This window comes from Sphingomonas sp. CD22 (assembly GCF_034556155.1).
Classification (GTDB): domain Bacteria; phylum Pseudomonadota; class Alphaproteobacteria; order Sphingomonadales; family Sphingomonadaceae; genus Sphingomonas.
Genome location: NZ_JAYDYX010000004.1, coordinates 285,126 through 341,418 on the forward strand (window position 1 = coordinate 285,126; position 56,293 = coordinate 341,418).

A 56,293-nucleotide genomic window follows, 5' to 3' on the forward strand; every position below is an offset into this window, starting at 1 on the left:
GCCCAGGTCCAACAAGCCAACGCGCAACGCGAGGCCAGCCGGGCGCAGCTCGCCGCGGCCAAGGTCAACGTCGGCGCGACGATCCTGCGCGCCAGCATCGATGGCCGGGTCGGCGACAAGACAGTGCGCATCGGCCAGTTCGCGCAGGCCGGCACCCGGCTGATGTCGATCGTTCCGGTGCAGCAGATCTACGTCGAGGCGAACTTCAAGGAAACGCAGCTCGGCCTGATGCGGGTCGGCCAGCCGGTCACGCTGGATGTCGACGCACTCCCCGGCGTGGAGATCCACGGCCGCGTCGAGAGCGTCTCGCCGGGCACCGGCGCACAATTCTCGCTGCTGCCGCCCCAGAATGCCACCGGCAACTTCACCAAGATCGTCCAGCGCGTGCCGGTCCGCATCGCGCTCGACGCCGGACCGGAGACGCGCAAGCTGCTCGTTCCCGGCATGTCGGTGGACGTGACGGTCGACACCCGCTCGGCGAAGGGCAGCGTGCAGCGCATCCGCGACGAGCAGGACCAGCATAACGAGCGGCAGGGGCGATGAGCGCGGCTGCCGCCCGCACGGCCCCGGCCGGTCAGGCGCGGACCGGCACGCCCGAGCGCGCCGATCTCGCCGCCTGGCTGGCGGTGGCGGCGGGCAGCCTCGGCGCGCTGATGGCGACGCTCGACATCTCGATCGTCAATTCGGCGCTGCCGGTGATTCAGGGCGAGATCGGTGCGAGCGGCACCGAAGGCACGTGGATCGCCACCTCCTATCTCGTCGCCGAGATCATCATCATTCCGCTGTCCGCCTGGCTGGAGCGCGTGCTCGGCCTGCGCACCTTCCTGCTGATCGCCTCGATGCTGTTCACCGCCTTTTCGGTGGTCTGCGGCCTGTCGACGACGCTGACGATGATGATCATCGGTCGCGCCGGCCAGGGCATCACCGGCGGCGCGCTGATCCCGACCGCGATGACGATCATCGCGACACGGCTCCCGCGCTCGCAACAGCCGATCGGCACCGCCTTGTTCGGCGTCACTGCGATCCTCGGGCCGGTGCTGGGACCGCTGATCGGCGGCTATCTAACCGAGAATGTGAGCTGGCATTACGCCTTCTTCCTCAACGTGCCCGTCGGCGCGGTCCTTCTGGTGCTGCTGCTCGTCGGCTTGCCCCACCAGAAGCCGCATCTTCGCGAATTGCTGAAGGCCGACTGGCTCGGCATCGCCGGGCTGGCGCTCGGCCTCGGCGGGCTGACCGTCGTGCTCGAGGAAGGGCAGCGCGAGCAATGGTTCCAGTCCGCGCTCATCATCAAGTTGACCGCGCTGACCGTCTTCGGATTGGTGATGCTGTTCGCGGGTCAGTTCATCGCCGAAAAGCCGGTGGTCAAACTGCGCCTGCTGATCGACCGCCAATTCGGCAGCGTCGCGATCATGGGTCTGGTGCTCGGCATGGTGCTGTACGGCAGCAGCTATGTGATCCCGCAGTTCCTCGCGGCGATCGCCGACTATAACGCGCTGCAATCGGGCAAGGTGGTGCTGCTCAGCGGTATCCCCAGCCTGTTGATGATGCCGCTGGTGCCGTTGATGATCCGCCGTCTCGATATCCGTATCGCGGTCGCCTCCGGCCTGCTGCTGATGGCGCTGAGCTGCCATCTCGACACGACGCTGACCGCCGAATCGGTCGGCAGCGCCTTCACCGATTCGCAGTTGCTGCGCGGCGTCGGCACGATCCTCGGCTTCGTCTTCCTCAACCAGGCGGCGATCGCCTCGGTGCGGCCGGAGGAAGCCGGCGATGCGGCCGGCCTGTTCAGCGCGGCGCGCAACATCGGGGGCTCGTTCGCGCTCGCCGGCATCGCCACGCTGCAGGACCAGCGCAGCTATCTGCACAGCCGGCGGATCGACGAGGTGCTCAACGCCAATTCGGTCGCGTTGCAGGATTATCTCGCCGCCACCGGCCGGTCGCTCGGCGGTGCCGCCACCGCGATCCAGTCGCTCGGCGGCACCATCCAGCGCGAGGCGCTCGTGATGACCTATAACGACCTGTTCTGGCTCCTGTCGGTCGGCATCTGCTGCGTCGTGCCGCTCGTCCTGTTCCTCCGTCCGCTGCCGCAGGGCGGCCCCGTGGCGATGCATTGAGGCGATGATGCAAATTCTCCGTTCCCCTTTCCTGCTGCTGCTCCCGGCCCTGGCGCTCGGCGCGTGTACGGTCGGCCCGAACTATGCCGGCCCGCCCAGGACGCTCGCCGACACCGCGGCACCGGCGGGTTTCAAACGCGGCGGTCCCCTCGCCTCGCCGGCCGCGCCGGGTGTCGCGGCGTGGTGGACGCAGTTGAACGATCCGCTGCTTACGCAGCTCGAAACGCAGGCGCTCGCCGCCAATCCCAATATCGCGGTGGCGACGGCGCGCCTGCGGCAGGCACGTGCCTCGCTCCGGCTGGAGCGCGCCAATCAGGCGCCGAGCGCGAATGCCTCGGCGGCGTATCTGCATGCGCGCATACCCGGCTTCGACTTCGGTAGCGCGTCCAGCAACAGCGACAATGGCGCCAGCGCGGTCGACGTCTATAACGTCGGGTTCGACGCGAGTTGGGAGGTCGATCTGTTCGGCGGCCGCCGCCGCTCGGTCGAGGCCGCCCGCGCGCAGGCCGAGGCGGCGGAGGCGAACGTCGCCGATGCACAGGTCAGCCTCACCGCCGACGTCGCCCAGGCCTATGTCAATCTGCGCGACGTCCAGCGCCGCATCGCTTTGTCGCGCGAGGCGGCGCGCATGCAGCAGCAGATGCTCACGCTCACCCAGCAGCGTTTCGGTCAGGGTGCGGCCTCCGATCTCGACGTCGAGCGGCTGCGCGGTCAGGTCGAGGCGACCAACGGCCAGATCGTGCCGCTTCAGGCCGATCTCGAAAGCTATCTCAATGCGCTGGCGGTGCTGACCGGACAGGAGCCCGGGGCGCTCGATGCGCGACTGACCCCCGTCTCAGCAGTGCCCTTGCCGCCCGCCGCCGTCGCGGTCGGCGATCCCGCCGCCTTGCTCCAGCGCCGCCCCGACATCCGCGCCGCCGAGCGCCAATTGGCGCAGCGTACCGCCCAGATCGGCGTCGCCGATGCCGCGCGTTTCCCGCGGCTCAACATCCTCGGGCTGATCGGCCTCGGCGGGACCAGGCTCTCCGACATCAGCCCCGACAAGCTGGTCGGCCTCGCCGCGCCGATGCTGCAATGGAATTTCCTCGACTTCGGTCGCAACCGTGCGCGGATCAATCAGGCCGAGGGGCAGCGCGACGAGGCCGCGGCACAATATCGCGGCACCGTGCTCGGCGCGCTGAAGGATGCGGAGGATGCCCTCTCCCGCTTCGGCCATCGCCGCGAGACGGTCGCCAGCCTGTTGCGCAGCAAGGCGAGCGCCGATCGTGCCGCCGATCTGATGCAGCAACGCTTCCGCGCCGGCACCGCGACGTTGATCGACACGCTCGATGCCGAGCGGCAGCGGGTGGCCGCCGAACAGAATCTGTCGGCGGGCACCGCAGGCCTGACCGGCGACTTCATCGCCTTGCAGAAAGCACTGGGGCTGGGCTGGGGCGCGGCGTCGCCGGAGGCTTGATCCGCTTTGCAATATGTTGATCTTACGGCCGGATTCTGAAAGAGCACCGTATACGCGCCGGGATCGTCGCGCTGGGAAACAAGCCGATGAGCATCGTCGTACGGACCCTGTCCGATCAGGTTTTCGAAATCGTCCGCGAACGGATCGTCGATGGATCGATCCGCGCCGAAGCGCCGATCCGGCAGGATGCGCTCGCCGCGGAACTCGGGGTCAGCAAGATCCCGCTGCGCGAGGCACTCGTCCGGCTAGAGCATGAAGGGCTGATCCACAGCCAGGCGAACCGCGGCTATTCGGTGCGCGCACTCTCCGCCGAGCAGGCCGACGAGATCTACGCGCTGCGCCTAGCGATTGAACCGCGCGCCGCGGCGATCGGCGCGGCCGAAGCCGACGGCGACGATCGCAGCCACGCGGCGACCTCGCTGGCGGCGCTCGAAGAGGCGCGCGGCGCCGCGCCGACCGAGATCGCGGTGCGCCATCGCCGCTTCCACGTCGCGCTCGTCCGGCCGGGCGACCGGATGCTGACGACGCAATTGATCGAGCGGCTGGCGATGCTCGCCGAACGCTATGTCATCGCGCATCTCGAGCCTGCCGGCCGGTTCGCGCGCGCGGATCGCGAGCATCGCGACCTGCTCGCCGCCTGGCTCGACGGCGACGGCGATGCCGTCGAGCAGCTCATGATCCAGCATCTCGAGCTGACCCGCGCCGATCTGCAGGCAGAGCTGGACCATCTGCGTAAAAGATAGACGCGTGCCGAGACGGCACGCGCACCTTCCACAATCGACGATGTCTTTGGCTGGAGATCCCGGCGGGATCGATCCGGCTCGCTCGTCTCGAGCGAATGAAATGGTCGGGGCGACAGGATTCGAACCTGCGACCCCCACACCCCCAGTGTGATGCGCTACCAGGCTGCGCTACGCCCCGACCGAGGGACCGTCGGCACATGGCCATCGATCCCGGAGCGGGGCCTGTAGGCGGGTCCGCGGGGGGATGCAAGCGGCCTTTATCGATGCTGCGCCGGGAAGAGCCGTTGCAGCGTCGCAACATTGCGCGCTGCCCTAACCGATGCTAGCGCGCGGATTATCTTGTGCGGAGGATTTCCCCCGCCGATCAGCCATGCACGGATACGATGTTGATCTCTCCAGCTTATGCCCAGACCGCCGGCAGCGCCGCTGAATCCGGCGGGTACGCCTCGCTCATCAGCTTCGCGCCGCTGCTCCTCATCTTCATCGTCTTTTACTTCCTGATGATCCGCCCGCAGCAGACGCGCATGAAGGCGTTGCAGCAGGCGGTCGCCGCGGTGAAGAAGGGCGACAGCGTCGTCACCGCCGGCGGCGTGATGGGCAAGGTGATCAAGGTCGAGGATGCGTTCGTCGAGGTCGAGATCGCGCCCAACACCCGTATTCGCGTGGTCAAGGCGACGCTCGCCGAGGTGACCGGCCTCAACACGAAGCCGGCGAACGACTGATGCTCGACTTTCCGCGCTGGAAAATAGTGTCGATCTGGGCAGTCCTCGCACTGCTCTGCGCGCTGTCGATTCCGACGTTCCTGCCCGAATCCGTCACCAAGGATTGGCCGTTCCAGTCCCGTATCAACAAGGGGCTCGATCTCGCCGGCGGCAGCTATCTGATGCTCGAGGCGGATACGCAGGATCTCGCGAACACGCGGATCGAGGCGATGCGCGAGCAGATCCAGGGCACGATGCGCAACGGCACGCCGCGGATCGACATCGGCGACGTCTCGACCCGCAACAACCAGATCAGCTTCATGCTGCGCGACCCCAGCCAGGTCGATGCCGCGCGCGAACGGCTGCTCGGCATCACCGGCGGCGGCGCCGGCATGACCGGCCAGCGCGAATGGGACATCCAGGTCGTCGATTCGAGCCGGTTCGTGCTGTCGCCGACGCAGGCCGGCCTGCAGCAGGCGATCAAGACGGCGATGGAGGACGCCACCGACGTCGTCCGCAAGCGCATCGACGCATTGGGCACGCGCGAACCGACCATCGTCCGCCAGGGCGACAATCGCATCCTCGTTCAGGTTCCGGGTCTGCAAAATCCGCAGGCGCTCAAGGACCTGCTCGGCAAGACTGCCAAGCTCGAATTCAAGCTGGTCGACCAGACGGTCACCAACCCCGCGGATCTCGTCAAGGGCATCGCCCCGATCGGCAGCCAGATCCTGCCCTATCCGAAGAACCCGTCGGGGGTGCCTTTCATTGCCGTCAAACGTTCGGTGATGATCTCGGGCGATCAGCTCGCCGACGCACGCCAAGCGTTCGACCAACAGACCAATCAGCCCAACGTCCAGATCACGTTCAACGCGGCGGGCGGCAACCGGTTCGCACGCGTGACGCAGGCGAACGTCGGCAAGCCGTTCGCCATCATCGTCGACAATCAGGTCATCACCGCGCCGAATATCGAAACCGCGATCCTCGGCGGCTCCGCGGTCATCAACGGCGGGTTCACGGTCGACAGCGCCAACCAGCTCGCGATCGCGCTGCGCTCGGGCAAGCTGGCGATCAATCTCAAGGTCATCGAGGAATCGACCGTCGGTCCCGATCTTGGCGCGGACTCGGTGCGTGCCGGCATCCTCGCCTGCTCGGTCGCCGTGGCGCTCGTCGTCGCCTTCATGTTCCTGACCTATGGGCGGTTCGGCCTCTATGCGAACATCGCCGTCGTCATCAACGTGTTCGTCATCCTCGGCGTGCTCGCGCTGCTCAAGGGCACGTTGACGCTGCCCGGCATCGCCGGGTTCGTGCTGACGATCGGTACCGCGGTCGACGCCAACGTGCTGATCAACGAGCGCATCCGCGAAGAGCGGCGGCGTGGTCGCTCGGTCGTCCAGGCGGTTGAGCTCGGCTACAAGGAAGCCAGCCGGACGATCTTCGAGGCCAATATGACGCATGCCATCTCGGGCATCATCATGTTCGTGCTGGGCTCCGGCCCGGTCAAGGGCTTCGCGGTCGTGCTGCTGATCGGCATCTGCACCTCGGTCTTCACCGCCGTCACCTTCACGCGCATGCTCGTCGCGCAGTGGATCCGGCGCGAGAAGCCCAAGACGATCAACATCTGAGGCGAAAGGCCAAGACATGCGCCTCCTGAAAATCGTACCCGACAACACCAACATCGACTTCGTCCGCCTTCGCGGCCTGGCCTTTGGGCTGACGCTGTTGCTGAGCGTGATCGCGGTCGGGCTGACCGTCTACAAGGGCCTCAACTTCGGCGTCGACTTCGTCGGCGGTCTGATGATCGAGGAAAAGTTCGCCACCCCGCCCGATCAGAACAAGGTGCGCTCGGTGATCGACGGCCTGGGCGTCGGTGAAGCCGCATTGCAGCAGCAGGGCGGTCCGCAGACGCTGGTGATCCGCCTCCCCGTGCAGAATGGCGCGGACGAAGGCGCGACCAACGCCGTCGTGAAGAAGGTGGAAGGCGCGCTGGCACGCGCCTTCCCCGGGGCGACGTTCAGCCGCTATTCGACCGTGTCCGGCAAGGTGTCGGGCGAGTTGATCCGCAACGGCGTGCTCGCCGTCGTGCTCGCGGTGCTCGGTATCGGCCTGTTCGCGATCCTCCGCTTCGAATGGCAGTTCGGCGTCTCGACCATCGTCGCGATCGTCCACGATCTGCTGATGACGGTCGGCTTCTTCGCCTTGTCGCGGTTCGAGTTCGACCTCAACATCATCGCCGCGGTGCTGACCATCATCGGCTATTCGATCAACGACAAGATCGTCATCGACGATCGCATCCGCGAGAACATGCGCCGCTATCGCAAGATGGACATGCGCGAGATCATCAACCTGTCGGTCAACGAAACGCTACCGCGGACGGTGATGACCTCGGTGACGATCCTGCTCGCGCTCATCGCGATGCTGCTGCTCGGCGGCCACGTGCTGCGCGGCTTCACCGCCGCGATGATCCTCGGCATCGTCGTCGGTACCTATTCGTCGATCTACGTGTCGTCGTCGCTGCTCATCACGCTCGGCCTGCGCGCCGAACCGACCCCCAGCGACAAGCCGACCCGCGGCGTCGCCGACAATGCGGAGCGCGTCGCCCCGCGCGAGCGCTGAGGCGATGCGGATGCAGGCAGACGCCCAGACCGGCGGCCCGATCGTCCGCGGCTTCGTGGGTAGTGGGTTTCGGGTTGACGATGAGCATGTGATACGTGCTCTGCTGATGACGCATGAGACGGCGGTGGAGTGGACGCCGCCGGCGCTTGCGGACCTCGGCGAGGATGTTTTGCAGCTGCTGATCGATGCCGAGCCGGAGTTCATCCTGATCGGCACCGGCGCGACCTTGGTCCGGCCGCCCGTCGCGCTGGTCAGGGCGCTGGAGGATCGCGGGATCGGCGTCGAGGCGATGGACAGCCGGGCCGCCGCGCGCGCCTGGGGCGTGCTGCGCGGCGAGGGTCGCGTGATCGGGGCGGCGCTCTACCCCCTCGACGCCTGACGCGTCCGGATCGTCCGGCGCCGGCCGTGGCGAACCAGCCCGCGGAGATGATCGACCAATGCGGCGGTATTCGCCTCCCAGGTGAAGGCCAGGGCGGTGGTGCGCACCGCCTCGGGGTCCGGCGGGGCCGCGAGCAGATCGGCGATCGCCGCCGCGAAAGAAGCCGGATCGCGGTTCACGATGCGCCCGGCGGTGCGTGAGGCGACGACCTCGCGCGCACCACCGGCATCGGAAATGACGATCGGCGTCCCGCAGGCGAGCGCCTCCAGCCAAGCATTGGCCAGCCCCTCCGACGCCGACGCGAGCGCCATCACGTCCGCCGCGGCGCAGATCGCCGGCAGATCGCCGTGCGGCACGTTGCCGAGCATGTGCAGACGATCCGCGAAACCCAGTTCGTCGGCCAGTGCGACCAGCCGCGCGCGCTCCGGCCCCTCGCCCGCGATTGCCAACGCGACGCCTGGCAATGCCGCTACCGCGCGGAGCACCAGATCATGCCCCTTACGCGGGATCAGCGCGCCGAGCGACAGCACGAGCGGCCCCGCCAGCCCCAATGCCGCCCGCGCCGCCGGGCGGTCCGCGACCGGCCGGAAGCGCGCCAGATCGACCCCGGTGTGATGCACGCGGATACGCTCCGCGGGCATGCCGAGCGTCGCCATGTCGGTCCGCATCGCGGCGCTGACCGCGAGCAGGCCGTCGGCGCCGTGCGAGGCGGCGATGACCTGCGCGGCGGTCGGGCCGCTGGTGCCCCAATAGTGGATATCGGCACCGCGTGCCTTGATCGAGACGGGCACGCCGTAGCGCTCGCCCAGCGCCACCGCGGCGGGGCCATCCGGGAAGAAGAACGAGGCGTCGATCACATCGAAGGCGAAATCGCTGCGGATGTCGTCCAGCAAGGGGATCAGTGCCCTCACCAGATGGTGCGCGTGCCAGCGCCCGCCGACGCCGGGGATCGAGCTGAACCGCGGTCGATGGACGTGCAGCCCGTGCCATATCTCGTGCAACGGCAGCGTCAGCTTGTCGGCGTGCTGGATCAGCGCCAGCGGTCCGGGCGGCAACCCGATCGGCGCGACGACGCGAACCTCGACATCCTCCGCGGTCGCAAGGCCACGCGTCTGCCGTTCGACGAATATCCCGAAGTTCGGCCGGGTGGCGTCCGGGAACAGGGTCGAGAGCGTCAGTACGCGGAGCATGATCCGCGTACTAACCACTCGAAGTTAAAGCTTTCTCCCGACCCATCCGGTCAGATTCGCCGGGTGCCCGGATAGGCGAACAGCAGATCGGCGTCGGCGCTGGTGGTGATCGTCTCGCTACCGCTGACGGTGAGGCATTCGCCTGCCTTGAAGGCCGTGCCGGCGACCTCGCCCGATCCGCTGATCGGCACCAGCCAGCCCGTCTGGCCCTCGGCCAGGGCGACGTCATGCCGGCCGGCGGACCAGCGTTCGAGGACGAATTTCGGCCCCTCGACCAGGATCGTGCGCCCCTCGCCGGCCGCACCGGGCGAGGTGATCGGCCGATAGGGGGTCAGGTGCGCCACCGCGACGCCGTCATCGAGGTGCAGCTCGCGGTCGCTGCCGTAATCGTACAGGCGATAGGTGGTCTCGCTGTTCTGCTGCACCTCGATCAGCGTCAGCCCACCGCCGATCGCGTGGATCGTGCCCGACGGCGCATAATAGAAATCGCCCGCCTTGACCGGCACCCAATCGAGGTCGTCCTCGATCGAGCCGTCCTGCGCGTCGGCGCGCAGCGCGTCCGCGGAGATCGGTGCCTTGGGGCCGAGCGCGATCGTCGAATCGGGCCGTGCCGCCAGGATCGTCCAGCATTCGTCCTTGCCGCGCGGCAGGCCGCGGGCATGCGCCTGCTCGTCGTCGGGATGGACCTGCACCGACAGTTTCTCGCCCGTGAACAGATATTTGATCAGCAGGTCGGGCGACGTATCGCCGGGTTCCTGGAACCAGATTTCGCCGATCGGATCACCATCGGCGGGCGCATCCTCGAACCCGAAGCCCAGATCATGCCGGCCCCATGGCTTTTCGACGCGATGGGTGTGGAGCAGGGTAGCAGGCATGCGGGTCCTTTCGTGATCGTATCAACTCGGCGCCAACGTGCGACAGGGGGGATTGTTCGCACGGCCGGGCTTACGCTAAGAGCCTTAGCCGATGCGTATCCCCCAGTCCAAGGCGCTTGCCGCAGCGCTGATCGCCGTCCTCGCGCTTCCCGTCGCGGGATGCGCCCGCAATCGTGCGAAGTCCGACCTGCCCTATGTCGCGCGCGACGTCGGCACGCTCTATTCGACGGCGCGCAAGCGCCTCGATCAGGGCCGCTACAAAGAGGCGGCGGTGCTGTTCGACGAGGTCGAGCGCCAGCATCCCTATTCGATCTGGGCGCGCCGCGCACAGTTGATGAGCGCGTTCAGTTATTATCTGAACAAGGATTACACCCAGAGCATCCAGTCGGCGCAGCGCTTCCTGTCGGTCCATCCCGGCAACCGCGACGCGCCTTATGCCTATTACCTCGTCGCCCTGAGCTATTACGAGCAGATCCGCGACGTCACGCGTGACCAGAAGATCACCCGCCAGGCGCTCGACGCACTCGGCGAACTGACCCGCCGCTATCCCAACACGCGCTATGCTTCCGACGCCCGGCTGAAGATCGACCTCGTCAACGATCACCTTGCCGGCAAGGAGATGGAAGTCGGCCGCTTCTACGAAACGCGCGGCCAGTGGCTCGCCGCGACGCTGCGCTTCCGCACCGTGATCGACAAGTTCCAGACGACGACGCATACCCCGGAGGCGCTGATGCGGCTGACCGAGAGCTATCTCGCCGTCGGTCTGCCCGACGAGGCGCAGAAGGCGACCGCCGTCCTCGGCGCCAATTATCCCGGCAGCGATTGGTACAACCATGCTTACGAACTGATGCAGAAGCATCCGTTCAAGCCGGTCGCGCCGATCCCGGCGGGTCAGCCGATCATCCCGGCCGGCACGCCCGGCGCGAAGGCGCAGACGCTGCCCGGCGAATCGGGTACCGCGACGCCGAAGGCCGAGGCGCCGGGTGCGCCGACTCCGGTCGGAACCACCGGCGGCACCACCGGCGGACCGGTCCCGAGCACCGAGACGCCGACGAGCTGACCGTTCGCGGCGTGACGGCCGCCACTTTCGTGGCGGACCGGAACGTTTAGGGATCAACATCCCGATAAGGTCGCGCTATATCGACGGCGATGCTGACCGCGCTGTCCATTCGCGATGTAGTGCTGATCGAGGCGCTCGACCTGGAATTCGGGCACGGGCTCGACGTGCTCACCGGCGAAACCGGGGCGGGCAAGTCGATCCTGCTCGATGCCCTGGGACTGGCGCTCGGCGGGCGCGGCGAGACGGGCCTCGTCCGTCACGGCGCCACCCAGGCGGTCGTCACCGCAACCTTCGATCCACCGAACGGCGCGCTCGCCGCGTTGCTCGACGACAATGGCGTCGAGATCGAACCCGGGGAGCCGTTGCTGGTCCGCCGTATCGTCAAGGCCGACGGCGGCAGCCGCGGCTTCGTCAACAACCAGCCCGCCGGCGCCGCATTGCTGCGCGAGATGGCGCCGATGCTGGTCGAGATCCACGGCCAGCACGACGACCGCGGCCTGCTCAATCCGCGCGGCCATCGCGCCCTGCTCGACGCGTTCGGCCGGGTCGATCCCGGCGACACGGCGCGCGCCTGGACGACGCTGCGCGCGGCGGAGAGCAAGCTGACCGCCGCGCGTGCCGAGATCGAGACGGCGGCGCGGGATCGCGAATGGCTGGAACATGCGGTCGGCGAGCTGACCAAACTCGCCGCCGAGCCCGGTGAGGAGGAAGCGCTGGCCGACAAGCGGCGCGGGATGCAGCGCGCCGAGAAGATCGCCGACGAGCTTTCCGCGATCGACGACTATCTGGAAGGGTCGAACGGCGGCCTCGCACAGCTGCGCCAGGCGGCGCGCGTGCTCGAACGGATCGCCGAGGATCATGCGGCGCTCGGCGAGGCACTCGCGGCGATCGATCGCGCGGTGATCGAGGCGACGGTCGCCGAGGAGCAACTGGCCGAGGCGCGTCGCGACCTCGCCTTTGATCCGCGCGCGCTGGAGGAGGACGAGGCACGATTGTTCGAGCTGCGCGGCATGGCGCGCAAGCATCGCGTCCAGCCCGACGAGCTTGCGGCGCTCACCGACGACCTGCGCATCAAATTGGAACGGCTGGAAGCCGGCGAGGACGGCATCGCGGTATTGGAGACCGCCGTCGCCGCGGCACGAGCCGATTACGACGCCGCCGCCGACATCCTGTCGCGGCGCCGCCATGCGGCCGCCGAACGGCTCGACGCGGCGGTCGCCGGCGAGCTGGCGCCGTTGAAGCTCGATGCGGCGCGGTTCCGCACCGTCGTCGTCACGCATGCGCCCGACGGCTGGTCGTCGCACGGCAAGGACCGGGTCGAGTTCGAGATCGCGACCAACCCCGGCGCACCCTTCGCACCGCTCGCCAAGATCGCATCGGGCGGCGAGTTGTCGCGTTTCATCCTCGCGCTCAAGGTCGCGCTGGCGGAAGAGGGCGGCGCGGCGACGATGATCTTCGACGAGATCGACCGCGGCGTCGGCGGCGCGGTGGCGAGCGCGATCGGCGAGCGGCTGGCGCGGCTTGCCGAACATACCCAATTGCTGGTCGTCACCCATTCGCCGCAGGTCGCGGCGCGTGGCGCCGAACATCTGCTGATCGCCAAGAGCCACGACGGCACGGTGACGCGTACCGGCGTCCGCGTGCTCGACGAGGCGGAACGGCGCGAGGAGATCGCCCGCATGCTGTCGGGCGCCACCGTCACCGACGAGGCGCGCGCGCAGGCGGAACGGCTGCTCGAAGCGGCCTGACCGCGGGGCCGGCGAACCGGCCCCGCGCCACGCCGTCAGATCGCGCCGGTGCCGCCGTTGGCGCCGAACGCACTGCCCGTCGTGAAGCTGTTGCCGCTGTCGGCCAGCGCCACGTAGAGGCCGGCAAGCTCCGCCGGCTGCCCTGCCCGGCCCATCGGCGTGTCCTGCCCGAATTCGTGCATCTTGCCGGGTAGCTGCCCGCCGGCGACCTGCAACGGCGTCCAGATCGGTCCCGGTGCCACCATGTTGACGCGGATACCCTGTTTGCCGAGCTGCTTGGCAAGCGCCTTGGTGAAGATCAGGATCGCGCCCTTGGTCGAGGCGTAATCGAGCAGTTCCTCCTCGGGCGCGACCGAATTGACCGAGCCGGTGTTGATGATCGCCGCACCCGGCTTCATCAGCGGTATCGCCGCCTTGCTGAGGTGGAACATCGCATAGACGTTGGTCTTCATCGTCCGGTCGAATTGCTCGGCGGTGATCTCGGCGATCGATTCCTTCGACTGTTGATAGGCGGCGTTGTTGACGAGGATGTCGATCCCGCCCAGTTCGCGATTGGCGCGGGCGATGAGGTCGCGGCAGAATTTCTCGTCGGTCAGGTCGCCGGGGATCAGCACGACCTTGTGCCCTTCGGCGCGCAACAGCCGCGCGACGTCCTGCGCATCGGGCTCCTCGGTCGGGAAGTAATTGATCGCGACATCCGCCCCCTCGCGCGCGAAGGCGATCACCGCGGCGCGGCCGATGCCCGAATCGCCGCCGGTGACCAGCGCCTTGCGCCCAGTGAGCTTGCCGGAGCCGCGATAGCTCGCCTCGCCGCAATCGGGCACCGGCTTCATCTCGCGCTGCAACGCCGGCCATTTCTGCTTCTGTTCGGGGAACGGCTGGTTGGTGAATTTCGTACGCGGGTCGGCCGGCGCCGCGGCGGGGCCGGTCTGCGCGATCGCCGATCCGGCGACGGCGGCGGCGCCCACGACGGCGGCACCTTTAAACAGGTCGCGGCGGTTGGTCTGATCGGTCATGGCAAAACTCCGGAAGGCGTCGATGAGAAAGCTCCCGCGCGCGCGGATAGTTCATCGCCGGAGGAAGAATATTCGGCATTTACAGCATGATGACGCCCCGACGCGGTCCCGCCGTCGCGCCGAGTCTTGCCCGACCGGCCCTTGCTCCCCTACCCCGCTGCCATGACCGACCTGCCCAAGACCGCGCCGGATGCCGCCGCCGAACTCGAAAAGCTCGCGGCGGAGATCGCCCACCACAATCGGCGCTACCACGGCGAGGATGCGCCGGAGATTTCCGACGCCGCCTATGACGCGCTGGTCCGCCGCAACGCCGCGATCGAGGCGGCCTTCCCAGACCTGGTCCGGGCCGATTCGCCGAACCGGCAGGTCGGCGCCGCCCCGTCGGCGCATCTGGCGAAGGCGCCGCATGCCCGGCCGATGACCAGCCTCGACAATGCGTTCAGCGAAGCGGACGTCGTCGAGTTCGTCGCCCGCATCCGCCGCTTCCTGCGGCTCGATGCGGACGAGCCGGTCCTGCTCACCGCCGAGCCCAAGATCGACGGCCTGTCCTGCTCGCTGCGCTATGTCGACGGCATGCTCGAACAGGCGCTGACCCGCGGCGACGGCCGGATCGGCGAGGACGTCACCGCCAACGTCCGCCATATCGCCGACATCCCGCAACGCCTCCCCGCCGATGCCCCGGCGGTGTTCGAGATCCGCGGTGAGGTCTATATGGCGAAGTCCGATTTCGCCGCGCTCAACCGGCGCCTGCTCGACGAGGCCGAGGACCCCGGCAAGGCGCGCCAGTTCGCCAACCCGCGCAACGCCGCCGCCGGCTCGCTGCGCCAGAAGGATGCACGGGTCACCGCCACCCGGCCGCTGCGCTTCTTCGCCTGGGGATGGGGCGATCACGACACGCTGCCCGAGGCGACGCAGTCGGCGATGATGCAGCATGTCCGCAACTGGGGCTTTCGCGTCGCCGACGACGACCTGATCACGCCGCTGACCCCCAATATCGCCGTCGCCGGCGATGCCGCCGCCGCGCTGCGCACCTATGCGGGGATCGAGGCGCAGCGCGCCGATCTGCCGTTCGACATCGACGGCGTCGTCTACAAGCTCGACCGGCTCGACTGGCAGGAGCGGCTCGGCGTCGTCGGCCGCGTGCCGCGCTGGGCGATCGCGCATAAATTTCCCGCCGAACAGGCGCAGACGACGATGGAGCGGATCGACATCCAGGTCGGCCGCACCGGCGCGCTGACCCCGGTGGCGCGGCTCGCGCCGGTCACCGTCGGCGGCGTGGTCGTGACCAACGCCACGCTCCACAATGCCGACGAGATCGAGCGACTCGGCGTGCGCGAGGGCGATCGCGTCGTCGTCCAGCGCGCCGGCGACGTCATCCCGCAGATCGTCCGCAACCTGACGCCCGAGGCCGACCGCCCCGCCTGGCCCTTCCCCCGCACCTGCCCCGATTGCGGATCGACCGTCGAGCGCGACGAGGGCGAGGTCGTCTATCGCTGCACCGGCGGGCTGATCTGCCCGGCGCAGCGGGTCGAGCGGCTGATCCACTTCGTCTCACGCCACGCCTTCGACATCACCGGGCTCGGCGCGACGCTGATCGAGGCCTTCTTCACCGACGGCCTGATCCAGTCGCCCGCCGACATCTTCCGCCTCACCGAGGACCAGCTCGCCGCGCGCAAGAAGGAGGGGCGGACCTGGGCCGCCAATCTGGTCGCGGCGATCGCAGCCCGTCGCGAGATCGCGCTCGACCGCTTCCTGTTCGCGCTCGGCATCCGCCATGTCGGCGAGATCACCGCGCGCGACCTCGCCCGCCGCTATCGCTCGATCCGGGCGCTCGGCGCGATGCTGCGCCACGCGGTGTTCCTCCACCGCCGGATCGAGCCGGTGATCGGCGAGACCGACCGCAAGTTCGTCCTCCGCCGCGACCGGCTGCTCGTCGCGGCGATCGAGACGCCGGGGATCGGGCCGGAGGTCGCCGGCGCGCTGATCGGCTTCTGCGCCGAGCGTCACAATCGCGACGTCGTCTTCGACCTGCTGCGCGAGGTCCGCCCGACCGATCTGGTCTGGGAAACGCGCGCGTCGCAGGTGAGCGGCAAGACCGTGGTGTTCACCGGCAAGCTCGAAACCCTGTCGCGCGACGAGGCCAAGGCCCAAGCCGAAGCCCTCGGCGCGCGCGTGTCAGGATCGGTGTCGGCGAAGACCGATCTGGTGGTCGCGGGCGCGGATGCGGGGTCGAAACTGAAGAAGGCTGGCGATCTCGGCGTGACGGTGATCAGCGAGGCGCAATGGGCTGAAATCGTGGCCGAAACGGGCTAAGCCCACCGGCATCGGCGTGGCTTTTTTGCAACGCAAAATATCGAAGCATCGCAGCAACATCGTCAAGCTCGCGAATGTCACAAACTCGCAATATTAGACACCCAAGGGCGCGGCAACGGCAAACAGCCGGCCGCGATTCCGAGCAAATGCTCAAAGGGGACTAATTCGATGCGAAACAACCTTCTCCTAGGTGTGGCGGCGGTCGCGCTGATCGCGCCGGCCGCGGCATCGGCGCAGGACACGACAGCAGCGATCCGCGGTACGGTTACCGCCGCTGGCGCGCCGGTTGCCGGAGCCCAGGTCATCATCACCAATGTCCCGACCAACGCCCGTACAACCATCCAGACCGCCGCCGACGGTTCCTTCAGCCAGTCCGGTCTCCAGGCCGGTGGCCCGTACTCCGTCGAGGTAACCAGCCCGCAGGGCAACAAGACCGTCACGGACATCTTCACCGTCGTCCAGCAGGCCTACACGCTGCCGATCGAACTTGCCGAAGCGAACGCCGGAGATACCGGAGAGGATATCGTCGTCACGGCTTCGTCGATCCGCGGCGCCGGAGCGACCTCGGATGGTCCGCAGACTGTGCTGACTCAGGCAGATATTTCAAAGGTGGCCTCGGTCAACCGCGACATCCGTGACATTCAGCGCCGTGACCCGTTCGCGTCGCTCGATCTTGGCAATGGCGGCGATCGCGGTGGTGCGGTCAGCTTCGCCGGCGTCAATCCGCGCTACAACCGCTTCACGATCAACGGCGTCACCGTCGGCGACACGTTCGGCCTCAACCAAGACGCCAGCCCGACCAACCGCGGCCCGGTGCCGTTCGACGCCATCGGCCAGGTCTCCGTCTCGATCGCTCCCTATGATTTCCGCCAGTCCGGTTTCCAGGGGGGCGCGATTGACACTGTGCTGCTTTCGGGCACCAACGAGTTTCATGGCACGGGATTCTACTCGCAGAACACCGACGGCCTGACGGGCGACACCATCGGCAGCACCAAGCAGGTGACGCCGAAGTTCAAGTCAGAAACCTATGGGGCGACGATCCGGGGGCCGCTGATCGCCGACAAGCTTTTCTTCATGGTTTCCGCCGAGCGGAACACGGACCCGCGCCCTTTCTCGACACTGATTGGTTCCTACACCAACCCGGCGGCGGTCAGCAAAGCCGTTAGCGACGTCCTGGCGGTTGCCAACGCCCGCAGCCTCGGCGATGCGGCTGGCGGCATCCTGACGATCAATCCGCGCAAGGACGAAAAGATCACCGGGCGCATCGACTGGAACATCATGGACGGTCAGCGCCTGTCCGTCTCCTATATCAACGCTTATGACTCGCTCGTCAGCCAGAACAACACCTCGGTCACGGCGAATAACCCGACCTATGGCCTGAGTTCGAATGCCTATTCGCTGACCGAATTGCTGCGGGCCGGTATTGTTCAGCTAAACTCGGATTGGACCGATAACTTCTCGACCGAAGCGCGTGCCATCTATAAATACAATTTGCGTGGTCAGGAGCCCCTGAATGGCCGGAGTATCGGTCAGATCCAGGTATGCGACGATGGGGTGTCCCAGGGCACCAATGCCGCCGGCCTGACCGGTTGCAGCACCGGCGTGCCCCGGATCAGCTTCGGCCCAGATAATTCGCGCCAGACCAACCAGCTCTTCTTTGACACCTGGGAAGGTCAGCTGGTCGGGCGATACACGGCGGGCAAGCATCAGGTCCAGGGTCTGATCGACGTCACGCAGAACCGCACCTATAACAATTTCGTCCAGAACAGTCTCGGCTCCTATTACTTCGATTCGGTCGCCGATTTCCAGGCTGGCCGAGCAAATCAGCTCACCTATGCGGCTCCGATCCCCGGCGTGGCCACCGCTGCAGATTTCCGCTACACGCAGTTCACCTTCGGCATGCAGGACGAATGGCAGGTGACCGATGACCTGTCGCTCACTTACGGTGCCCGCTACAGCATGTATGCCCAGGGCGCGCGTCCGGTGTACAATCCGTACTTCCAGCAGCGTTACGGCTACACCAACGTCAAGACGTACAACGGTCTCGATCAGTTCGAACCGCGGATCAGCTTCGACTGGAAGCCATCCGACTTCCTTGGCGGCGGTCTGAAGATCCGCGGCGGTGCGGGTATCTTTGGCGGCGGTTCGCCTGATATCTATCAGTCGAACAGCTTCTCGAACACGATTACCACGAGTTCCGTCGTCATCACGCGCGCCGCACAGGGCAGCAACGCGTGCACGAACAACGTGCCTGCCGACATCTGCGCCGCAGCGCTTAACAACGTCAGCGGCAATGTCCCGGCAGCGGTTGCGGCGTATGCGGCCAACGCCAGCAACCCCACGGCGGTGCAGCGCACCAACACCGGCGCCATCGCGCCCGATTTCCATCTGCCTCGCTCGCTGAAAGCGACCTTGTCAGCAGATTATCGCCTATTCGGCTTCAACATCGGCGGTGATTACTACTATTCGAAGAACATTGACGGCGTGATCTTCACTGATGCTCGGTCGGTGGTGGTCGGCACGCTGCCGGATGGTCGTCCGCGTTATGGCGCGGCGACGACGTTCGCCGACGCGAATTACGACATCCTGGTGAGCAACAGCACCCGAGGCCACAGCCACATCGTCGTCGCACGCTTTGACAAAGCGTTCGATTGGGGCCTGAATTTCGGTGGCAGCTACACCCGCCAATGGGTGTATGACGTCGGCAACGCAACCTCGTCGACGATTAACTCCAATTATCGCAACCAATTCTTTAGCGATCCGAACGAGCCGGCCTACGGTGTCTCGAGTGATCAGATCAAATGGCAGTTCAAGTACAGCCTGGGTTACGATCACGCCTTCTTTGGCGATTACAAGACGCGCATCCAGCTCTTCGGCGAAACGCGCGCCGGACGGGCGTACAGCTATACCTTCCTGGATCCGGCGACGACCCGGTCGTCGGTATTCGGCACCGTGCTGACCAGCAACAACAACACAAACCTGATGTACGTGCCGACTGGTCTCAACGATGCGCGAGTGAGCTACGGGGACACGTCGACTACAACGAATGGCGTTACGACCGTGACCCAGACCGCAGCGCAGGCTGCGCAGGCGTTGGACACGTTCATCAACGCCAATCCCGGTCTGGCCAAGTATCGCGGCATGGTCGTCCCGAAGAACACGGCGCGCAACCGGGCGTTCACCCGGATCGACGTTCATCTTGAGCAGGAACTGCCGACGTTCATTGGCAAGTCGCGCATCTCGATCTTCGCCGATATCAACAACCTGCCGAACCTGCTGAACAAGAATTGGGGTGGCTTGCGCCAGCTTGGCTTCCCTTATGGCGCCTCGCCCGTAACCGTGCAGTGCTTGGTCGCCCCAGGCGGCGCGGTTGCGACCAGCACGGCCCAGCCTTGCGCGCAATATCGCTACAGCTCGTTCACCAGCCCAAGCACACAGACGCTGAACTTCACCCAGTCGCTCTATCAGATCCGCGTCGGCGCCCGCTTCTCCTTCTAAGGACAGCGCCAGCCTCACGGCTCATCGGGCCGCCGCTTCCCCGGAAGCGGCGGCCCTTCTTTTTTGCACCGCCGGCGTCACCCGTGTAGAGACGCCCCGACATGGCGACCCTTCCCGCCCCATCCCGCCCGGCGCTCAACGTGCGTCCGTTCTTCGAGAACAAAAGCCGCGCCTTCTGGACGTTGCAGGCGGTCGGCTGGACCGGCTACCTGCTGCTGCGCGGCGCCTCGACGCTGACCAATCTGTCGCTCGACGCGATCATCCCGGTGATCGTCGAGGCGATCGTCGGTTATTGCGTGACGCTGCTGCTCTCGACCTTCTACGGCTATTTCCGCGGGCTGGCGCGTGCGCCGGGGCTGTTGCTGACCGTCCTCGCCTTCGCCGCGGCAACCTTGTTCTTCGCCTTCCTCGATGCCTTCACCTGGTCGCTGATCCAGAACGGCCAGCCCGGCGTCACGCTGCCGCGGCTGCTCGTCTCCTTCTACGTCGCGTTCACGGTGATGGCGGGGTGGTCGGCGCTGTATTTCGGGATCAATTTCTACCTGATCGTCGAGCAGCAGATCGACGAGATGCAGCATCTCGAAAATCAGGCGTCGTCGGCGCAGCTCGCGATGCTGCGCTACCAGCTCAACCCGCATTTCCTGTTCAACACGCTCAACTCGATCTCGACGTTGGTGCTGCTCAAGCAGACCGAGCGCGCGAATGCGATGCTGAGCCGGTTGTCGTCGTTCCTGCGTTACACGCTCGCCAACGAGCCGACCGCGCACGTCACGGTGGCGCAGGAGGTCGAGACGCTGAAACTCTATCTGGAGATCGAGAAGATGCGGTTCGAGGAGCGATTGCGGCCGGTGTTCGATATCGACCAGGCCGCCGAACGCGCGCGCTTGCCGTCGCTGCTGCTCCAGCCATTGGTCGAGAATGCGATCAAATATGCGGTCAGCACGCAGGAGGAAGGCGCTGAAATCTGCGTTCGCGTGCGGCTCGCCGGGGATCGCGTGCAGATCGGCGTATCCGACACCGGACCGGGTTTGCTCGAAGGCCGGGTGATGCCAAGCCTTTCAACCGGCGTGGGTCTCCCCAATATTAGGGAGCGGCTGATCCAGGCCTATGGCCCGGACCACCGCTTCGAGACGCGTACCGCGCCGGCTGGAGGCTTTTCGGTGGAGATCGAAATTCCCTTCCAGCTCGACGATCTGAGTAGAGAGGCCGCATGACGATCAGAACCATCCTGGTGGACGACGAACCGCTCGCGATCCAGGGATTGGAGCTCCGGCTCCAGGCGCATGATGATATCGAGATCATCGAGAAATGCTCCAACGGCCGCGAGGCGATCCGCGCGATCAAGACGCACAAGCCCGACCTCGTCTTCCTCGACATCCAGATGCCCGGGTTCGACGGCTTTTCGGTGGTGCAGGGGCTGATGGAGGTCGAACCGCCGTTGTTCGTCTTCGTCACCGCCTACTCCGACCATGCGCTGCGTGCGTTCGAGGCGCAGGCGGTGGATTATCTGATGAAGCCGGTCGAGGAGGCGCGGCTCGCCGATACGATCGAGCGGGTGCGGCAGCGATTGTCCGAGAAGCGCGGCGTCGAGGAGGTCGAGAAGCTCAAGGAGGTGCTCGCCGAACACGCGCCGGAAGCGGCGGCGGATATGGTCGAGGGCGGCGACGCGGTCAGCGCCAATCGCTTCGAGAAGCTGATCAACATCAAGGATCGCGGGCAGATCTTCCGTGTCGACGTCGATACGATCGAGCGGATCGATGCGGCCGGTGACTATATGTGCATCTATACCGGCGACAATACGCTGATCCTGCGCGAGACGATGAAGGATCTGGAGAAACGGCTCGATCCGCGGCGCTTCCAGCGGGTGCACCGGTCGACGATCGTCAACCTCGATCTCGTCAAGCAGGTCAAGCCGCATACCAACGGCGAATGCTTCCTGGTGCTCAACTCGGGTGCGAGCGTGAAGGTCAGCCGCAGCTATCGCGACGTGGTCGCGCGCTTCGTGCATTGATGCGGGCGGCGACGGCCTCCATCGGGAGGCCGTCCCCGGGGGGTCAGAGTGCCTTGCGGCCGGTGAAGAGCTGGATCAGGCCGACGATGATCGCGACGACCAGCAGGATGTGGATGAGACCACCGGCGATGTGGAGCGAGAAGCCCAGCAGCCAGAGGATCAGCAGGATTACGGCAATCGTCCACAACATCGTACGGCTTCCCTTCCAAGGCGATCGGCCAACGGGCCGTCGTGGGGAGTAAAACGTTACGCAGGCGTTGCATGTTCCGTTAGCGGATCAACCAACTGAAAAGCGCAGGAATCAGCTGCCGAATGCGGCGCGCGCGCGACCCTCTAGCCAGGCCAGCGCCTCGCCGTGGATGCCGGGTGCGGCGACCATGACGCCGAACGCGGTGGGATCGGGCTTGTTGTAGCGGAGCGGCGCGCCCAGAGCGTCGCTGACCGTCGCACCGGCCTCCGCGGCGATCAGTGCGGCGGCGGCGATGTCCCATTCATTGCCCCAGCGCAGCGTGGTGAGCAGGTCGGCCTCGTCGGCGGCGACCATCGCCATGCGCAGCGCGATCGAATTGGGCTTGTGGACCGCGGTGAGATGGCGATCGATCTTGGGAAGCGCATCGGTCGGCACGCGCGCGCCCGCCAGCATCGTGCGGTCGCCGGCATGGAGCGCGACATCGTTGCGCCACGCCCCCTGCCCCAGCGTCGCATGCCAGCGCTCGTCGCGCGCCGGGGCGTCGAGCACGCCGAGCACCACCTCGCCGGCATCGACCAGCGCCACCGAGACCGCCCAGCCGGGCCGGCCGCGGATATAGTCGCGGGTGCCGTCGATCGGATCGACCACCCAGACGCGCGCGCAGGCGAGACGATCGGGACTGTCGACCGTCTCCTCCGACAGCCAGCCCGCATCGGGCAGCAATCCGGCGAGCCGCGCGCGCAGCATCCGGTCGACGTCGAGATCGACCTCGCACACCGGACTGCCCGGCGTCTTTTCCCAGCGCGCGAAGTCGGTCTGCCAGCGGGCGAGCGCCATCGTCGCCGCCTCGTGCGTCACCGCGATCACCGCGGCGGTCAGGTCGGCGAGCGGCTCAGCCACTCGCGACCGTCATGCCGTCGACCCGCACCGTCGGCACGTTGAGCCCGTGGCGGAATTCGAGATCGTTCGCCGGGGTCAGCGCGAGGAACATATCCTTGAGATTGCCTGCGATGGTGAATTCGGCGACGGGGCCGGCGATCTGCCCGCCGACGATGCGGAAGCCCGCGGCGCCGCGGCTGTAATCGCCGGTGACGCCGTTGATGCCCTGACCGATCAATTCGGTGACATAGACGCCATCGGCGATGTCGGCGATCAGCGTCGCGACGGGCACGATGCCGGCGGCCATATAGAGGTTGCTCGGCGACACGCCGGGGCCGCCGCCGACGCCGCGCGCGGCGTGGCCGGTCGGCTCCAGCCCCAATTGCCGCGCCGACCCGCTGTCGAGCAGCCAGGTCTCCAGCATGCCGTTCTCGACGATCGCGACCGGCGACACCGGCAGCCCCTCGCCGTCGAACGGCCGCGAGCGCAAGCCGTGCGGGCGATGGGGATCATCGCAGATCGACACGCCGTCGGCGAACACCTGCGTGCCGAGCGCGTCGAGCAGGAAGCTGGTCTTGCGCGCGATCGCCTGGCCCGAGATCGCACCGGTGAGGTGGCTGAGCAGCGACGACCCGACGCGCGGGTCGAACACCACCGGCATCGGCCCGCTCGCGATGCGGCCTGGATTGCGACGCGCCACCGCGCGTTCGCCGGCGCGGCGGCCGATCGAGTCGGGGCTGTCGAGATGCGCGCGCTTGCGGGCGGCGTGATGCGCGTAATCGCGTTCCATGCCGGTGGCGGCATCGCCGGCGAGCACGCTGGCCGACAGGCTGTAGGCGGTGGCGGCATAAGCGCCGGCGAAGCCGTGGCTGGTCGCAAGGGCCCAGACCGAGCGCGACGCGCTGGCGCCGCCGCCTTCGCTGTTGGTGACGCCGGGCACCGCGCGGGCGGCATCCTCGGCTTGCAGCGCCCATTCGCGCAACTCGGCCGGGGTCGGCTCGTCGCCGTCGGCAAGGTCGAGCAGCGGCGGCGCGCCGTGCAACAGCCGCTCCTGCGGCGCGAGCCCGGCCCAGCGATCCTCGGGTGCCTCGCGCGCCATCGCGACGGCACGTTCGACCAGGGCGGCGATCGCGTCGGTCGACAGATCGGAGGTCGAGACGCTCGCCGAGCGCTGGCCGACGAAGACGCGCAGGCCGAGTTCCTCGCTTTCCGACCGACCGACATCCTCCAGCGCGCCGAGGCGAACGGAGACGTCGAGCGAGGCATCGGCGGCGAAGACGGCATCGGCGGCGTCGGCTCCGGCGCGGACGGCACGGGCGACGATATCGGCGGCGCGATCGCGCGCCTGATCAGGGGTCAGCATCGCCCCGACTTAGGGGGCCAGCCGGCGGGATGCTAGGCCCCGCAATCGTGACGAATGAAGGCAACATGGACAAGATGGACATCTTAACGGAAACGATCCGCCCCCATCGTTTCCATTTTGGTGCTGATGGGAGGGGAGCGCGCGCGACATGGCGGGGCTTATATAGAGCGTGGCCGGCATGTAGGACATAGCGGGAACGGTCAGCCGGCCGGTGCGACCCCGCCGATAGTCGCACAGAGATCATCGACCAGTCCGTCGACCGCGGCTTCTGCTGCGGCGATCGAGGCGGCGAGGCGATCGTCGCCGAATTCGTCATATTCGATCGCGATGGTCCGGCTCTCCGTCAGGCCGATATAGCCTAGCGGCACCGTCAGCCCGACCTCGACGACGTTCATCGCGGTGAGCCGTCCACCGGGTCCATAGCCGTAATCGCCACGCGCAGTCAGGATGACGAGCCGCTTGCCGGCGGGCAGCATCGGCCAATATGGCTCGCCGTCGCGCGATCGATCGAAGCCGAAGGTGAGGCCGACGCGTACGATGTTGTCGATCCACGCTTTCAACTGCGACGGCACCCCGAAATTGTACATCGGGACGCCGACGACCAGCAGGTCGGCGCCGAGCAGCTCCGCGGTCGGCGCGTCGCTTTCGCACAGGCGCGCGGTCTGCCCGGCGGTGCGACGCTCCGGCGGGGTGAAGCTCGCGTCGATCCAGGCGGCGTCGATGGGGGTAGGCGGATGCGCCGCGACGTCGCGGCGAACCACCACATCCGCGGGCCGCCGCGCCTGCCAGCCGGTGACGAAGCGGTGCGACAATCGGCGACTGTGCGAACCGTGGGGATCATCATCCGAGCGGCCGAACCGAGCGCTCGCGTCGATGTGGAGCAGGCGGCGGGTATCGTCGTGATTGCGCATCGTCTTGTTGTCCTCATCTATCATGCCGCTAATCTATCGCCCCGTCGCGTTGGCGACGAACGCGAATTGCTCAGGAGATAGCTGAGGTGCCTTCATCCATCGGTGGCCGTCGCGATCTTCCGCCGCTGGCCACCCTGCGCGCCTTTGAAGCCGCCGCGCGTCATCTCAGTTTCCGGAACGCGGCGGCCGAACTGGGCGTGACGCCGACCGCGATCAGCCATCAGGTGCGCCTGCTCGAGGAATCGCTCGGTCAGGCGATGTTCGTCCGCCATGTGCGGCGGGTCTCGCTGACCCCGGCGGGGGCGCTGCTCTATCCCGTCTTGTGCGACGGCTTCGACGCGTTCGACCGCTGCCTGACGCAGCTCAGCCGCGGGCGCGCGCGGACGACGGTGGTGGTGTCGGCGACCCGGCTGTTCACCGCGCGGCTGCTCGTTCCGTCGGTGGGCGGCTTCGCGGCGGCATATCCGGCAATCGACCTGCATCTGCATGCGAGCGATCAGGTGGTCGATCTCAACAGCGGCGCTGCGGACATCGCCGTTCGCTATGGTGATGGCCCGTTCGGCGCGCTGATCGCGACACCGTTGCTGGCGGAGAATGTCGGAGTGTTGTGCAGCCCGGCGCTGGGAGTCGCGACGCCCGACGATCTACGGCGCGTACCGCTCCTCCATTCGGAGTGGACCAGCCCGATCGCCGGGCCGGACTGGGCGAGCTGGGCGCGGCTGGCGGGGATCGAAGGGCTGCCGGTCACCGCCGGGCCGCGCTTCACCGACGACGGCCATGCGTTGCAGGCGGCGATTGCCGGACATGGCGCGGTCGTCAGCAGCCTGACGCTGGCGGCACCCGAGATGGCGGCGGGGTTGCTGGTGCATCCTTTCGGCCCGGTGATCGAGGGCGGGGGCTATCATGTTCTCACGACGCGCGCCGTGGCGGCACGGCCGGAGATCGTCGCGGTTCGGGAGTGGCTGGAAGCGGTGACGCGGGGGTAGCGGAGCAACGATCGATCGCGTTCGGGACTCCTGGGCTCCTGCTTTCGCAGGAGCACGGGCGGGTTGGGCCGGGCGGGTAGCGCAATCTTTCGGTGTGATCGGCCGGCGCGATCGATCGTCGCCCCCGTGCGAGCCCCTACCCCGCCGCCGACGTTCCCACGACGACGCACGCCAGGAACATCAGCAGGCCGGCGAAGCGGTTGCTGCGGAAGCGGGCGAGGGCGTTGGCGCCGTCGTCGGGGCGGAGCGTCGCGATCTGCCAGAGGAGATGCACGGCGACCGGGAGCAGCGCGAGCAGTGCGAGCGGGTCGGGGCGGACGCGCCAGACCGCCGCCGACCAGCAGGCGAGCGCCAGCGCGTAGAACAGCGCGGTGCCGCCCCTGACGTGCGCGCCCATGCGCAGCGCCGAGGAGCGGACGCCGATCAGCGCGTCGTCCTCGCGGTCCTGCAACGCGTAGATCGTGTCGTAGCCGATCGTCCAGGCGATGCAGCCGGCGTAGAGCAGCCACATCGGCAGCGACAGGTCGCCCGCCACCTCGCTCCAGCCGACCAACGCCGCCCAGGAGAAGACGAGGCCGAGCCACGCCTGCGGCCACCAGGTGATCCGCTTCATGAAGGGATAGGCGGCGACCGGGGCGAGGCTGGCCAGCGCGACGCCGGCGGCGAGCGGGCGGAGCTGGACCAGCACGACGAGGCCGATCAGGCAGAGCAGGAGCAACCACACCCAGGCGAGCCGCAGCGAGACGAGCCCGCTCGGGATCGGCCGGGCGCGGGTGCGCGCGACCTGCGCGTCGAGGTCGCGGTCGACGATGTCGTTGTAGACGCAGCCGGCGCCGCGCATCGCGATGCTGCCGGCGAGGATCCACAGGATCAGCGGCCAGCGGGTCAGCGTGCCGCCGGCGAGCGCCACCGCCCAGGCGCCCGGCCAGAACAGCAGCCACCAGCCGATCGGCCGGTCGAGCCGGGCGAGCAGCGCGAGGCCACGTGCGGTCGGCGGGAGGCGGCCGACGAGGCCGCGGTGTTCGCTGTCGGGGACGATCTCGGCTGACATGGCCCGCCTTTGCCGCGCAATCGCCGCCGCGGGCAAGGGCGCGGACGTGCTTTTGCCTCGCCAAGCCGGCGAAACTGCGCCAATCGCGGGGCATGATCGGGTTGTCGGTAGCGGTGGGACGGTTCGTGGAGGCGCTCTTCTGGGCGATCCTGCGCGTCGCCGGCGTCGTGACGATGGCGGTCGTCGCGGTGGCGGCGGCGGCGTTGCTCGCCTGGATCGTCGCACGCAAGCTGTGGGCGCGGCAGCGGCGCCGCAAGGGAGGATCATGACCGCCACCCCCGCCTGGCCGCCGCAATCGACGCCGCGGCTGTTCGTCGAGACCGAGCTGACGCCGGGGCCGCTGCGCATCGACGGGCCGGCGGCGCATTATCTCGTCGCGGTGATGCGGATGGCGCCGGGCGATCCGGTCAAATTGTTCGACGACGTCACCGGCGAATGGCTCGCCACCGCCGCCAGCGTCGGCAAGCGCGATCTGATTGTCGACGTGTCTACACGGCTGCGGCCGCGCGAGCCGGTGCCCGATCTGTGGCTGTGCGCGGCGCCGCTGAAGAAGGGGCGGATCGACTGGCTGGTCGAGAAGGCGTGCGAGCTGGGCGTCGACCGGCTGGTGCCGGTGGTGACGCAGCGCACGATCGTCGACCGGCCCAAGCTCGACCGGCTGCGCAGCCATATGATCGAGGCGGCCGAGCAATGCGCGCGCACCGCGCTGCCGGTGCTGGCCGAGTCGGTGAAGCTGGCGGCGTTGCTGCGCGACTGGCCGGCGGAGCGCGTGCTGTTCTTCGCGGACGAGACCGGCGGCGTTCCGGCCTTCGCGGCGATGCAGGCACGACGCGGGCCGGCGGCGATCCTGATCGGGCCGGAAGGCGGCTTCACCGAGGAGGAACGCGGGACGATCCGTGCGCTGCCGCAGGCGGTGGGGGTGGCGCTGGGGCCGCGGATCCTGCGCGCCGACACCGCGGCGGCGGCGGCGGTTTCGCTGTGGATGGCGGCTTGCGGGGACTGGCAGGAAGACTGACTGGCGCAGCCGTTCATCCGCGCGTAAGGGCGCGATCATGACGACCACGACCGATACCGCCAAGACGTCGCCGATCATCGAATCGCGCGACCAATTGATCGCCAGCTTCGCCCGCGGCGAGAAGCCGGCCGAACGCTGGCGGATCGGCACCGAGCATGAGAAATTCGTCTATCGGCTGAGCGACCACGGCGCGCCGAGCTGGGACGAGCCGGGCGGCATCCGCGACCTGCTCCACGCGCTCCAGCCTTATGGCTGGCAGCCGGTCGAGGAAGGCGGCAAGATCATCGCGCTCAACGGCGCCGACGGCAGCGTCAGCCTGGAGCCCGCCGGGCAGTTCGAGCTGTCGGGCGCGCCGCTGGAGACGCTGCACCAGACCTGCGCCGAGACCGGGCGGCATCTGGAGCAGGTGAAGGCGGCAGGCGAAAAGCTCGGCATCGGCTTCCTCGGGCTCGGCATGTGGCCGGACAAGCGCCGCGACGAGCTGCCGATCATGCCCAAGGGCCGCTATGCGATCATGCTGCGCCATATGCCGCGCGTCGGCAGCATGGGGCTCGACATGATGCTGCGCACCTGCACGATCCAGGTGAACCTCGATTACGCGTCGGAAGCCGACATGGTGAAGAAGTTCCGCGTCGGGCTGGCGTTGCAGCCGCTGGCGACCGCTTTGTTCGCCAATTCGCCGTTCACCGAGGGCAAGCCCAACGGTCTCCTGTCGTACCGCAGCCATATCTGGTCGGACACCGATCCGGCGCGCACCGGCATGCTGCCGTTCGTGTTCGAGGACGGCTTCGGTTACGAACGCTACGCCGATTACATGCTCGATGTGCCGATGTACTTCGTCTATCGCGATGGACGCTATATCGATGCGGCCGGATTGTCGTTCCGCGACTTCCTCAAGGGCGAACTCAGCGTCCTGCCCGGCGAGAAGCCGAGCCTCGACGATTGGAACGACCATCTGTCGACCGCCTTCCCGGAGGTGCGGCTCAAGACCTTCCTCGAGATGCGCGGTGCCGACGGCGGGCCGTGGAACAAGATCTGCGCGCTGCCCGCCTTCTGGGTCGGGCTGCTCTACGACCAGGGCGCGCTCGACGCGGCGTGGGACCTCGTCAAGGACTGGTCGATGGAGGATCGCGAGGCGCTGCGCTCGGCGGTGCCGAAGCTGGCGCTCGACGCGCCGCTGCCGGGTGGCGGCAGGCTCGGCGATATCGCCGGGCAGGTGCTCGACATCGCGCATGCCGGGCTCGCCGCGCGGGCCCGCGGCAACGGCATGGGCGACAACGAGACCGGCTTCCTGGACCCGCTGCGCGAGGTGGTGCGATCGGGCAAGGTGCCCGCGCAGGTGCTGCTCGACCGCTATCACGGCGAATGGGCGGGCGACCTGTCGCGGGTCTATGCCGAGGCGAGCTTCTAACCCTCAGTCGAGCCCCAGTGCCGCGCGCGCGACGCGTTCGACCTCGGGGTCGAGCGCCGGCGGGCTCATGTCGACGTTCGCCTCGAGATGATCGGCGATCGCGGTGAGGGCGTGGATGCGCGCGGCCTTCTTGTCGTTGCCGTTGATGACCGTCCAGGGCGCGCCGCCGGTGTCGGTGCGCGCGAACATGTCGTGCATCGCCGCCAGATAGTCGGGGCGGCGGGCGCGGTTGCGGTAATCGTCGAGGCCGGTCTTCCAATGTTTCCAGGGGTCTTCGAGCCGGTCTTCGAGCCGGCGGTCCTGCTCCGCCTGCGAGACGTGGACGAACAGCTTGATCAGCGTGGTGCCGCCGGCGATCAGATCGGCTTCGAAGGCGTTGATCTCCTCAAAAGCGCGATGCCAGTCGGCCTCGCTGGCATAGCCCTCGACGCGCTCGACGAGGACGCGGCCGTACCAGCTGCGGTCGAAGATCGCGATGTCGCCCGGCGCGGGCAGCGCGCGGCGGAAGCGCCAGAGGAAATCGTGCGCCTTCTCCTCGTCGGTCGGCGCGGCGATCGGGTGGACGGCGAAATGGCGCGGGTCCCAGCCGGCGGTGAGACGCTGGATGATGCCGCCCTTCCCCGCCGCGTCCCAGCCTTCGAACATCACGACGGCGCGGCGATCGTGGACGATATGCGCGACGAGGATGCGTTCCAGCCGCTCCTGCAGCGCGGCCAGATCGCGCTTGTAATGGCCCTTGTAGGGCTTGGTCTTCTCGAAGCCGGCTAAATCGATCACGCACATCCTCCTGTCGGGGCAATGCAGGATCGAACGCATCAGTCGCGCGCGCGGCGCAGCCGGCGTGAGAAATAGCGCGGGTCAGTCGGTCGGGCCGTGCCAGTCGATCCACGCGCCATAAGCGTGGCAGGTGGCGAGATGATGCGTAATGCCGTCCGGCCAGACGGTCAGCGACAGATGGACGGCATCGCGCGCGGGGGTCCATTCGAAGGCGACGCGTGCGAGCGGACGCGTCGCGGTGGCCGTCGCGCCTGCCGCGCGGAACGCCGCCTCGACGGTGTGGCGGCGGGCGGGATCGAGATATTGCAGCGCCATCGAATGGACGATGATCCGGCAGCGCCCCTGCGGCTGCGGCGCGGCGAGCTGTTCGGGCAGCCAGAGCGCGATATCGCCCGCGTCGACCTGCGGCGGCCGGGCGCGCGCGATCGCCAGCGCCGCGGCGAGCCGGTCGGCGCGCGCGTGCTGATCGGCCCAGATAAACGCCATCAGCCGTGCGCAGGCGGCGGCATCGGTGACGTCGAGCGGGCGCAAATCGACCCCGCGCGCCGAGACGATCTCGACCGGGCGGACCGCTGGCGGGGGCCCGCGCCACTCCGGCGCGACGCGCACCGGCGATCCCGCCAGGCCGACGGCGCGGCCGCCGAGATCATAAGCGTAGCGGTCGAGATTGAGGTTGAGCCCGGCGCTGGCACCGAGTTCGCGCAGTTCGCAGGGCATGTCGTGATGCGCGCGCGCGACCATCAACGCCGCCATGATCGCCGCGGTGCGGCCGACCTCGTTGGTCTGCGGCGGGTCACGCATCCATTCGACGATGACGTCGTCCGCCACCGCCAGCGCCTCGCCGATGACGCGGTCGAAGTCGCCCGCCCGATCGCGGTACAGCGCGGCGAGCGCGGGCAAGGTGTCGCCGCGTGCCACCGCATGCAGCGCGGCGTTGAAGCGCATCGCCAGCGCATCGGCGGCGACGTCGCGCGGCCAGGCGGCGATCAGCGCGGCGGTGCGCGGCGCGCGATGCAACTGCCGCTCCGCCGCCTCCAGCACCGTGGCGACGAAGGTCGACCCCATCTCACGCACCGCGGCGGCCTGCCGCCGCAGCGGGCCGCGGTCAGCGGCGCTGTCGGGCACGTCGATCATGCTGGTCAGGAGCGTCAAAACGTGTCCCAATCACCGTTGGCGACGAGGCGCGGGCGCGCCGCCGCCTTGGGCAGTCGGCCGACCTTGGGCTTGGACGGGGTTAGAACCCGCACCGGCGGCGGCGGCGGTGGTGGTGCCGCGAGCGCCGGTTCATGATCGATGACGAAGGCGCCGACCGACTGGTTGAGGTGTTCCGCCTCCGCCGCCAGCCGCCGTGCCGCCGCCGAGGTCTCCTCGACCATCGCGGCATTCTCCTGCGTCATCGTATCCATTTCGCTGATCGCGACGTTGATCTGGCCGAGGCTCTTGGCCTGCTGATCGGAGGATTGCGCGATCGCATCGATCGCGACGCTGACCGTGCCGACGCGGTCGATGATCCGCGCCAGCGCCTGGCCGGTCTGATCGACCAGATTGACGCCGGTGCGGATATGCGCGGAGGCGGAGGTCACCTTGTTCTTCACCTCGGTGGCGGCATTGGCGGAACGTTGCGCGAGCGCGCGCACCTCCTGCGCGACGACCGCGAAGCCGCGGCCCGCATCGCCCGCCCGCGCCGCCTCGACCCCGGCATTGAGCGCGAGGAGGTTGGTCTGGAAGGCGATGCCGTCGATCAGGCTGATGATCTCGGCGATCTCCTTGCTCGCCTTTTCGATGCCGTGCATCGCGCCGATCGCCTCCTTGACGACCGCGCCGCCGCGCTCGGCCTCGCCGCGCGTCTCGGTCATCGAGCCGCTCGCGCCGATCGCCGCGCCGGCACCCTCGCGGATCGACTTGGTGACCTCGTCGAGCGCGGCGGCGGATTGCTCGATCGCTGCCGCCTGCTGTTCGGTGCGCTGCGACAGGTCGAGCGTCGCGCGGCTGATCTCCTCCGAATTGTGCTTGATCGCCTGCACGCCCCCCCGCACCTCGCCGAGCACGCGCGACAGGCTGGAGGTGGCGCCGTTGAAATCGCGCGACAGGCTCTGGAAGGTCTCGGGCACGTCGGTGATGCGGACGGTGAGGTCGGCCTCCGCCAGACGATGCAGCGCCTCGCCGATCGTCTCGCGCGCCGCGTCGCGGTCGCGATCGTCGGCGAGCTTGGCCTTGGCAGCGTCGCGGAAGACGGTCACCGCGCGCGCCATGTCGCCGAGCTCGTCGGTCCGATCGGTGGCGGTGATCGCGATGTCGTGACGCCCCTTGGCGAGGTCGGCCATCGCCGCGGTCAGCGCGGTGATCGGCCGGGCGATCTGGCTGCTCAGCATCATCGCGAGCGTGATGGCGATGCCGATCAGCGCGATCCCACCGATCACCAGCGTGATCAGCGCGGTGCGGATCGCGCCGTCCTGGCTGGCGGCGTTGCTCTCCATCTCCTCGGTCTCGGCGCTGCGCAGGTCGCGCAGCGGCAGCGCGACCTTGCTGACCAGCACCTTGTCGCCGGCGGCACGCACTGCCGCCTCGGCCTCCTCGCGGCGGCCGGCCTTGACCCAGCCGATCAGCCGGTCGCCCCAGTCGCGCCGCCACGCGAGCGCGGCGCGATCGGCGGTACGCACCTGATCGAGCTTGACGGGATCGGTGAGCAGCCGCTGGAGGGCGACGGCGGTGTCGTCGAACTCCTTGCGCCCTTCGTTATAGGATTTGAGGTAGCTCGGGTCGCCGGTGACCAGGAAGCCGCGGAACTGGCTGTTCTGCCGCAGCATCGACGTCTCCAGCGTCAGCGCCTTGGCGTAGATCGTCTGGCTGACGTTGTTGCGCTCGGTCGAGCGCTGGATCGACATGATGTTGGCGAAGAACACCAGCATCACGACCGCGGCGGAGGCGTTGATCGCCAGAAAGGAGAGGCCGAGCTTGCGCGGTATCTTCATGGTCGTCGTTCCTTCGGGGGCAGGATGAGAGCGATCTCACGTCGCCGGCTGGCGCTGTGCCGATCATTCCCAGTGACGGTTTGGTGTTCTCATTATAGCCGCACGAAGGCTGGGCGATGCGCCTGCGACGCATTCGTCGCAGCGGCCGCCGGGCGGATGGCCCGGCGTGGCGACGCGAGAGGTCCCGCGCCGCCATGGCGACCGGGTTCAGAAGCGCGAGCGGAGCGTGACGCCGTAGGTGCGCGGCTCGGCGAGGAAGGCGGTGGTCAGCGCATTGCCGACGGCATAGCTCGCGCCGAGCTGCTGGACCTGCGACTGGCTGCCCCTGCCCTGCAGGAAGGCCGCGGCGGCGATCTGCTCATATTGGGTGTCGAAGATATTCTGACCCCAGAATTCCAGCGCCCAATGCTGATCGCGGCCGCGGATGCCGATCCGCGCGTTGACCAGGACATAGCCGTCCTGACGCTTCTCGGCGAACAGGTCGGAACCGGTGTTATAGTCGCTGGTCATGCGGCTATCGACGTAGAACAGGCCGGTGAGCCCGTTGCTGCCGATCGCCGGCGTCCAGGTCGCCGCGCTGGTGATGACGTGGCGCGGCGCGTTCGACATCTGGCTGCCCGGCAACATGAACAAGGCGGGGGTGAGCGGCGCGCCGGCGGCACTGCCGACCAGATCGTCCCGATATTGCGTACGGGCGTAGGTATAGCCGAGATTGAAGGTGACGTCGGGCGTCGGATAGGCGCCCGCCTCCAGTTCGAACCCTTGCGTGACGACGCCCGCGCCGACCTTGCCCTTGCAGGCGCCGGAGGTGGGATCGTCGTCGCGATCCTGGCCGTTCAGCGATCCGTCGCAGCCGCCGATATTCTGGACGACGAAGGCGCTGCCGTTGAAGGTGTTCAACTGGAAGTTGCGGAAGGACGAGCGGAAACCGGCGAGGTTCGCGCTGAACCTTTCGGTGCTGTATTTGACGCCCAGTTCGAACGCCTGCACCGTCTCCGGATCGAAGCGGAGGTCGCTCGCGCGCGAGCTGCCGAGGACGAGACCCGAGCGGGCGAGGTTGTAGCCGCCCGCCTTATAGCCGCGGGCGTAGGACCCGTAGAGCAAGGTGCTCGGCGTCGCCTGCCACGACAGCACCGTGGTGCCGGTGACCTGGCCTTCGCTGATCGCATCGTTCAGCGGGACGCCGTTGAGCGCGGTCGTCGAATTACCGGCGCAGACGATCGCGACGAGCCCGTCGGCGATGTCTCGCATCAGCTTGTTGGAGTTCAACCGCGCCGAAGCGAGCGCCGCCTGCTGCGCCGGGCACACCGTATTGTTGCTGTTAAGCGATGCGTTCAGCACCTTGTGTTCGTGCGTGTAGCGCAGGCCGGCGGTGAGGCTCAGCGTGTCGGTGATGCGGAAGATGTCGTGCGTGAAGAAGGCGTAATTGGTGCTGGTCTGATCGAAGACGTCGCGCAACGCGCCGAGGTTGCTCGCGGTGCTGATCCGGTCGAGCCCGCCGATCAGGGTCCCGCCGAGAACCCTGGTGAGCGCCGGACGGCCCACGGCGCTGAGACATCCGGACTTGGTCGGGTCGCGCAGCGCCGGGGTGACGTTCATCCGCGCGACGAGGCTGCACGAGGCGAAGGCGCCGAATTGCGAGCCGAACTTGAAATTGTCGGCGACTTCGAGCCCTTCGTGCGCGAAATAGCCGCCGACCAGCCAGTCGAGCCGATTGTCGAACAGGCCGCCGCTCAGCCGCGTCTCGTGCGTATAGGTGCGGAACCGGCGGTAGGCGTTGCCGTCGTCGCTGCGATAGCCGATGTCGAGATTGCCGTAATCCGGATCCAGCGCGTCGCCGGCCTTATATTCGCGATAGGCGCTGATCGAGATGAGCTGCACGCTGCCGATCGTCCAGCCGATCCGCGACGAGATGCCGTAATCCTTGGTGACGTTGGCATAAGCGCGACCGGGCGTCTGCGCGATCTGGCAGTTATAGGGATCGCCCGCGCTCGGCAGGAGGCCGCCGAGGCTCTGCATGACCGAGACGACGCGGTTCTGCGGCGCCACCGCGAAGTCGCCCGCCACGCCCGGTGTCGGATCGTATTTCTCGCGCGTGTCGACGTAGACCGCGCCGCAGCACTTTTCGTTGCGATAGGTGTAATCGCCGATCAGGCGCAGCGACAGATCGGTGCTCGGCTTGAAGAACAACTGGCCGCGGACGAAATAGCGGTTGCGGTCGTTATAGTCGGTCTTGTTGACGACGTCGGTGTAGAAGCCGTCGCGCCTGGCGACGACGCCGTCGATACGGAAGGCGAGCGTGTCCTTGAGCACCGGACCGGTGAGCGCGCCGGCAAGGCGGACGGCGTTGTAATTGCCGTAGCTCGCCTCTCCATAGCCGCCGAACTTGAATTCCGGGTATTTGGTGTAGATGCTGATCGCGCCCGCCGAAGAGTTACGGCCCGACAACGTGCCCTGCGGCCCGCGCAGCACCTCGATCCGCTCGACCTCGCCGAGATCGTTGAGCCCGGAGCCGGTGCGGCTGCGATAGACACCGTCGATGAACACCGCGACCGAGCTTTCGAGGCCGGGATTGTCGCCGACGGTGCCGATGCCGCGCAGGCGTGCGGTGGCATTTGCCTCCGATCCAGTCGAGGAAACAGACAGCGACGGCGCGAGCTGCGCCATCTGACGAATGTCGGTCGCTCCCGAATGACGCAACGCCGTCGAGCCATAGGCGCTGACCGCGATCGGCACGTTCGACAGCCGCTGCGAGCGCCGCGTCGCGGTGACGACGATGTCGGAGGTGTTCTCGGCGACCGTTGGGGGCGCCTTGTCCTTCTCCCCCTGCTTGGCGTTCGGTGCGAGGCCGCGGAGCCCTTGTGCGTCCGCCTGCCCGATCGCTCCCGCGCAACCAGCCGCCGCCAAAAGGTATACCCACTTACGCATATCACCGCCCCCGGTCAGAAATCCCAAGAGGGCGGTTGCAGCTGCAAATGATAACAATGTGTAAAAGCGGGAACGGGTGGAACCGCGTTTTTATGGAATATTTTACGCTCGTCGCTGGCCAAGCGCCGGATTGATATGGAATTCAGTAGTCAGCGTGCGGGTAGTTGATTTTTGTTGATGCTGCGGCTCTATCACGGCGGGACGGCGGGTTGGTGCCGATCCGTACCGGCCAGCCCGCGCACCCATCATCTGTAACCAAGCGCGTCCAGGGGCATCAGCATGACACGAATCGCACCTCTGCTGGCGGGCGCCTGCGCGCTCGCCAGCCTGTCCCTCCCCGCCCCCGCCGCAGCGCAGACCATCGCGGACCGGCCCGCCGCCCCCGTCGATCAGGATTGGGCGATCCATGGCCAAGCGACCGGCGTGCTGCAGGGCACGCCCGGCTTCGCCTCCCCCTATCAAGGGCCGAACAGCCTGACCCCGCGGCAGATCAAGGAGACGGTCGACGTCACGCTCTATGCCGGGGTGCGGCCGTGGCGCGGCGGCGAGATGTGGATCAATCCGGAGATCGACCAGGGCTTCGGCCTGTCCAACACGTTGGGTGCCGCCGGCTTTCCGAGCGCGGAGGCGTATAAGGTCGGGCGGAAGAGTCCGTATCTGCGGTTGCAGCGGCTGTTCTTCCGCCAGACCATCGGCCTGGGCGGCGGCAACGAAGCGGTGGCCGGTGCGATGAACCAGCTCGCCGGGACGCGCGACACCGACCGGCTGGTGCTGACCGCGGGCAAGTTCGGCGTCGGCGACGTATTCGACACCAACAGCTATGCGCACGATCCGCGCAGCGACTTCCTCAACTGGTCGGCGGTCGATGCGGGCAGCTTCGATTACGCCGCGGATGCCTGGGGCTATACGACGGGGATCGCGGGCGAAGCGTATCGCGGCGACTGGACGCTGCGGCTCGGCCTGTTCAATCTGTCGAAGGTGCCCAATGGCGAGACGCTGGAGACGCGCTTCCAGCAATATCAGGTCGATGGCGAGATCGAGCACCGCCACCGGATCGGCGGCCACGACGGCGCGCTACGGCTGACGCTGTTCCGCAACCGCGGGCAGTTCGGCCGGTTCGACGATGCTTTGACGCTGGCGGCGGCGAGCGGCGGCGCTGCCGACACCGCCTTCGTCCGGGCGCGGCGGACGCGGATCGGCGCGAGCGTCAACGGCGAACAGGCGGTGACCGGCTCGCTCGGCCTGTTCGCGCGCGCCGGTGTCGCGGATGGCGCGATCGAGCCCTATGACTTCACCGACATCGACCGGACGGCGCAGCTCGGCCTGTCGTTGAAAGGTGCGGGCTGGCACCGCGTCGCCGATACAATCGGGGCGGCGGTGGTCGTCAACGGGATCAGCACGGCGCACCAGCGCTATCTCGACGCGGGCGGTCTCGGCGTGCTGGTCGGCGACGGCCGATTGCCGCATCCGGGGGCCGAATATATCGGCGAGGCCTTCTACAAGCTCGCCGCGATGCGCGGGTTCGAACTGACGCTCGATTACCAGCTGATCGAACATCCCGGCTACAATCGCGATCGCGGCCCCGCCAACATGCTGGCCGCGCGGGTGCATGGCGGGTTCTGAGCGAAACCGGCCGACGGGCGCCGCGAGGGCACCCGTCGGCCGGTCTATCAGCCGGCCTTGGGCGCGACCGCTTTGTCGACGTCGGTGGCGGCGGCGGCACCGGCCTGCGGCGCCACACGCAGGTTGAGTTCCTTCAATTGCTTGGGCGTCGCGAAATTGGGCGCGCCCATCATCAGATCCTCCGCCTTCTGCGTCATTGGGAAGACGATGACCTCGCGGATGTTGGGTTCGTCGGCGAGCAGCATGACGATCCGGTCGATGCCCGGCGCGGAGCCGCCGTGCGGCGGGGCGCCGAACTTGAAGGCGTTGATCATGCCGGCGAAATTGGTGTCGACCTCGGCCTGTGAATAGCCGGCGATTTCGAACGCCTTGTACATGATCTCGGGACGGTGGTTCCGAATCGCGCCCGACGACAGCTCCACGCCGTTGCAGACGATGTCGTACTGATAAGCGAGGATATCGAGCGGGTCCTTGGTCTCCAGCGCCTCCATCTCGCCCTGCGGCATCGAGAAGGGGTTGTGGCTGAAGTCGACCTTCTTGTTGTCCTCGTCGTACTCGAACATCGGGAAGTCGACGATCCAGCAGAATTCGAAGCGGCTCTGGTCGATCAGGCCGAGGCTCTCGCCGACGCGGGTGCGCGCGAGGCCGGCGAGCTTGGCCGCCTGACCTTCCTTGCCCGCCGCGAAGAACAGGCCGTCGTCCGGGCCGAGGCCGAGCGCATCGGCCATCGCGGTCATCTTGTCCTCGCCATGATTCTTGGCGATCGGGCCGCCCCATTCGCCGCCCTTGCGGGTGGCATAGCCGAGGCCGGCGAAGCCTTCGCCTTGCGCCCAGGCGTTCATGTCGTCGAAGAACTTGCGGCTCTTATCGGCGGTGCCGGGCGCGGGGATCGCGCGGACGACGTCGCCGGCCTCGACGATCGAGGCGAAACGGCCGAAGCCCGAGCCGACGAATTGCTCCGACACGTCGCTGATGAGGATCGGGTTGCGCAGGTCGGGCTTGTCGTTGCCGTATTTCAGCATCGATTCGCGATAGGGGATGCGCTTGAACGGCAGCGCACTGACGGTGCGGCCGCCCCCTCGTCCATTTTGGCCCTGCCAGTCGGCGAATTCCTCGAACACGCCGTGGAGGACGGGCTCGATCGCCTGGAAGACGTCTTCCTGCGTGACGTAGCTCATCTCGAAATCGAGCTGGTAGAATTCGCCGGGCGAACGGTCGGCGCGGGCGTCCTCGTCGCGGAAACACGGCGCGATCTGGAAATAGCGGTCGAAGCCGGCGACCATCAGCAGCTGCTTGAACATCTGCGGCGCCTGCGGGAGCGCGTAGAACTTGCCCGGATGGACGCGGCTGGGGACGAGATAGTCGCGCGCGCCCTCGGGGCTCGACGCGGTGAGGATCGGCGTCTGGAATTCGGTGAAGCCCTGCCCGATCATCCGCTGGCGGATCGAGGAGATCACCTTCGAGCGCAGCATGATGTTCTGGTGGAGCCGCTCGCGGCGCAGGTCGAGGAAGCGATAGCGCAGGCGGATATCCTCGGGATATTCGGCATCGCCCGCGACCGGCATCGGCAGCTCCTGCGCGTGGCTCTGCACGGTCACGCCGCGCGCGAACACCTCGATCGCGCCGGTGGCGAGATTGGGGTTCTGCGTCGCCTCGGACCGCGCCTTCACGACGCCGTCGATCGTCACCACCGATTCGACGCGGAGCGATTCCAGCGTCGGCAATGCGGGCGAATCGCTGTCGGCGACGATCTGGGTGATGCCGTAATGGTCGCGCAGGTCGACGAAGAGCACGCCGCCGTGGTCGCGCTTGCGATGGACCCAGCCCGACAGGCGGACGGTCTCACCGACATTGCTCGCGGTGAGCGCGGCGCAGGTGTGGGAGCGATAGGCGTGCATGATCGTTTCTTCTTGCTTCGTCACCCTGGCCTTACGCTGGGGTGACGTGGATGGTCGTGGAGCGCATCCCCACCCCTTCCCTCTTTGTCAACCCGCGCGCGTGTGGCTATGGACGGGTCATGCATATCCACCCGTTGATTACAGACAGCGCCAGCCTCGCCAATCTGTGTGCCCGCCTCGCCAATGCCGACTTCGTGACCGTCGACACCGAATTCATGCGCGAGAGCACCTATTATCCCGAATTGTGCCTGATCCAGATCGCCGACGTGAACGAGGCGGCGGCGATCGATCCGATGGCGCCGGGGCTCGACATGACGCCGCTGCTCGAACTGCTCACCGAGAATCAGGACGTGCTCAAGGTCGTCCACGCCGGCGGGCAGGATATCGAGATCATCTACAATCTCACCGGCAAGACGCCGCATCCGCTGTTCGACACGCAGGTGGCGGCGATGGCGCTGGGGCAAGGCGAGCAGATCGGCTATTCCAACCTGGTCGACAGCTGGCTCGGCATCGTCGTCGACAAGGGCGCGCGCTTCACCGACTGGGCGCGGCGGCCGCTGGATGCGCGGCAGATCGAATATGCGATCGGCGACGTGACGCATCTCGCGGTGATCTTTCCCAAGATGCTGGAACGGCTGCGCAAGACCGGGCGCGGCGTATGGCTCGACCAGGAGATGGAGCGGCTCGCCGACCCCGCCAATTACGCCAACGATCCCGATCAGGCGTGGAAGCGCGTGCGGATTTCGGGGCGCAAGCCCGACGTGCTCGGGCGGCTGAAGGCGCTGGCGCGGTGGCGCGAGCTGGAGGCGCAGTCGAAGGACCTGCCGCGCGGGCGGATCGTCAAGGACGAGACGCTGGGCGATCTCGCCGGCCATCCGCCGCGCAAACAGGCCGATCTCGCCAAGGTGCGCGGGCTGTCGGCGACCTGGGCGTCGAACGATATCGGCGGGCGGCTGATGGCGGCGATCGACTCGGCCGAACCGCTCGATGCGGACGAGCTGCCGCCGCGCGACGATCGCAAGCCGGGATTGGGCAAGGAGGGCGCCCTGGTCGCCGACCTGCTCAAGCTGCTGCTCAAGATCCGCTCGCGCGATATCGACGTCGCCTCGCGGCTGTTGGCGCGTTCCGAGGAACTGGAAGCGCTGGCCGCGGGGGTGCGGACCGGATTGCCGATGCTGGAGGGCTGGCGGTTCGATCAGTTCGGGCGCGATGCGCTCGATCTGGTCGAGGGACGGCTGGGCTTTGCGGTGCGCGGCGGCAAGCTCAAGATGACGCGAACGGAGGAAGCAGCATGATGCGGTTGGCCTTTCTACTGCCGGTGCTCGCGGCGGGATGTGCGACGATGCCGGCGCCGGAGCCGGAGCGCGGACCGTGCGCGATCGACGAGGCGGTCAAGATCCGCTTCGCCGGTGTCAAGTTCCGCGAGCGGATGCGGCCCGAGATCGAGCATATGACGCATTCGGCGATCTCGCGGGTGATCCATCCCGACGATGTCACGACGCAGGATTTCCGCGTCGACCGGCTGAACATCCTGCTCGACGACGGCGGGCTGGTCAGCGGGCTGAAGTGCGGCTGATCAACGGTTCTGATTGAAACTCCTCCCCCGCCAGGGGGAGGTGGCATGCCGCAGGCATGACGGAGGGGGAGGACACGGAACAAGAGTGGTCGCTTACCTCCCCCTCCGTCACGGCTTCGCCGCGCCACCTCCCCCTGGCGGGGGAGGAATTTACTGAATGGCACCGGCGCCCATCATCTGATCGCGAGGCGCGGCTTGCGTTTGAGCGCCGTGGCCAGCGCGGCGTGGCGGCGTTCGACCGTCTCCGCGTAGAGCGGCCGGTCCGCCTCGGCCAGCGACAGCATGACGTGACCGGGGACCAGCGCCAGCGAGGCGCGTTGCAGCGGCCCGGCGAGGCCGGCGCTGAACCGCTGGCCGAGACGGATCGCCAGCCCCCAGTCGATCGCCAGCGCGATCTGCCCGCTGCTGGCGAGGCCGGCGAGCAAAGGATGCGGCACCGTGCTGCCGCCGAGGCTGGTATGCAGCGCCTGCGCGAGCATCGCGCGTTCTGGCGCGTCGATCGCCACCCAATTGCCGTGCAGCGCGACCTCGAACCCGCGCTCGTCGCGGAATTCGGGGTTGGCGCGCCAGCCCGAATCGGCGAGCAGGCAGGCAGCGTGGCGGATGCGCGTCAGCTCCGGCGCATCGCCGGGGAAGAGCGGCGCGATCCAGGCAGCGAGCAAATCGCCGTGCTCGGCGAAGCGGCCGAGCAATTTGCCCTCCTCGCGCGCGGCGACGATCAGCGGATCGAGCGCGCGCGTCTGCGGATCGAGCGTCGCGTAGAGCAGCCCCTCGCGCAGCCCGAAGGTCGAGGCCATCGCGCTGCCCGAACCGAGTTCGCGCATCACCACCGACAGCAATGCGGTGGCGTCGCCGAGCTGCGCGGCGCGGACCGACGACATGCCCGGCACGCTGCGCAGCCGCGGCCGCGAGAGATGCGCGATGCTGCGGCCGAGGCGACCGACGGTTTCGGGCGCGAGGCTGTAGCCGTGGATGATCGGCAGCGGATAATGCGTCAGGCTCATGTCGAGCCGGGCGAGCGCGCGCCACGATCCGCCGACCATGTAGAGCGGCAGGCCCCTGCCCCGGCCGGTCCAACCCGCCTCGGCGATCAGGCGGGTGACGTGGCGATCGAACGTCGGGCCGCGGCTGGCGCGCATCGCGGCGATGCGCAGCACGCCGAGCGGGAAGGAGATGCGGTCGGTGACGGTACCCGCCACGACGCGCACGAGTTCGAGGCTGCCGCCGCCGAGATCGCCGACGATGCCGTCCGCATCGGGGATCGCCGACAGCACGCCCATGCCCGCCGCGGTCGCCTCCTGCTCGCCGGAGAGAAGCTCGACGGTGAGGCCGAGGTCTTTCGCGGCGGCGATGAAGGCGGCGCCGTTGCTCGCGTCGCGGACCGCGGCAGTGGCGACGGTGCGGACGGGCGCGTCCATTTCCCGCGCGACCATCGCGAACCGGCGCAGCGCCCCGATCGCGAGCGTCATGCTGTCCGCGTCGATCGCCCCGGTCGCTGCAAGGCTGCGGCCGAGGCCGGCCATGACCTTTTCGTTGAACAGCGTCGCGGGGATGCGCGGATGGCCCTGATACACGACCAGCCGCACCGAATTGGAGCCGATGTCGATGATGCCGGTGCGGGGATAGGGGTCGGTCATTGCCGGTTCAACGGCCGGCGCGGGCTGGTGTTCAGATGCGGGGCGGTCGCGCAACGTCGTGATGAACGGCAAACGGACCATCAGCGGGCGTCCGCGGCGGGCCGCACACCCCGGACCCCGCCCCGATCCGCCGTCATCGCCGCCGCCGCAGCGCCAGCGTTGGCACCGCGTTGCTTTCCGCCAGCGCCGCGCCGCGGCCGGAGAGCGACGGGTTGGTCATGAAATAGCGGTGGAGGTTGAACGGCCTGTCGCCGGGGGTTTCGCGGACGTAGCGGCCGTCCGATTCGAGTTCCCAGCTTTGTTCGGTGTCGATGAGGTTGGCGACCATCACCTGGTCGAGCACCTGGTCGTGCACCGTCGGGTTTTCGATCGGCAGCATATATTCGACGCGGCGGTCGAAATTGCGCGGCATCCAGTCGGCCGAGGAGATGAACACCTTCGCGCCGTCGTTGGGCAGCGCCGCGCCATTGCCGAAGCAGAAGATGCGGCTGTGTTCGAGGAAGCGGCCGATGATCGACTTGACGCGGATATGCTCGGACATGCCGGGCACGCCGGGACGCAGGCAGCAGATGCCGCGGATGATCAAATCGATCTCGACCCCCGCGCCGCTCGCCTCGTACAATTTGTCGATGATCGCGGGATCGACGAGACTGTTCATCTTCGCCCATACCGCCCCGCTCTTGCCGGCGCGGGCATTGGCGATCTCGACATCGATGAGGTCGAGCAGCTTCTGGCGCAGGTCGCGCGGCGAGAGGCTGAGCTTGGTGATGTCGGTCGGCTCGACATAGCCGGTGACGTAGTTGAACATCTGCGCTGCATCGCGTCCCATCCGCGGATCGGCGGTGAAGAAGCTGAGATCGGTGTAGATTCGCGCGGTGACCGGGTGGTAATTGCCGGTGCCGAAGTGGCAATAGGTGCGGAACTGGCCGTTCTCGCGGCGGACCACCATCGACACCTTGGCGTGCGTCTTCCATTCGAGGAAGCCGTAGACGACCTGTACGCCGGCGCGTTCGAGCGCGCTCGCCCACAGGATGTTCTGTTCCTCGTCGAAGCGCGCACGCAGCTCGACCACCGCGGTGACCGATTTGCCCGCCTCGGCGGCGGCGATCAGCGCGTTGATGACCGCGGGCTGTTTGCCGGCGCGATACAGCGTCTGCTTGATCGCGATGACGTCGGGGTCGAGCGCAGCCTGTTTGAGGAAGGCGAGCACGACGTCGAACGTCTCATAGGGGTGATGGACGACGATGTCCTTCGCGCGGATCGCCGCGAAGCAATCGCCGCCGAATTCGCGGATGCGCTCGGGGAAGCGCGGCACGAACGGCAGGAACTTGAGGTCGGGCCGATCCTCGTCGATCACCGCGTCGAGATCGCCGATGCTGAGCAGATTGCCGCTTTCGGTGATCGTCGCGTCGGCGCCGCCCAATTCGTGGCGCAGCACCTTGGCGAGCGCGTCGGGCATCCCCGTCTCGAGCTCGAGCCGGATGACGCGACCGCGGCGGCGGCGCTTGATCGCATTGGCGAAGTAGCGGACGAGATCCTCCGCCTCCTCGTCGATCTCGATGTCGCTGTCGCGCAGCACGCGGAAGGCGGCGGCGCCGACCAAAGTATAGCCGGGGAACAGCACCGGCGCGAACCGCTTGAGCAGCGCCTCGATCGAGACGTAACGCGCGGGCTCGCCGGGCAGGCGGACGAAGCGCGGGGCGCTCGCCGGGATCATCACCAGTTCGCGCACCGGCTCGCCGTCCGAATCGCGGACGACGTCGAACATCACCGACAGTCCCTTGTTGGGGATGAAGGGGAAGGGATGGGCGGGATCGAGCGCCTGCGGCGTCAGGATCGGGAAGATCTGTTCGCGGAAATGCGCATCGAGCCATTCGGCGTCCTGCGCGTCGACCTCGTCGCGGCGCAGGACGTGCAGGCCCGCCTCGTCGAGCAGCGTGCGCAGGTCGCCCCACACCGCCTGCTGGCTGGCCATCAGCGCGTCCGCCTCGCGGGTGATCGCGGCAAGCTGCTGCCCCGGAGTCAGGCCGTCCGACGAGCGGCGATCGACGTCCTTCAATTGCTGCCCCTTCAGGCCGGCGACGCGGACCATGAAGAATTCGTCGAGATTGTTGCCCGAGATCGACAGGAAACGCAGCCGTTCCAGCAGCGGATGCGCCGGATTGCACGCCTCCTCCAGCACGCGCCGGTTGAAGGCGAGCCACGACAGCTCGCGGTTGAAATAGCGATCGTTCACTTCCGGAACAAACGGATCGTCATCGGGAGCGGCGAGGTGCGAGAGGTGGATTGGGCGTGTCATACTTCGGTCATAGGTAGCAACGGTTGCGGTTGCGTGACGATCCCCGCCGCGGTCAAAACAGTTCGCGCGAGCGGGATCGAGAGGCGGCGGCGGCTTTCCAGCACCTCCTGATCGAGCGCATCGACGACGCGCTGGACGATGATGTGGCTGCGTTCGATGCGCGTGCTGAGCCAGGTCACCAAATCGGGGCGCGCGTCGAGCCCGCGGCGGTGGAACAGATGCGCGAGCAATGCGGCGATCAGTTCATCGTCGGGCGCGCCGATCGCGGCGTGCGGGCTGGCGGCGAGCCGAGAACGCAGATCGGGCAATTTGACCGCCCAGCTGGGCGGCAGCGCGTCGGCGACGATCACCAGCGGCCGCCCCTCCGCCTGCGCCTGGTTCCAGGCGTGGAAGATCTGCGCCTCGGGCACCGCCTCGGCATCGTCGATGATCCGGCCCTGGCTCTTGGCGGCGAAGATGCGCGCGAGCAGGCTGCGGCCGGATTTGCGCGGGCCGGTCAGCACCGCCGCCATCACCGGCCAGCTCGCCCATTGCTCCAGCACCTGCGCGGCGCGGATATTGGACGGGGTGACGAGAAAGGCATCGTCCTTCGGGTCGGCCGGCCACCCGAGGGGCAGCGCCAATTGGTTGCTCATGCGTCAGCCGGTCGGATTGGCGGCGGCGGTGGCGGCCGGCGTCGGCGCGCCGCGACGGATGCGGAGCGTCTGGCCCGACCCGCTGACCTGATAGCCGCGCACCTCCAGCGCCGCACGCAGCGCGTCGGGATCGCCGTCATAGGTGACGCGCATCAGCGACAGGCCGCCGAGCGCGAGGCTGGTGGTGCTCGCCGCGCGGACGCCGGGGATGCTGCGGACCAGTCCCTCGGTATTGGCGACCGCGCTCGCGCCCGGCGTGTCGAACTGGAGGGTGAGCGCGATGCCGGCATTGGCGGCACCCGTGTCGCCGACGATCTCGGCGAGCGTCTCGCCGCTCGCCGCGTCGTCGATCGCGTCGGGATCGACCACCGGCTCGGGCGCCGGCGGCGGCGACAGCGTCGGATCGAGGCCGAGCGCGCCGCCACGCAGCGCCTGCTGGAACAACCCGTCCATCCGCGCGACGCCGGTGTCGAGCAGCCGCGGCAGGCCGGCGGCGCTGCCGACGCGCAGCGTGAAGCTGGCGAGCAGTTCGTTATCGGGACCGTGCCGCGCCTGGAACACGCCGATGATCGGGCCGCCGGGATAGCTGCGGTAGAGGCGGACCACGGGAATGAGGATATCGGCGGCGCCATATTGGTCGATCACCGTCCGCCACCAGCCGCGCCCCGGCCGGGCGATCTGCCCGGCGTTGAGCAGCAGCGAATCGGCGCCGTTGCCGGAGGGGCGGACGTAATCGACCGCGCTGTTGCCGGTGCGGAACCGTGCCCACGCCTCCTGCCAGTCGGTGCGTTGCTCGAACACCGTCTCGACCCCGCCCGACACCTGCAACGGCACGAGCAGCATCGGCCGCGAGCGATCCGAATAGGCGCTGATGCCGAGCACCGATGCGGCGCGGCTGCGGTTGAACAGCACGCCGAGCTTGGCGATGTAGCGGGTCGGGCCGATCTGTTCGTTCTCGACGACGATGCCGGAGACGAGCTGGTCGAGCGTGCCGTCCGACACGAGGCCGCCGTCGCCGCCGAGCCGCTTCGAAAGCTGTACCCAGGCCTTGCGCTGCGCCAGCCGCCAACCGCCGAGCCGCGCCGCCTGCGCGGTCTTGGCGGCAACGTCGACATCGACGCCGCCGACCTCGAAATCGCCCGAACTGTCGACCGGCGCGACGCCGCGCCCGCCCTCGATCTGCGCATATGCACCGGCAGCGAGCAGCAGGGCCGCACCGGCGAGCGAGGGAAACAAGGGGATGCGCATGTCGCGGGCCTTTTGGCGAAGCCGACGGGTGATGCCAAGCGGGATGTGACCGTTCGCCCCACGCCGCGGCGGCGGATTTCGGTTCGGCATTGCCAGCAACCATCGCAAATCGTAGCAGGCTGGCCGGATGAGCAACCCGCCCTCCCCGTCCGACCAGTCCTACACTTATGCCGATGCCGGCGTGTCGATCGCCGCGGGGAACGCGCTGGTCCGCGCGATCGGGCCGCTCGCCAAGGCGACGCGCCGGCCCGGCGCGGATGCCGAGCTGGGCGGCTTCGGCGGGATGTTCGATCTCAAGGCGGCGGGGTTCACCGATCCGCTGCTGGTCGCCGCCAACGACGGCGTCGGCACCAAGCTGAAGCTCGCGATCGAATGGGACCGGCATGAAGGCGTGGGCGTCGACCTCGTCGCGATGTGCGCCAACGACCTGATCGTCCAGGGCGCCGAGCCTTTGTTCTTCCTCGATTATTATGCCACCGCCAAGCTCGACAACGGCATCGCCGAGCGCGTCGTCGCGTCGATCGCCGAGGGCTGCCGACAGGCGGGCTGCGCGCTGATCGGCGGCGAGACCGCGGAGATGCCCGGCATGTACGCGCCCGGCGACTACGACCTCGCCGGCTTCTGCGTCGGCGCGGTCGAGCGCGATCGGGTGCTGACCGGGCGCGAGATCGCCGCGGGCGACGTGATCCTCGGCCTCGCCTCGTCGGGGGTGCATTCGAACGGCTTCTCGCTGGTCCGGCGGCTGGCGGCGGATCGCGGCTGGAAGCTGGATCGCCCGGCGCTGTTCGATTCGGACCGGCTGCTGATCGACATCCTGATGGCGCCGACGCGCATCTATGTCGCCAGCCTGCTGCCGCTGCTGCGCGAGGGGGCGATCAAGGGTCTGGCGCATATCACCGGCGGCGGCCTGCTCGAGAATATCCCGCGCGTGCTGCCCGAGGGGACGCATGCGGTGATCGATGCCGATGCGTGGGAGCAATCGCGGCTGATGGCGTTCCTGCAGGCGCAGGGCGCGATCGAGCCAGAGGAGATGGCGCGCACGTTCAACTGCGGCATCGGCATGGCGGTGGTCGTCGCGGCGGAGCGGGCCGAAGCGGTCGCGGCGGCGCTGACCGCGGCGGGCGAGACGGTGCACCGGATCGGCGCGGTCGAGGCGGGGACGCGCGGCTGCACCGTGCGCGGCGCAACCGAGACGTGGAGCGCGCGCAGCGACTGGACCGCGACGCACGACCATGGCTGACGGCGGGGACGGCAAGACGGTCGGCATCCTGATCTCGGGCCGCGGCTCGAACATGATGGCGCTGGTCGAGGCGGGGATTCCGGTCGCGCTGGTCGCGTCCGACAAGCCCGACGCGCCCGGCCTCGCCTGGGCGCGCGGACGCGGCATCGCCACCTTCGCCTTGGCCCCCAAGGGGATCGGCAGGGCCGCCTATGAGGCGCAGCTCGACGCGGCGCTGCGCGAGGCGGGGTGCGAGGTGATCGCGCTCGCCGGCTATATGCGGCTGCTGTCGGACACTTTCGTCGCGCGATGGCGCGACCGGATCGTCAACATCCACCCCTCGCTGCTGCCCAAATACAAGGGGCTCGACACCCATGCGCGGGCGATCGCCGCGGGCGACGGCGTCGCCGGCTGCTCGGTGCATATCGTCACCGAGGAGCTGGATGGCGGTGCGCTGCTGGGCCAGGCCGAGGTGCCGGTACTGGCCGGCGACACCCCCGATACGCTCGCCGCGCGGGTGCTCGCGGCGGAACATCGTCTCTATCCCCAGATCCTCAAGGAATTCGTGAAGCGATGACCGACGTCTCCCCTGTCCTGGCGCGGGTGCGCGCCGTCGCCCTGCTGCTGCCCGAAGTCGAAGAGCGCGCGCAGGACGGCAACAGCTTCTTCGTCGGCGATGCCGCCTTCGTACGGGTGCGCGACGGGACCGACGGTACGGCCGTCGTGCAGTTGCTCGACGACGAGGCGCAGTGGACCGACGTCGCGATCGACGAGGATACCGACTGGACGTTGGTCGAGGACAGGATCGCGCACAGCTGGGAGCTCGCCGCGCCGCGCGACCTGCTCGAAGCGGGCGGGCGATGAGCGAGACGCGCGACCAGGCGCAGACCCGTCGTCGCTGGGTCACTTTGGCCGAGGTCGTCGCGGTCGCCGGCGTCGTGATCGCGGCGCTGACGCTCTACAGCAATTGGCAGGACCGGCGGCAGGCGGCTGCCGACAAGGCGATCGAACAGGCGAGCGCGACGCGCGACAAGACGCGCTTCGTGCTGCGCGGCGCGCCCGACAAGGACAAGCGGACGATCGTGCTGGCGCGCGAGGAGACGCATCCGCTCGGCGACATCCGCGTCAGCTTCCCGACCGCGCTCGGCGTCTCGCCGCAGGATTCGGTGACGCAGACGATCCAGGCGGACTGGTTCGACAAGGCGCTGCGCCAGGCGACCGACGGCGGCGCGGACGACCTGACCGGGCGGCTGCCGGTGCTGATCCGCTACACCTATTTTACCGACGACCAGCCGACGACGCGGCAGGCGATCTACGACATCGTCTGGCACACCCGGCCGCAGCGCTTCCAGGGCCGCAAGGTCGAGATGCTCGACCTGCGGCTGCGCGAGGCGGGCGGCAACCAGAAGCGCGTCGATGCACTGTGGGCGAAGGATAAGCCGAAGGTCTAGGCGGGATCGTTATTCAGGGTTTTCGCGAGAAATCCTCCCCCGCCAGGGAGTGCCGGGTTGAACGGCCCCCGGCCGTTCAAGGTCATGCCGGGGGCATGACCGACCCGGCACTGTGGCGCGGCGAAGCCGTGACGGAGGGGGAGGTAAGCGACCACTCTTGTTGCGTGTCCTCCCCTCCGTCATGCCTCGGGCATGCCACCTCCCCCTTGCGGGGGAGGAATTCTAAGGCTGGCTATCGATCCGACCTAGCGCCCGACCAGCCAGCGGCCGAAGCGCGGTACGGCGCCGTGGCGGGTCATCCAGTAGCTATAGGCGCGGTAGACCGGATCCAGGCCGAGGTGGCGTTCCTCGGTGCGGGCGCGCCAATAATAGATGCCGGTGACCACGCCCATCAATGCGGTGGCGCGCACCGCGTCGATCAGGCTGCCGGTGGTGAGGATCGGCAGGGTCGACAGCCACCAGAACAGGTTCTTCGACAGATAGGCCGGATGGCGCGACCACGCGTAAGGCCCGTGCGTCAGGATGCCGCGATGGGTCAGGTTGGAGAAGCGCAGCCCGAACGCGACCGTCGCCCAGGCGTAAAGCGCGGTCAGCAGCACGAGGATCGCACCCCATATCGCCGATACGGTCGGATGGCCGGCGAACCAGAATGTCCAGTCCTGCGTCCCCGGATGATAGTCGAGCGGGCCGCCCGACTCCATCAGGATGAACGGCGGATAGCAGATCAGCGCGGCGGTCCATGCGGCGGCATAGGGGTTGGCGCTGCGGATGTGCGCGTCGAGCGGGCGCAGCGTCAGGACATAGCCGACGGTGGCGAAGCTGACGTCGATGACGAACATGAGCCCAATCAGCCATTGCACCAGCGCGACGGGATCGCGGAGGCTCGCCCGGTCGATGTGGATGAAGCCCGCCCAATTGCCGGGCAGCACCGCGAGCATGAAGGCGAGGAAGAACGCCTTGACCGCCCAGGCGCGGAGATGGCCGTAGATCGCCTCGGGCACGACGCCGGGCTGGCCGGTCAGCCACGCGCCGAGGTGCCAGGCGCCGTCACGCGGCTCGACGAGATATCGGTCGATCCAGAGCACATATGGCACGGCGAGGATCGCGACGATCGGCATGACCCAGCCGAAACACCACATGGCGAAGGCGAAATTGCCGTCCCAATAGAAGCGCCCGATGCCGTAGAGGAAGGCGATACCGCCCCAGGTGAGATACAGGCCGGCGAGCTTGGTCAGGCTGACGTCGCGGCGCTCCGCCAGCGGACGTGGATCGTGCCAGTCGATGCCGGTGCTGGCGCGACGATGCACCTTGTCGACCAGCAGCGACCAGCCGATCATGGGCAGCGCGCAGGCGACGAGTGCGACCAGCGCCGCATAGGGGCCATCCATGCCGATCGCCAGCGCCGCCGCCAGCCACGCGAACAGCCCGGCGATGCCGGCCAGCCCGACGCCATGACCGACGGCAGACGCGGGACGCTGGTCGGCCGATGCGGGGACCTGTTCGGGATCGTGCTCCATCCCGGCGACTTAGCGCGGCAACGGTAAGCAAGCCATGAACCACGACGGGACGCGATCTTGGGTCTTGACCCCGCATGCCGCGCGACGATAAGCCGCGGCTCGATCGACGCCCCCGGGCCGTCAGGTCGTGCGGGTATAGTACAATGGTAGTACAGCAGCCTTCCAAGCTGAATACACGGGTTCGATTCCCGTTACCCGCTCCACGCCCTTGAGCGCCGACGGCTGCGGCCGATCACCGGCCACAGCCGCCGTTACGATCAATGGTCGGCGGTGCCGGGTTCCGCCATCTTGCGATGCTGTTCGGCGAGCACCGCATTGGGCGTGACGTTGGCGACGGCCGACTGGATCTTGTTCTTCCAGCCGGACACGACCGCGGCCTTGCCTTCCATCAGCGCGTCCCAGCCGTCCGCGGCGACCTTGGCGGGGTCGTCCTTCTTGGGATCGCTGCCGACATCGGTGTCGAGCATGTCGCCGCGCGCGAAGAATTCGGTGTCGGTCGGTCCCGGCATCAGATTGGTGAGCGTGACGCCGTCGGCATCCTTGATCTCGTTCTGCAAGGCGGCGACGAAGCTGTCGAGGAACGCCTTGGTGCCGTTGTAGACCGCCTGGAACGCGCCGGGAATGTAACCCGCGATCGAACCGGTCACGAGCACCTTGCCGTCGTTGCGCGCGACCATGCCGCGCAGCACCTTCTGCAACAGATAGGCGGTGCCGGTGATGTTGGTGTCGACCACCGCGCGCCAATCCTCGACCGATTGGTCGAGAAAGGCATGGCCGAGACCGCGGCCGGCATTGGCGCAGAGCAGGTCGATCCGCCGCCCGCCTGCCGCTTCGAGCAGGCGATCGACGCCTTCGGGGGTCGACAGGTCCGCCTCGAGCGCCTGGACGTCATGCTCGTACTGGCGGAAGTCGGCCGCTGCCGCCTCGATCAGCGGCTCGTCGGCGACGACGAGGATGTCGTAACCGTTGCGCGCGGCGAGCGACGCCAGTTCGAAGCCGATGCCCGTCGAGGCACCGGTGATGATCGCGAATTTGTCAGCCATATGCGGTATCCTTGGATGGAAAGACGATCAGGCGACCATGCCGGGCTTCAGCACGATCTTGGTGGTTTCGTTCTGATGGTTCTTGAACAGGTCGTAGCCCTTGGGCGCGTCGGTCAGCGGCATGCGATGCGAGATCAGGAACTCGGTGTCGATCTTGTCTTCCATAATCGCGTTGAGCAGCGCCGGCATATAATGCTGGACGTGGGTCTGGCCGGTCTTGAGCGTCAGCCCCTTCTCCATGAACGCGCCGAGCGGGAATTTGTCGACGAAGCCGCCATAGACCGCCGGCATCGAGACGCGGCCACCCTTGCGACAGGCGATGATCGCCTGACGGATTGAATGCGGGCGATCGGTGCCGAGGAAGGTCGACGCCTTGATCTGGTCGATGATGTTGTCGACGAACATGCCGTGCGCTTCCAGCCCGACCGCGTCGATCACCGCATCGGGACCGATGCCGCCGGTCATCTCCATCAGCGCCTCGTAGGTGGCGCTTTCCTCGAAGTTGATCGTCTCGGCGCCGAAGCGCTTGGCGAGTTCGAGGCGGTGGGGGAAATGGTCGATCGCGATGACGCGCTCGGCACCCATCAGGAATGCCGATTGCACCGCGAACAGCCCGACCGGGCCGCAGCCCCAGACCGCCACCGTATCGCCCGGCTCGATCTGCGCATATTCGGCCGCCTGCCAGCCGGTCGGCAGGATGTCCGACAGGAAGAGCACCTTGTCGTCGGAGACGCCGTCGGGGATGACGATCGGGCCGACGTCGCTGAACGGCACGCGGACATATTCCGCCTGGCCGCCGGCATAGCCGCCGGTCATGTGGCTGTAGCCGAACAGGCCCGACATCTCGTGGCCGTACAGCTCCTGCGCGATGTCCTGATTGTCGGCGGGCAGACCGTTGGGGCAGGCCGAATATTGATGCTTGCCGCAATGGTAGCAGCTGCCGCAGGCGATGGTGAACGGCACCACGACGCGCTGCCCCTTCTTGAGCGTCGACTTGGCGCCCACCTCGACCACTTCGCCCATGAATTCGTGGCCGAGGATGTCGCCGGCCTGCATCGTCGGGATATAGCCGTCGTAGAGGTGGAGATCGGAACCGCAGATCGCGGTCGAGGTGACCTTGATGATGCAATCGCGATCGTTGACGATCTCGGGATCGTCGACCGTGTCGATGCGGACGTCGTGCTTACCGTGCCATGCGAGCGCTTTCACAGGCCCATCTCCTCGAACTGCTTGGGGTTCATCGCGGGCGTGGCGATCTCGCCGGTCTCCATGAGCTGCTTGAAGCGGCGCAGGTCGCGGCGGGCCTGGATCGCGGGCTCGCGCTGGAACATCTTGGCGATCAGCTTGCCGACGACGCCGCCGGGCGGGTCATAGGCGATCGTCGCGGTCACCACCGTGCCGCGCGGGCCGGCGTCGCGGAACTCGATGCGGCCCGAATTGGCGACGTCGGCGCCGGGTTCGGAGGTCCAGGCGATCAGCCGGTCCTGCTCTTCCTGCGTGATCCGCGCGTCCCACTCAACGGTAGCGCCGGCAGGCGCCTTGACCACCCAATGCGACAGCTTGGCGTCGACGACATCGATCGACACCACATTCTCCATGAAATGCGGCAGGTTGGTGAAATCGCGGAAAAAGTCGTAAAGTTCGCGCACGGGCCGGTTGATCGTCACCGATCGTCCGGCCACCGAACTGCCCTGCTCCTCGATCAGCGAGGCGGTGGTGGCGTCGGCAGCATCGCCGTGCTTGTAGGTCGTGGAGGGCGCGTCATCGCGTCGGTCGGTCATGCTGGTCTCCCTTCGCAAGACCGCTCCAACCCGTCGAGAGTCGCACCCGTTCCTATCGTTACGCGTGTGGATTCAAATAGATAAAGCTGATTTTACCACGCGATGCAGGACGTTTCCGATCGGCTGCGGCGCTGGGTGCAGGCCCTCCCCGCCGAAGCGGGGAGGTGGTGGACAGGGCTGGATTCGAACCAGCGTACGCTTGCACGGGCAGATTTACAGTCTGCTGCCTTTAACCACTCGGCCACCTGTCCAGATGGGCCGCTTCGCTGAAGCGAGGCGGCCTATTGGCGAAGCGAAACGCGGCTGTCAACGCGCCCGCGGCGGTTTTTCGCATCGCCCTCGCCGGCTTGCGCGAACTGCGACCGCCGCCTAGCACCGGCCGCAACGTTCGCCGGGGACCTTCATGCGCCACTTCCTGCTCGCCACCGCCGCCCTTTGCATCGCACTGCCCGCCGCGGCGCAGGACCGCGCCGGGCTTGCCGCGATTATCGATCAGGGCACCAACCACAGCCAGGTGGTGCAGACCGCGCAATATCTCACCGACGTGATCGGCCCGCGGCTCGCCAATTCGCCGGGCGCGCGCGCCGCCGAGGCCTGGACGCAGGGCAAGTTCCGCGAATGGGGGCTGCGCAACGTCCGCAAGGAAGGCTTTGCCTTCGGCCGCGGCTGGGGAATCGAGCGCGCCAGCGTGCGGATGGTGACGCCGCGCGCTGTCCAGCTCACCGCGATTCCCGTCGCCTGGACGCCGGGGACCAACGGCACGCTCACCGCGCCGGTGATCGTCGCGCCGATCGCGCGCGAACGCGACTTCGCGAAATATCGCGGTCAGCTCCGCGGCAAGATCGTGATGGTCACGCTGCCCCGCGCCGCCAAGGACCCGACCGAACCCGACTTCCGCCGCCTGACCGGCGACGACATCGCCAGGCTCGACCAGTTCCAGCAGCCCGATTACGACCCCGCCAGCATCAACCGCCGCGCCAAGCGGCTCGATTACACCAAGAAGCTCGACGCCTTCCTGAAGGCGGAGGGCGCGGTGGCGATGGCGACGATGTCGTATCGCGACGGCAAGCTGGTGCATGGCGAGGGCTATCTGTTCGGCACCGGCGATACCGCGACGCTGCCCGCGGTGCAGATCGCGCAGGAGGATTATCTGCGCCTCGCCCGGCTCGCCAAGATCGGCCCGGCGCCGACGCTGGAGATCACCAGCGACGTCCGCTTCGACGACAGCGACGCCAACGCCTATAACGTCATCGCCGAGATCCCCGGCACCGACGCCAAGGCTGGCTATGTCATGGCCGGCGCGCATCTCGACAGCTGGGTGGCGGGCGACGGCGCGGCGGACAATGGCGCCGGATCGGCCGAGGTGATGGAGGCGGCGCGCATCCTCGCCGCGAGCGGCGTGCGGCCGAAGCGCACGATCCGCTTCGTGCTGTGGGGTGCGGAGGAGGAAGGCCTGCTCGGCAGCCTCGCTTATACCAAGGCGCATCTCGCCCGCCGCGGCGCGCCGGCGGACCAGCCGGCTGGCGTCGATTATGGCTTTTCCGATCGCTGGCCGATCGTGCCGCTGCCCGGCCACGGCGAACTCGCCGCCTATTTCAACATCGACAACGGCTCAGGCAAGCTGCGCGGCCTGTATGCCGAGAACAATCCGGCGGTGGTGCCGATCTTCCGCGAATGGCTCGCGCCGCTCGCGTCGATGGGCGCGGCCAACGTCGTCGCGCGGCAGACCGGCGGCACCGATCACGTGCTGCTGCAGCAGGTGGGCATCCCCGGCTTCCAGTTCGTCCAGGACCCGCTCGATTACGGCAGCCGCGTCCACCATTCGTCGGTCGACACGTTCGACCATCTGAAGCCCGAGGATCTGCGGCAGGGATCGATCGTCCTCGCCTCGGTCCTGCTTTCCGCCGCCAACGCCGACAAGGCGCTGCCCCGGCCGCCGCTGCCGACGCAGCCGGTGGTCACCGACCCCTTTGCCTATAGCGATGCCAATGATGACTGATGCCATGACCTCAAATTCCGCGAGCGCGCGCTGATGGCGCGCCGTGGCCACCGCCCGTCGACGGGCACCGCCAACCGGCCCAAATTCTGGGGCCGGCATCCGGTGACGGCGGCGCTCGCCAACCCGAACCGCGTCGTGCGCAAATTGTGGGGGACGCGCGAGGCGCT

The 56,293-nt window shown here is 67.8% G+C and carries 48 protein-coding genes and 3 tRNA genes (2 of these 51 only partly in view); 28 read left to right on the forward strand and 23 right to left on the reverse strand.

Going from position 1 to position 56,293, the window contains the following annotated elements:
• The 4 genes from SFC76_RS10010 to SFC76_RS10025 all read left to right on the forward strand — a co-directional run.
• Positions 1-543, forward strand: partial view of an HlyD family secretion protein gene (locus SFC76_RS10010; protein ID WP_322849329.1) — the final stretch only. It extends 636 nt beyond the left edge of the window; the window shows 543 of its 1,179 coding nt (coding positions 637-1,179); its start codon lies off the left edge, out of view; the stop codon is at positions 541-543.
• Complete coding sequence (locus tag SFC76_RS10015) at positions 540-2,114, forward strand: MDR family MFS transporter (protein WP_322849330.1); 1,575 nt, start codon at positions 540-542, stop codon at positions 2,112-2,114. Before SFC76_RS10010 ends, SFC76_RS10015 begins: the two co-directional genes overlap by 4 nt.
• Before the next feature lie 4 nt (positions 2,115-2,118).
• Positions 2,119-3,570 carry an efflux transporter outer membrane subunit gene (locus SFC76_RS10020; protein WP_322849331.1) on the forward strand — a complete coding sequence of 484 codons (1,452 nt, stop codon included), beginning with the start codon at positions 2,119-2,121 and terminating at the stop codon, positions 3,568-3,570.
• Positions 3,571-3,656: 86 nt separating this feature from the next.
• A complete protein-coding gene (locus tag SFC76_RS10025) occupies positions 3,657-4,313 on the forward strand; it encodes a GntR family transcriptional regulator (protein ID WP_322849332.1) in 657 nt (218 codons plus the stop codon).
• Positions 4,314-4,414: 101 nt separating this feature from the next.
• On the opposite strand, the gene SFC76_RS10030 is transcribed toward SFC76_RS10025, so the two are convergent.
• Positions 4,415-4,491 (reverse strand) — tRNA-Pro (locus SFC76_RS10030).
• A gap of 205 nt (positions 4,492-4,696) precedes the next feature.
• On the opposite strand from SFC76_RS10030, the gene yajC reads away from it, so the two are divergent.
• From yajC to SFC76_RS10050, 4 genes are read left to right on the forward strand one after another with little or no spacing between them, the layout of a single operon-like run.
• Positions 4,697-5,035 carry a preprotein translocase subunit YajC gene (gene yajC, locus SFC76_RS10035; protein WP_322849333.1) on the forward strand — a complete coding sequence of 113 codons (339 nt, stop codon included), beginning with the start codon at positions 4,697-4,699 and terminating at the stop codon, positions 5,033-5,035.
• A complete protein-coding gene (gene secD, locus SFC76_RS10040; protein WP_322849334.1) occupies positions 5,035-6,636 on the forward strand; it encodes a protein translocase subunit SecD in 1,602 nt (533 codons plus the stop codon). Before yajC ends, secD begins: the two co-directional genes overlap by 1 nt.
• Before the next feature lie 16 nt (positions 6,637-6,652).
• Positions 6,653-7,627 carry a protein translocase subunit SecF gene (gene secF / locus SFC76_RS10045; RefSeq protein ID WP_322849335.1) on the forward strand — a complete coding sequence of 325 codons (975 nt, stop codon included), beginning with the start codon at positions 6,653-6,655 and terminating at the stop codon, positions 7,625-7,627.
• Positions 7,628-7,637: 10 nt separating this feature from the next.
• Positions 7,638-8,006, forward strand: coding sequence for an Mth938-like domain-containing protein (locus SFC76_RS10050; protein ID WP_322849336.1), 369 nt, complete (start codon positions 7,638-7,640; stop codon positions 8,004-8,006).
• Here SFC76_RS10050 and SFC76_RS10055 read toward each other — a convergent pair.
• Together SFC76_RS10055 and SFC76_RS10060 are read right to left on the reverse strand one after the other, a co-directional pair.
• A complete protein-coding gene (locus SFC76_RS10055) occupies positions 7,988-9,196 on the reverse strand; it encodes a glycosyltransferase (RefSeq protein WP_322849337.1) in 1,209 nt (402 codons plus the stop codon). The genes SFC76_RS10050 and SFC76_RS10055 overlap by 19 nt on opposite strands.
• Positions 9,197-9,246: 50 nt before the next feature.
• The gene (locus SFC76_RS10060) at positions 9,247-10,071 is read right to left on the reverse strand and encodes a phosphoheptose isomerase (protein ID WP_322849338.1); all 825 of its coding nucleotides are present in this window, start codon (positions 10,069-10,071) and stop codon (positions 9,247-9,249) included.
• Between the two features lie 91 nt (positions 10,072-10,162).
• Here SFC76_RS10060 and SFC76_RS10065 point away from each other — a divergent pair, with 91 nt between their 5' ends.
• Positions 10,163-11,131: an outer membrane protein assembly factor BamD gene (locus tag SFC76_RS10065; protein WP_322849339.1), complete on the forward strand. Its 969-nt coding sequence runs from the start codon at positions 10,163-10,165 to the stop codon at positions 11,129-11,131.
• A gap of 89 nt (positions 11,132-11,220) precedes the next feature.
• Positions 11,221-12,879 carry a DNA repair protein RecN gene (gene recN, locus SFC76_RS10070; RefSeq protein WP_322849340.1) on the forward strand — a complete coding sequence of 553 codons (1,659 nt, stop codon included), beginning with the start codon at positions 11,221-11,223 and terminating at the stop codon, positions 12,877-12,879.
• A gap of 35 nt (positions 12,880-12,914) precedes the next feature.
• Here recN and SFC76_RS10075 read toward each other — a convergent pair whose 3' ends face one another.
• Positions 12,915-13,895 (reverse strand): SDR family oxidoreductase, encoded by a 981-nt coding sequence (locus tag SFC76_RS10075; protein ID WP_322849341.1) that lies wholly within the window; start codon positions 13,893-13,895, stop codon positions 12,915-12,917.
• Positions 13,896-14,057: 162 nt separating this feature from the next.
• Here SFC76_RS10075 and ligA point away from each other — a divergent pair, with 162 nt between their 5' ends.
• From ligA to SFC76_RS10095, 4 genes are all read left to right on the forward strand, one after another.
• The gene (gene ligA / locus SFC76_RS10080) at positions 14,058-16,208 is read left to right on the forward strand and encodes an NAD-dependent DNA ligase LigA (protein ID WP_322849342.1); all 2,151 of its coding nucleotides are present in this window, start codon (positions 14,058-14,060) and stop codon (positions 16,206-16,208) included.
• A gap of 168 nt (positions 16,209-16,376) precedes the next feature.
• On the forward strand, positions 16,377-19,706 hold the full coding sequence (locus SFC76_RS10085) for a TonB-dependent receptor (RefSeq protein WP_322849343.1): 3,330 nt from the start codon (positions 16,377-16,379) through the stop codon (positions 19,704-19,706).
• A gap of 101 nt (positions 19,707-19,807) precedes the next feature.
• Complete coding sequence (locus tag SFC76_RS10090) at positions 19,808-20,920, forward strand: sensor histidine kinase (protein WP_322849344.1); 1,113 nt, start codon at positions 19,808-19,810, stop codon at positions 20,918-20,920.
• Positions 20,917-21,717, forward strand: a complete 801-nt coding sequence (locus SFC76_RS10095) for a LytR/AlgR family response regulator transcription factor (protein ID WP_038659443.1) — start codon at positions 20,917-20,919, stop codon at positions 21,715-21,717. The genes SFC76_RS10090 and SFC76_RS10095 overlap by 4 nt, the downstream gene beginning before the upstream one ends.
• A 43-nt stretch (positions 21,718-21,760) precedes the next feature.
• Here SFC76_RS10095 and SFC76_RS10100 read toward each other — a convergent pair whose 3' ends face one another.
• The 4 genes from SFC76_RS10100 to SFC76_RS10115 all read right to left on the reverse strand — a co-directional run bounded on the left by SFC76_RS10100 (position 21,761) and on the right by SFC76_RS10115 (position 25,084).
• Positions 21,761-21,907, reverse strand: coding sequence for a lmo0937 family membrane protein (locus SFC76_RS10100; RefSeq protein ID WP_137897336.1), 147 nt, complete (start codon positions 21,905-21,907; stop codon positions 21,761-21,763).
• A gap of 111 nt (positions 21,908-22,018) precedes the next feature.
• Positions 22,019-22,807, reverse strand: a complete 789-nt coding sequence (locus tag SFC76_RS10105) for a 3'(2'),5'-bisphosphate nucleotidase CysQ (RefSeq protein WP_322849345.1) — start codon at positions 22,805-22,807, stop codon at positions 22,019-22,021.
• Positions 22,800-24,149, reverse strand: coding sequence for a TldD/PmbA family protein (locus SFC76_RS10110; protein ID WP_322849346.1), 1,350 nt, complete (start codon positions 24,147-24,149; stop codon positions 22,800-22,802). Before SFC76_RS10110 ends, SFC76_RS10105 begins: the two co-directional genes overlap by 8 nt.
• Before the next feature lie 200 nt (positions 24,150-24,349).
• Positions 24,350-25,084 carry an FMN-dependent NADH-azoreductase gene (locus SFC76_RS10115; RefSeq protein WP_322849347.1) on the reverse strand — a complete coding sequence of 245 codons (735 nt, stop codon included), beginning with the start codon at positions 25,082-25,084 and terminating at the stop codon, positions 24,350-24,352.
• Between the two features lie 62 nt (positions 25,085-25,146).
• Between SFC76_RS10115 and SFC76_RS10120 the strand changes: the two genes are divergently transcribed.
• On the forward strand, positions 25,147-26,046 hold the full coding sequence (locus tag SFC76_RS10120) for a LysR substrate-binding domain-containing protein (protein ID WP_322849348.1): 900 nt from the start codon (positions 25,147-25,149) through the stop codon (positions 26,044-26,046).
• A 136-nt stretch (positions 26,047-26,182) separates the two neighbouring features.
• Here SFC76_RS10120 and ubiA read toward each other — a convergent pair whose 3' ends face one another.
• Positions 26,183-27,097, reverse strand: coding sequence for a 4-hydroxybenzoate octaprenyltransferase (ubiA, locus tag SFC76_RS10125; protein WP_322849349.1), 915 nt, complete (start codon positions 27,095-27,097; stop codon positions 26,183-26,185).
• Between the two features lie 92 nt (positions 27,098-27,189).
• Between ubiA and SFC76_RS10130 the strand changes: the two genes are divergently transcribed.
• The 3 genes from SFC76_RS10130 to SFC76_RS10140 are packed head-to-tail and all read left to right on the forward strand — an operon-like array spanning position 27,190 to position 29,523.
• Positions 27,190-27,366 carry a hypothetical protein gene (locus tag SFC76_RS10130; RefSeq protein WP_322849350.1) on the forward strand — a complete coding sequence of 59 codons (177 nt, stop codon included), beginning with the start codon at positions 27,190-27,192 and terminating at the stop codon, positions 27,364-27,366.
• Complete coding sequence (locus tag SFC76_RS10135; protein ID WP_322849351.1) at positions 27,363-28,112, forward strand: 16S rRNA (uracil(1498)-N(3))-methyltransferase; 750 nt, start codon at positions 27,363-27,365, stop codon at positions 28,110-28,112. Before SFC76_RS10130 ends, SFC76_RS10135 begins: the two co-directional genes overlap by 4 nt.
• 37 nt (positions 28,113-28,149) lie before the next feature.
• The gene (locus tag SFC76_RS10140) at positions 28,150-29,523 is read left to right on the forward strand and encodes a glutamate--cysteine ligase (RefSeq protein WP_322849352.1); all 1,374 of its coding nucleotides are present in this window, start codon (positions 28,150-28,152) and stop codon (positions 29,521-29,523) included.
• A 3-nt stretch (positions 29,524-29,526) separates the two neighbouring features.
• On the opposite strand, the gene SFC76_RS10145 is transcribed toward SFC76_RS10140, so the two are convergent.
• From SFC76_RS10145 to SFC76_RS10160, 4 genes are all read right to left on the reverse strand, one after another.
• Positions 29,527-30,300, reverse strand: a complete 774-nt coding sequence (locus tag SFC76_RS10145; protein WP_322849353.1) for a polyphosphate kinase — start codon at positions 30,298-30,300, stop codon at positions 29,527-29,529.
• Positions 30,301-30,381: 81 nt separating this feature from the next.
• Entirely contained in the window at positions 30,382-31,452 is a 1,071-nt protein-coding gene (locus tag SFC76_RS10150) for a DUF2332 domain-containing protein (protein ID WP_322849354.1), read from the reverse strand.
• Entirely contained in the window at positions 31,449-33,272 is a 1,824-nt protein-coding gene (locus tag SFC76_RS10155; RefSeq protein ID WP_322849355.1) for a methyl-accepting chemotaxis protein, read from the reverse strand. The genes SFC76_RS10150 and SFC76_RS10155 overlap by 4 nt, the downstream gene beginning before the upstream one ends.
• Before the next feature lie 207 nt (positions 33,273-33,479).
• A complete protein-coding gene (locus tag SFC76_RS10160; RefSeq protein ID WP_322849356.1) occupies positions 33,480-36,200 on the reverse strand; it encodes a TonB-dependent receptor in 2,721 nt (906 codons plus the stop codon).
• A 279-nt stretch (positions 36,201-36,479) separates the two neighbouring features.
• On the opposite strand from SFC76_RS10160, the gene SFC76_RS10165 reads away from it, so the two are divergent.
• Positions 36,480-37,823: a carbohydrate porin gene (locus SFC76_RS10165; RefSeq protein ID WP_322849357.1), complete on the forward strand. Its 1,344-nt coding sequence runs from the start codon at positions 36,480-36,482 to the stop codon at positions 37,821-37,823.
• A gap of 47 nt (positions 37,824-37,870) precedes the next feature.
• On the opposite strand, the gene aspS is transcribed toward SFC76_RS10165, so the two are convergent.
• Positions 37,871-39,721, reverse strand: coding sequence for an aspartate--tRNA ligase (gene aspS, locus SFC76_RS10170; protein WP_322849466.1), 1,851 nt, complete (start codon positions 39,719-39,721; stop codon positions 37,871-37,873).
• Between the two features lie 119 nt (positions 39,722-39,840).
• On the opposite strand from aspS, the gene rnd reads away from it, so the two are divergent.
• The gene (gene rnd / locus SFC76_RS10175; protein ID WP_322849358.1) at positions 39,841-41,016 is read left to right on the forward strand and encodes a ribonuclease D; all 1,176 of its coding nucleotides are present in this window, start codon (positions 39,841-39,843) and stop codon (positions 41,014-41,016) included.
• Entirely contained in the window at positions 41,013-41,297 is a 285-nt protein-coding gene (locus SFC76_RS10180) for an I78 family peptidase inhibitor (protein ID WP_322849359.1), read from the forward strand. The genes rnd and SFC76_RS10180 overlap by 4 nt, the downstream gene beginning before the upstream one ends.
• Positions 41,298-41,470: 173 nt before the next feature.
• On the opposite strand, the gene SFC76_RS10185 is transcribed toward SFC76_RS10180, so the two are convergent.
• The 4 genes from SFC76_RS10185 to SFC76_RS10200 form a co-directional block, all read right to left on the reverse strand.
• Complete coding sequence (locus SFC76_RS10185; protein WP_322849360.1) at positions 41,471-42,934, reverse strand: Ppx/GppA family phosphatase; 1,464 nt, start codon at positions 42,932-42,934, stop codon at positions 41,471-41,473.
• 133 nt (positions 42,935-43,067) lie between these two features.
• Positions 43,068-45,233: an RNA degradosome polyphosphate kinase gene (locus SFC76_RS10190; protein WP_322849361.1), complete on the reverse strand. Its 2,166-nt coding sequence runs from the start codon at positions 45,231-45,233 to the stop codon at positions 43,068-43,070.
• Complete coding sequence (locus SFC76_RS10195) at positions 45,230-45,868, reverse strand: HdaA/DnaA family protein (protein ID WP_322849362.1); 639 nt, start codon at positions 45,866-45,868, stop codon at positions 45,230-45,232. Before SFC76_RS10195 ends, SFC76_RS10190 begins: the two co-directional genes overlap by 4 nt.
• Positions 45,869-45,871: 3 nt before the next feature.
• A complete protein-coding gene (locus SFC76_RS10200) occupies positions 45,872-47,116 on the reverse strand; it encodes a heavy-metal-associated domain-containing protein (protein ID WP_322849363.1) in 1,245 nt (414 codons plus the stop codon).
• A 127-nt stretch (positions 47,117-47,243) separates the two neighbouring features.
• On the opposite strand from SFC76_RS10200, the gene purM reads away from it, so the two are divergent.
• From purM to SFC76_RS10220, 4 genes are read left to right on the forward strand one after another with little or no spacing between them, the layout of a single operon-like run.
• Complete coding sequence (purM, locus tag SFC76_RS10205; RefSeq protein WP_322849364.1) at positions 47,244-48,356, forward strand: phosphoribosylformylglycinamidine cyclo-ligase; 1,113 nt, start codon at positions 47,244-47,246, stop codon at positions 48,354-48,356.
• Positions 48,349-48,912 (forward strand): phosphoribosylglycinamide formyltransferase, encoded by a 564-nt coding sequence (gene purN, locus SFC76_RS10210; protein WP_322849365.1) that lies wholly within the window; start codon positions 48,349-48,351, stop codon positions 48,910-48,912. The genes purM and purN overlap by 8 nt, the downstream gene beginning before the upstream one ends.
• Positions 48,909-49,199, forward strand: a complete 291-nt coding sequence (locus SFC76_RS10215; protein WP_322849366.1) for an MmcQ/YjbR family DNA-binding protein — start codon at positions 48,909-48,911, stop codon at positions 49,197-49,199. The genes purN and SFC76_RS10215 overlap by 4 nt, the downstream gene beginning before the upstream one ends.
• Positions 49,196-49,786 (forward strand): hypothetical protein, encoded by a 591-nt coding sequence (locus SFC76_RS10220; RefSeq protein ID WP_322849367.1) that lies wholly within the window; start codon positions 49,196-49,198, stop codon positions 49,784-49,786. The genes SFC76_RS10215 and SFC76_RS10220 overlap by 4 nt, the downstream gene beginning before the upstream one ends.
• A gap of 245 nt (positions 49,787-50,031) precedes the next feature.
• Here SFC76_RS10220 and SFC76_RS10225 read toward each other — a convergent pair whose 3' ends face one another.
• The gene (locus SFC76_RS10225; protein WP_322849368.1) at positions 50,032-51,303 is read right to left on the reverse strand and encodes a methyltransferase family protein; all 1,272 of its coding nucleotides are present in this window, start codon (positions 51,301-51,303) and stop codon (positions 50,032-50,034) included.
• A 129-nt stretch (positions 51,304-51,432) separates the two neighbouring features.
• On the opposite strand from SFC76_RS10225, the gene SFC76_RS10230 reads away from it, so the two are divergent.
• A tRNA-Gly gene (locus SFC76_RS10230) sits at positions 51,433-51,506 on the forward strand.
• A gap of 54 nt (positions 51,507-51,560) precedes the next feature.
• Here SFC76_RS10230 and SFC76_RS10235 read toward each other — a convergent pair.
• The 4 genes from SFC76_RS10235 to SFC76_RS10250 form a co-directional block, all read right to left on the reverse strand.
• The gene (locus SFC76_RS10235) at positions 51,561-52,346 is read right to left on the reverse strand and encodes an SDR family NAD(P)-dependent oxidoreductase (RefSeq protein WP_322849369.1); all 786 of its coding nucleotides are present in this window, start codon (positions 52,344-52,346) and stop codon (positions 51,561-51,563) included.
• Positions 52,347-52,373: 27 nt separating this feature from the next.
• Positions 52,374-53,555 (reverse strand): zinc-dependent alcohol dehydrogenase, encoded by a 1,182-nt coding sequence (locus SFC76_RS10240; RefSeq protein WP_322849370.1) that lies wholly within the window; start codon positions 53,553-53,555, stop codon positions 52,374-52,376.
• Complete coding sequence (locus tag SFC76_RS10245; protein WP_322849371.1) at positions 53,552-54,127, reverse strand: SRPBCC family protein; 576 nt, start codon at positions 54,125-54,127, stop codon at positions 53,552-53,554. Before SFC76_RS10245 ends, SFC76_RS10240 begins: the two co-directional genes overlap by 4 nt.
• A 165-nt stretch (positions 54,128-54,292) precedes the next feature.
• A tRNA-Tyr gene (locus SFC76_RS10250) sits at positions 54,293-54,378 on the reverse strand.
• 152 nt (positions 54,379-54,530) lie between these two features.
• Between SFC76_RS10250 and SFC76_RS10255 the strand changes: the two genes are divergently transcribed.
• Both SFC76_RS10255 and rlmB read left to right on the forward strand, forming a co-directional pair.
• Complete coding sequence (locus tag SFC76_RS10255) at positions 54,531-56,126, forward strand: M20/M25/M40 family metallo-hydrolase (protein WP_322849372.1); 1,596 nt, start codon at positions 54,531-54,533, stop codon at positions 56,124-56,126.
• Positions 56,127-56,159: 33 nt separating this feature from the next.
• Positions 56,160-56,293, forward strand: the start of a protein-coding gene (gene rlmB / locus SFC76_RS10260; RefSeq protein ID WP_322849373.1) for a 23S rRNA (guanosine(2251)-2'-O)-methyltransferase RlmB. 610 nt of this gene lie beyond the right edge of the window; only the first 134 of its 744 coding nucleotides appear in the window; the start codon lies at positions 56,160-56,162; its stop codon lies off the right edge, out of view.

Bases quoted from the DNA above. Each gene is read 5' to 3' on its own strand.
- SFC76_RS10020 (WP_322849331.1), top strand. From the start codon at position 2,119: ATGATGCAAATTCTCCGTTCCCCTTTCCTGCTGCTGCTCCCGGCCCTG.
- SFC76_RS10245 (WP_322849371.1), bottom strand. From the start codon at position 54,127: ATGACCGACCGACGCGATGACGCGCCCTCCACGACCTACAAGCACGGC.
- SFC76_RS10095 (WP_038659443.1), top strand. From the start codon at position 20,917: ATGACGATCAGAACCATCCTGGTGGACGACGAACCGCTCGCGATCCAG.
- SFC76_RS10160 (WP_322849356.1), bottom strand. From the start codon at position 36,200: ATGCGTAAGTGGGTATACCTTTTGGCGGCGGCTGGTTGCGCGGGAGCG.
- SFC76_RS10190 (WP_322849361.1), bottom strand. From the start codon at position 45,233: ATGACACGCCCAATCCACCTCTCGCACCTCGCCGCTCCCGATGACGAT.
- ubiA (WP_322849349.1), bottom strand. From the start codon at position 27,097: ATGTCAGCCGAGATCGTCCCCGACAGCGAACACCGCGGCCTCGTCGGC.
- SFC76_RS10185 (WP_322849360.1), bottom strand. From the start codon at position 42,934: ATGACCGACCCCTATCCCCGCACCGGCATCATCGACATCGGCTCCAAT.
- SFC76_RS10075 (WP_322849341.1), bottom strand. From the start codon at position 13,895: ATGACCGATCAGACCAACCGCCGCGACCTGTTTAAAGGTGCCGCCGTC.
- SFC76_RS10140 (WP_322849352.1), top strand. From the start codon at position 28,150: ATGACGACCACGACCGATACCGCCAAGACGTCGCCGATCATCGAATCG.
- purN (WP_322849365.1), top strand. From the start codon at position 48,349: ATGGCTGACGGCGGGGACGGCAAGACGGTCGGCATCCTGATCTCGGGC.
- SFC76_RS10060 (WP_322849338.1), bottom strand. From the start codon at position 10,071: ATGCCTGCTACCCTGCTCCACACCCATCGCGTCGAAAAGCCATGGGGC.
- aspS (WP_322849466.1), bottom strand. From the start codon at position 39,721: ATGCACGCCTATCGCTCCCACACCTGCGCCGCGCTCACCGCGAGCAAT.
- SFC76_RS10130 (WP_322849350.1), top strand. From the start codon at position 27,190: ATGATCGGGTTGTCGGTAGCGGTGGGACGGTTCGTGGAGGCGCTCTTC.
- secF (WP_322849335.1), top strand. From the start codon at position 6,653: ATGCGCCTCCTGAAAATCGTACCCGACAACACCAACATCGACTTCGTC.
- SFC76_RS10025 (WP_322849332.1), top strand. From the start codon at position 3,657: ATGAGCATCGTCGTACGGACCCTGTCCGATCAGGTTTTCGAAATCGTC.
- purM (WP_322849364.1), top strand. From the start codon at position 47,244: ATGAGCAACCCGCCCTCCCCGTCCGACCAGTCCTACACTTATGCCGAT.
- SFC76_RS10015 (WP_322849330.1), top strand. From the start codon at position 540: ATGAGCGCGGCTGCCGCCCGCACGGCCCCGGCCGGTCAGGCGCGGACC.
- SFC76_RS10220 (WP_322849367.1), top strand. From the start codon at position 49,196: ATGAGCGAGACGCGCGACCAGGCGCAGACCCGTCGTCGCTGGGTCACT.
- SFC76_RS10165 (WP_322849357.1), top strand. From the start codon at position 36,480: ATGACACGAATCGCACCTCTGCTGGCGGGCGCCTGCGCGCTCGCCAGC.
- SFC76_RS10155 (WP_322849355.1), bottom strand. From the start codon at position 33,272: ATGAAGATACCGCGCAAGCTCGGCCTCTCCTTTCTGGCGATCAACGCC.
- SFC76_RS10255 (WP_322849372.1), top strand. From the start codon at position 54,531: ATGCGCCACTTCCTGCTCGCCACCGCCGCCCTTTGCATCGCACTGCCC.
- SFC76_RS10180 (WP_322849359.1), top strand. From the start codon at position 41,013: ATGATGCGGTTGGCCTTTCTACTGCCGGTGCTCGCGGCGGGATGTGCG.
- SFC76_RS10195 (WP_322849362.1), bottom strand. From the start codon at position 45,868: ATGAGCAACCAATTGGCGCTGCCCCTCGGGTGGCCGGCCGACCCGAAG.
- SFC76_RS10100 (WP_137897336.1), bottom strand. From the start codon at position 21,907: ATGTTGTGGACGATTGCCGTAATCCTGCTGATCCTCTGGCTGCTGGGC.
- SFC76_RS10110 (WP_322849346.1), bottom strand. From the start codon at position 24,149: ATGCTGACCCCTGATCAGGCGCGCGATCGCGCCGCCGATATCGTCGCC.
- SFC76_RS10085 (WP_322849343.1), top strand. From the start codon at position 16,377: ATGCGAAACAACCTTCTCCTAGGTGTGGCGGCGGTCGCGCTGATCGCG.
- ligA (WP_322849342.1), top strand. From the start codon at position 14,058: ATGACCGACCTGCCCAAGACCGCGCCGGATGCCGCCGCCGAACTCGAA.
- secD (WP_322849334.1), top strand. From the start codon at position 5,035: ATGCTCGACTTTCCGCGCTGGAAAATAGTGTCGATCTGGGCAGTCCTC.
- yajC (WP_322849333.1), top strand. From the start codon at position 4,697: ATGTTGATCTCTCCAGCTTATGCCCAGACCGCCGGCAGCGCCGCTGAA.
- SFC76_RS10235 (WP_322849369.1), bottom strand. From the start codon at position 52,346: ATGGCTGACAAATTCGCGATCATCACCGGTGCCTCGACGGGCATCGGC.
- SFC76_RS10200 (WP_322849363.1), bottom strand. From the start codon at position 47,116: ATGCGCATCCCCTTGTTTCCCTCGCTCGCCGGTGCGGCCCTGCTGCTC.
- SFC76_RS10135 (WP_322849351.1), top strand. From the start codon at position 27,363: ATGACCGCCACCCCCGCCTGGCCGCCGCAATCGACGCCGCGGCTGTTC.
- SFC76_RS10090 (WP_322849344.1), top strand. From the start codon at position 19,808: ATGGCGACCCTTCCCGCCCCATCCCGCCCGGCGCTCAACGTGCGTCCG.
- SFC76_RS10065 (WP_322849339.1), top strand. From the start codon at position 10,163: ATGCGTATCCCCCAGTCCAAGGCGCTTGCCGCAGCGCTGATCGCCGTC.
- SFC76_RS10055 (WP_322849337.1), bottom strand. From the start codon at position 9,196: ATGCTCCGCGTACTGACGCTCTCGACCCTGTTCCCGGACGCCACCCGG.
- recN (WP_322849340.1), top strand. From the start codon at position 11,221: ATGCTGACCGCGCTGTCCATTCGCGATGTAGTGCTGATCGAGGCGCTC.
- SFC76_RS10225 (WP_322849368.1), bottom strand. From the start codon at position 51,303: ATGGAGCACGATCCCGAACAGGTCCCCGCATCGGCCGACCAGCGTCCC.
- SFC76_RS10050 (WP_322849336.1), top strand. From the start codon at position 7,638: ATGCAGGCAGACGCCCAGACCGGCGGCCCGATCGTCCGCGGCTTCGTG.
- SFC76_RS10115 (WP_322849347.1), bottom strand. From the start codon at position 25,084: ATGATAGATGAGGACAACAAGACGATGCGCAATCACGACGATACCCGC.
- SFC76_RS10215 (WP_322849366.1), top strand. From the start codon at position 48,909: ATGACCGACGTCTCCCCTGTCCTGGCGCGGGTGCGCGCCGTCGCCCTG.
- rnd (WP_322849358.1), top strand. From the start codon at position 39,841: ATGCATATCCACCCGTTGATTACAGACAGCGCCAGCCTCGCCAATCTG.